This window comes from Kitasatospora sp. NPDC032150 (assembly GCF_055579945.1).
This window is the reverse complement of record NZ_JBVIMH010000046.1, coordinates 1-43,372: the sequence shown is the minus strand read 5'-3', so window position 1 is coordinate 43,372 and position 43,372 is coordinate 1. Positions and strand designations below refer to the sequence as shown.

40 protein-coding genes and 4 pseudogenes are annotated in these 43,372 nt (G+C 71.1%); 18 read left to right on the top strand and 26 right to left on the bottom strand.

All coding sequences use genetic code 11. The annotated features are described in order from the left end of the window. Nucleotides 1-327 precede the first annotated feature (327 nt). The 3 genes and pseudogenes from ACZ5ON_RS32930 to ACZ5ON_RS32920 all read left to right on the top strand — a co-directional run. Entirely contained in the window at nt 328-771 is a 444-nt protein-coding gene (locus ACZ5ON_RS32930) for a hypothetical protein (protein ID WP_465600388.1), read from the top strand. Then, on the top strand, nt 768-1,490 hold the full coding sequence (locus tag ACZ5ON_RS32925) for an RICIN domain-containing protein (protein WP_465600385.1): 723 nt from the start codon (nt 768-770) through the stop codon (nt 1,488-1,490). The genes ACZ5ON_RS32930 and ACZ5ON_RS32925 overlap by 4 nt, the downstream gene beginning before the upstream one ends. A 44-nt stretch (nt 1,491-1,534) precedes the next feature. Next, nucleotides 1,535-1,770, top strand: a pseudogene (locus tag ACZ5ON_RS32920) (IS982 family transposase); the annotation flags it as partial. Nucleotides 1,771-2,013: 243 nt separating this feature from the next. Here ACZ5ON_RS32920 and ACZ5ON_RS32915 read toward each other — a convergent pair. The 5 genes from ACZ5ON_RS32915 to ACZ5ON_RS32895 form a co-directional block, all read right to left on the bottom strand. Then, nucleotides 2,014-2,862 carry a class I SAM-dependent methyltransferase gene (locus tag ACZ5ON_RS32915; RefSeq protein WP_465600383.1) on the bottom strand — a complete coding sequence of 283 codons (849 nt, stop codon included), beginning with the start codon at nt 2,860-2,862 and terminating at the stop codon, nt 2,014-2,016. Nucleotides 2,863-3,222: 360 nt separating this feature from the next. Continuing rightward, a complete protein-coding gene (locus tag ACZ5ON_RS32910; protein ID WP_465600380.1) occupies nt 3,223-4,062 on the bottom strand; it encodes a hypothetical protein in 840 nt (279 codons plus the stop codon). A 16-nt stretch (nt 4,063-4,078) separates the two neighbouring features. Beyond that, the gene (locus ACZ5ON_RS32905; RefSeq protein WP_465600378.1) at nt 4,079-4,903 is read right to left on the bottom strand and encodes a papain-like cysteine protease family protein; all 825 of its coding nucleotides are present in this window, start codon (nt 4,901-4,903) and stop codon (nt 4,079-4,081) included. 1,265 nt (nt 4,904-6,168) lie between these two features. Further along, a complete protein-coding gene (locus ACZ5ON_RS32900; RefSeq protein ID WP_465600375.1) occupies nt 6,169-6,297 on the bottom strand; it encodes a hypothetical protein in 129 nt (42 codons plus the stop codon). Beyond that, the gene (locus ACZ5ON_RS32895) at nt 6,294-7,424 is read right to left on the bottom strand and encodes an FAD-dependent monooxygenase (RefSeq protein WP_465600372.1); all 1,131 of its coding nucleotides are present in this window, start codon (nt 7,422-7,424) and stop codon (nt 6,294-6,296) included. The genes ACZ5ON_RS32900 and ACZ5ON_RS32895 overlap by 4 nt, the downstream gene beginning before the upstream one ends. A gap of 103 nt (nt 7,425-7,527) precedes the next feature. On the opposite strand from ACZ5ON_RS32895, the gene ACZ5ON_RS32890 reads away from it, so the two are divergent. Continuing rightward, nucleotides 7,528-8,139 carry a TetR/AcrR family transcriptional regulator gene (locus ACZ5ON_RS32890; RefSeq protein ID WP_465600370.1) on the top strand — a complete coding sequence of 204 codons (612 nt, stop codon included), beginning with the start codon at nt 7,528-7,530 and terminating at the stop codon, nt 8,137-8,139. Nucleotides 8,140-8,179: 40 nt separating this feature from the next. Here the strand turns inward: ACZ5ON_RS32890 and ACZ5ON_RS32885 are convergent, their stop codons facing one another. Beyond that, nucleotides 8,180-8,383, bottom strand: coding sequence for a hypothetical protein (locus tag ACZ5ON_RS32885; RefSeq protein ID WP_465600368.1), 204 nt, complete (start codon nt 8,381-8,383; stop codon nt 8,180-8,182). Between the two features lie 486 nt (nt 8,384-8,869). Continuing rightward, nucleotides 8,870-10,123 carry an MFS transporter gene (locus ACZ5ON_RS32880; protein ID WP_465600365.1) on the bottom strand — a complete coding sequence of 418 codons (1,254 nt, stop codon included), beginning with the start codon at nt 10,121-10,123 and terminating at the stop codon, nt 8,870-8,872. Nucleotides 10,124-10,225: 102 nt separating this feature from the next. Here ACZ5ON_RS32880 and ACZ5ON_RS32875 point away from each other — a divergent pair, with 102 nt between their 5' ends. The 4 genes and pseudogenes from ACZ5ON_RS32875 (at nt 10,226) to ACZ5ON_RS32860 (ending at nt 12,641) form a co-directional block, all read left to right on the top strand. Beyond that, on the top strand, nt 10,226-10,744 hold the full coding sequence (locus ACZ5ON_RS32875) for an ArsR/SmtB family transcription factor (RefSeq protein WP_465600362.1): 519 nt from the start codon (nt 10,226-10,228) through the stop codon (nt 10,742-10,744). Nucleotides 10,745-10,969: 225 nt separating this feature from the next. After that, nucleotides 10,970-11,347 (top strand): annotated as a pseudogene (locus ACZ5ON_RS32870) (cytochrome P450); the annotation flags it as partial. 2 nt (nt 11,348-11,349) lie between these two features. Then, a pseudogene (locus tag ACZ5ON_RS32865) lies at nt 11,350-11,643 on the top strand (SMI1/KNR4 family protein); the annotation flags it as partial. Nucleotides 11,644-11,996: 353 nt separating this feature from the next. Next, nucleotides 11,997-12,641: a hypothetical protein gene (locus tag ACZ5ON_RS32860; protein ID WP_465600359.1), complete on the top strand. Its 645-nt coding sequence runs from the start codon at nt 11,997-11,999 to the stop codon at nt 12,639-12,641. Between the two features lie 54 nt (nt 12,642-12,695). On the opposite strand, the gene ACZ5ON_RS32855 is transcribed toward ACZ5ON_RS32860, so the two are convergent. The 3 genes from ACZ5ON_RS32855 to ACZ5ON_RS32845 all read right to left on the bottom strand — a co-directional run bounded on the left by ACZ5ON_RS32855 (nt 12,696) and on the right by ACZ5ON_RS32845 (nt 14,138). Continuing rightward, nucleotides 12,696-13,001 (bottom strand): hypothetical protein, encoded by a 306-nt coding sequence (locus ACZ5ON_RS32855; RefSeq protein ID WP_465600356.1) that lies wholly within the window; start codon nt 12,999-13,001, stop codon nt 12,696-12,698. Between the two features lie 472 nt (nt 13,002-13,473). Beyond that, nucleotides 13,474-13,800 carry a hypothetical protein gene (locus tag ACZ5ON_RS32850; RefSeq protein WP_465600353.1) on the bottom strand — a complete coding sequence of 109 codons (327 nt, stop codon included), beginning with the start codon at nt 13,798-13,800 and terminating at the stop codon, nt 13,474-13,476. Continuing rightward, nucleotides 13,797-14,138 carry a site-specific integrase gene (locus tag ACZ5ON_RS32845; protein WP_465600391.1) on the bottom strand — a complete coding sequence of 114 codons (342 nt, stop codon included), beginning with the start codon at nt 14,136-14,138 and terminating at the stop codon, nt 13,797-13,799. Before ACZ5ON_RS32845 ends, ACZ5ON_RS32850 begins: the two co-directional genes overlap by 4 nt. A 187-nt stretch (nt 14,139-14,325) precedes the next feature. On the opposite strand from ACZ5ON_RS32845, the gene ACZ5ON_RS32840 reads away from it, so the two are divergent. The 3 genes from ACZ5ON_RS32840 (at nt 14,326) to ACZ5ON_RS32830 (ending at nt 16,327) form a co-directional block, all read left to right on the top strand. Then, nucleotides 14,326-14,928, top strand: coding sequence for a Mur ligase family protein (locus tag ACZ5ON_RS32840; protein WP_465600351.1), 603 nt, complete (start codon nt 14,326-14,328; stop codon nt 14,926-14,928). Between the two features lie 620 nt (nt 14,929-15,548). Continuing rightward, nucleotides 15,549-15,908: a class I SAM-dependent methyltransferase gene (locus ACZ5ON_RS32835; protein ID WP_465600348.1), complete on the top strand. Its 360-nt coding sequence runs from the start codon at nt 15,549-15,551 to the stop codon at nt 15,906-15,908. Beyond that, the gene (locus ACZ5ON_RS32830) at nt 15,905-16,327 is read left to right on the top strand and encodes a hypothetical protein (protein ID WP_465600345.1); all 423 of its coding nucleotides are present in this window, start codon (nt 15,905-15,907) and stop codon (nt 16,325-16,327) included. Before ACZ5ON_RS32835 ends, ACZ5ON_RS32830 begins: the two co-directional genes overlap by 4 nt. Here the strand turns inward: ACZ5ON_RS32830 and ACZ5ON_RS32825 are convergent. The 3 genes and pseudogenes from ACZ5ON_RS32825 to ACZ5ON_RS32815 form a co-directional block, all read right to left on the bottom strand. Further along, nucleotides 16,293-16,646 (bottom strand): hypothetical protein, encoded by a 354-nt coding sequence (locus ACZ5ON_RS32825; RefSeq protein ID WP_465600393.1) that lies wholly within the window; start codon nt 16,644-16,646, stop codon nt 16,293-16,295. The genes ACZ5ON_RS32830 and ACZ5ON_RS32825 overlap by 35 nt on opposite strands. A gap of 23 nt (nt 16,647-16,669) precedes the next feature. Continuing rightward, nucleotides 16,670-17,131, bottom strand: a pseudogene (locus tag ACZ5ON_RS32820) (monodechloroaminopyrrolnitrin synthase PrnB family protein); the annotation flags it as partial. Between the two features lie 746 nt (nt 17,132-17,877). Then, the gene (locus ACZ5ON_RS32815; RefSeq protein ID WP_465600343.1) at nt 17,878-18,564 is read right to left on the bottom strand and encodes a hypothetical protein; all 687 of its coding nucleotides are present in this window, start codon (nt 18,562-18,564) and stop codon (nt 17,878-17,880) included. 1,607 nt (nt 18,565-20,171) lie between these two features. Here ACZ5ON_RS32815 and ACZ5ON_RS32810 point away from each other — a divergent pair. Next, nucleotides 20,172-21,149 (top strand): serine hydrolase, encoded by a 978-nt coding sequence (locus ACZ5ON_RS32810; RefSeq protein WP_465600340.1) that lies wholly within the window; start codon nt 20,172-20,174, stop codon nt 21,147-21,149. 714 nt (nt 21,150-21,863) lie between these two features. Here the strand turns inward: ACZ5ON_RS32810 and ACZ5ON_RS32805 are convergent. Beyond that, nucleotides 21,864-22,799, bottom strand: a complete 936-nt coding sequence (locus ACZ5ON_RS32805; RefSeq protein ID WP_465600338.1) for a LysR family transcriptional regulator — start codon at nt 22,797-22,799, stop codon at nt 21,864-21,866. A 264-nt stretch (nt 22,800-23,063) separates the two neighbouring features. Here ACZ5ON_RS32805 and ACZ5ON_RS32800 point away from each other — a divergent pair, with 264 nt between their 5' ends. Both ACZ5ON_RS32800 and ACZ5ON_RS32795 read left to right on the top strand, forming a co-directional pair. Continuing rightward, entirely contained in the window at nt 23,064-23,951 is an 888-nt protein-coding gene (locus tag ACZ5ON_RS32800) for an NAD-dependent epimerase/dehydratase family protein (RefSeq protein ID WP_465600335.1), read from the top strand. Then, the gene (locus ACZ5ON_RS32795) at nt 23,948-24,850 is read left to right on the top strand and encodes an aldo/keto reductase (RefSeq protein WP_465600332.1); all 903 of its coding nucleotides are present in this window, start codon (nt 23,948-23,950) and stop codon (nt 24,848-24,850) included. The genes ACZ5ON_RS32800 and ACZ5ON_RS32795 overlap by 4 nt, the downstream gene beginning before the upstream one ends. 192 nt (nt 24,851-25,042) lie before the next feature. On the opposite strand, the gene ACZ5ON_RS32790 is transcribed toward ACZ5ON_RS32795, so the two are convergent. The 4 genes from ACZ5ON_RS32790 to ACZ5ON_RS32775 form a co-directional block, all read right to left on the bottom strand. Continuing rightward, a complete protein-coding gene (locus ACZ5ON_RS32790; RefSeq protein WP_465600330.1) occupies nt 25,043-25,762 on the bottom strand; it encodes a response regulator in 720 nt (239 codons plus the stop codon). Continuing rightward, nucleotides 25,759-27,072, bottom strand: coding sequence for a sensor histidine kinase (locus tag ACZ5ON_RS32785; RefSeq protein WP_465600328.1), 1,314 nt, complete (start codon nt 27,070-27,072; stop codon nt 25,759-25,761). Before ACZ5ON_RS32785 ends, ACZ5ON_RS32790 begins: the two co-directional genes overlap by 4 nt. A gap of 146 nt (nt 27,073-27,218) precedes the next feature. Next, the gene (locus tag ACZ5ON_RS32780) at nt 27,219-27,734 is read right to left on the bottom strand and encodes a hypothetical protein (protein WP_465600325.1); all 516 of its coding nucleotides are present in this window, start codon (nt 27,732-27,734) and stop codon (nt 27,219-27,221) included. Between the two features lie 303 nt (nt 27,735-28,037). Then, nucleotides 28,038-29,102, bottom strand: coding sequence for a PP2C family protein-serine/threonine phosphatase (locus tag ACZ5ON_RS32775; protein ID WP_465600322.1), 1,065 nt, complete (start codon nt 29,100-29,102; stop codon nt 28,038-28,040). Between the two features lie 505 nt (nt 29,103-29,607). Here ACZ5ON_RS32775 and ACZ5ON_RS32770 point away from each other — a divergent pair. Both ACZ5ON_RS32770 and ACZ5ON_RS32765 read left to right on the top strand, forming a co-directional pair. Continuing rightward, complete coding sequence (locus ACZ5ON_RS32770; RefSeq protein ID WP_427395814.1) at nt 29,608-29,760, top strand: hypothetical protein; 153 nt, start codon at nt 29,608-29,610, stop codon at nt 29,758-29,760. Between the two features lie 716 nt (nt 29,761-30,476). Continuing rightward, nucleotides 30,477-31,445: an NAD-dependent epimerase/dehydratase family protein gene (locus tag ACZ5ON_RS32765; RefSeq protein WP_465600320.1), complete on the top strand. Its 969-nt coding sequence runs from the start codon at nt 30,477-30,479 to the stop codon at nt 31,443-31,445. A 541-nt stretch (nt 31,446-31,986) separates the two neighbouring features. Here ACZ5ON_RS32765 and ACZ5ON_RS32760 read toward each other — a convergent pair. After that, nucleotides 31,987-32,418 carry a hypothetical protein gene (locus ACZ5ON_RS32760; protein WP_465600317.1) on the bottom strand — a complete coding sequence of 144 codons (432 nt, stop codon included), beginning with the start codon at nt 32,416-32,418 and terminating at the stop codon, nt 31,987-31,989. An 89-nt stretch (nt 32,419-32,507) separates the two neighbouring features. Further along, on the bottom strand, nt 32,508-32,648 hold the full coding sequence (locus tag ACZ5ON_RS32755; protein ID WP_465600315.1) for a hypothetical protein: 141 nt from the start codon (nt 32,646-32,648) through the stop codon (nt 32,508-32,510). A gap of 398 nt (nt 32,649-33,046) precedes the next feature. Here ACZ5ON_RS32755 and ACZ5ON_RS32750 point away from each other — a divergent pair, with 398 nt between their 5' ends. Further along, entirely contained in the window at nt 33,047-33,778 is a 732-nt protein-coding gene (locus tag ACZ5ON_RS32750; protein ID WP_465600312.1) for an SDR family oxidoreductase, read from the top strand. Nucleotides 33,779-34,152: 374 nt separating this feature from the next. Here ACZ5ON_RS32750 and ACZ5ON_RS32745 read toward each other — a convergent pair whose 3' ends face one another. From ACZ5ON_RS32745 to ACZ5ON_RS32730, 4 genes are all read right to left on the bottom strand, one after another. Then, a complete protein-coding gene (locus ACZ5ON_RS32745; protein WP_465600309.1) occupies nt 34,153-36,720 on the bottom strand; it encodes an ABC transporter permease in 2,568 nt (855 codons plus the stop codon). Nucleotides 36,721-36,770: 50 nt separating this feature from the next. Next, nucleotides 36,771-37,547, bottom strand: a complete 777-nt coding sequence (locus ACZ5ON_RS32740; protein ID WP_465600307.1) for an ABC transporter ATP-binding protein — start codon at nt 37,545-37,547, stop codon at nt 36,771-36,773. A 253-nt stretch (nt 37,548-37,800) separates the two neighbouring features. Then, nucleotides 37,801-38,478 carry a response regulator gene (locus ACZ5ON_RS32735; RefSeq protein WP_465600304.1) on the bottom strand — a complete coding sequence of 226 codons (678 nt, stop codon included), beginning with the start codon at nt 38,476-38,478 and terminating at the stop codon, nt 37,801-37,803. Further along, nucleotides 38,475-40,094, bottom strand: coding sequence for a sensor histidine kinase (locus tag ACZ5ON_RS32730; protein WP_465600301.1), 1,620 nt, complete (start codon nt 40,092-40,094; stop codon nt 38,475-38,477). Before ACZ5ON_RS32730 ends, ACZ5ON_RS32735 begins: the two co-directional genes overlap by 4 nt. A gap of 696 nt (nt 40,095-40,790) precedes the next feature. Here ACZ5ON_RS32730 and ACZ5ON_RS32725 point away from each other — a divergent pair. After that, complete coding sequence (locus ACZ5ON_RS32725) at nt 40,791-41,735, top strand: CPBP family intramembrane glutamic endopeptidase (RefSeq protein WP_465600298.1); 945 nt, start codon at nt 40,791-40,793, stop codon at nt 41,733-41,735. A gap of 132 nt (nt 41,736-41,867) precedes the next feature. Here ACZ5ON_RS32725 and ACZ5ON_RS32720 read toward each other — a convergent pair whose 3' ends face one another. Further along, a complete protein-coding gene (locus tag ACZ5ON_RS32720; RefSeq protein ID WP_465600296.1) occupies nt 41,868-42,512 on the bottom strand; it encodes a hypothetical protein in 645 nt (214 codons plus the stop codon). A 505-nt stretch (nt 42,513-43,017) separates the two neighbouring features. After that, complete coding sequence (locus tag ACZ5ON_RS32715; RefSeq protein ID WP_465600294.1) at nt 43,018-43,185, bottom strand: hypothetical protein; 168 nt, start codon at nt 43,183-43,185, stop codon at nt 43,018-43,020. Nucleotides 43,186-43,372: the final 187 nt, after the last annotated feature.

The following is a 43,372-nucleotide window of genomic DNA, read 5'->3' as shown; positions in this document are numbered from 1 at the left end:
CAACCCGACGGCTCCACCCTGCCTCGAAAACGCCGACACCATGCCTGAACAGCGGAAACTCAACGATCACGTTCGGAAAGACAACGGCTTCTGAGTGTCACGGAGTTCAGGCCAGGCTGCTGGTCAGCCGAGTGGCTGCTGCCACAAGAGGTAAGCCGTTCGTCGGCGGGAAGGCCGGTGCACCCCTGCGCTGCGTCCGGCATGCCACGGCGCGCGGATCCCAGCCTCGCTCGGGAATCCCGGTACACCTTGCCCGTACGGCTGTCGCGCCGAGACTGGCAAGGCTACCGTTGTGGCACTGCCCGGGGACGGCGAGGGGGGAACGTTGTGCTGGACGAGGCGATGGTCGCGCTGGCCGCGTCGGTAGGTTCGGGCGTCGTACAGGCCGCCGGGACGGACGCCTGGCTAGCGTTCAGGAACCGGCTGGCCCGGCTGCTGGGCCGCGCGGACCGGCAGCAGGAGACCACCCAGTTGGAACGGCTGGACCGGACCGCGGCCGAACTGGCGGCGGCCGGGCCAGAGGACGCCGAGGGCGAGGAGCGCACCAGGCACGGCACGGCCTGGCGGACCCGCACCGAGGACCTTCTGGAGCAACTGGAACCGGACGAGCGGGCCGCGCTAGCGGCGGAGCTCCGGGCACTGCTCGACGACGTCGCAGAGGCGTCACGCTCGGCCGCCGGGGGCGTCACGCGGAACGTATTCCTCGGCCCAGCGGCAGTCCAGTCCGGCGACGGCAACGTCCAAGTGAACCGGTTCGGCTCCCGCCCGTGACCGGGACCGCGCCCGCCGGGGGTGACGGTCGGCGCGATGACGGCCCCCGCGGGGACACCTTCCACGGCCCGGCCGGGGTGCAGCGCGGCAGCGGAAACCTCCAGGTCAACTTCCACGAGCACCGCACAGGCATCCTCTCTGCCTGCGCGGTCGCCCTGGTGTGCGTGGCCACCGTGATCGCCGTCCGGGTGGGCAGCGCCCCAGGCACCGGGGCCGCCGGCCCCATCGCTGGGAACCCGGTCACGGACGCTGCATCGCCCCCGGGCACAGCGCCGCCCAGCACGGCCGGGGCGGATCCGTCGGTGCCCACCGGACGGCTGGTCAACGACGGCAGCGGGCTGTGCCTGCGGGTGCCCAGCACCGGGGACGGCCTCGTTCCGGTGCAGGACACCTGCACCGGCGACGCCGACCAGACCTGGACGCTGACCCCACAGAACGCCGCCACCCGCACCCTACGCAACGCGTACAGCGGCCGATGCCTGGCCGTAGCCGGCCCGGAAAACCTCGCCCCCACCCGCCAACTCGTCTGCACCGCCCGGGCCGACGGGCAGTACTGGGAACTGCTGTGGGGAGCCGGCGACCGGGCTGGGCACTTCATGCTTCGCAGCACCGGCAACGCCAAGTGCCTGGTGGTGCAGGGCAGCGAGGCAGCCCGGCCCGCAGCGCAGACGTCCTGCGGCGAGGAGTACCACGACCAGTGGTGGCACCTCTCCCCCTAAGGGATCGCCTGCGGACATGGCGCGAGGACGTCCAACGTCGGTGTGTGAAGACAGAATTGGACACCCTCGCAAAACGGCACTCCACGTCAGGACCGACGACCAGCTGAAGGCTCCGCCGCATCCGGCTCCGTGGCACCCGGCGGTCGGGATCGCGCCCAAGCTCAGTGACGCCGGGCTGGTCACCCTCGCAGTGTTGTCGGCGCCGCTCGGCTACGCCTCGGAGCGGCGTTGGCTACGGCGCGCGAACCGGGGCTTCCGCCGCCTGTTCCCATACCTGCCCACTGCCGCGCGCTGAACGCCGCGATCGAGGCCGGTCGCCCGGTCGACGTCCCCGTGGACTCGGTCGCCGCTGACTCCCTCGGCGCCCGCCATAGCCGTTTCGGCTCGATAACGCCACCAGACGGCCACGCATCCAACTGCGTAATGCCAAAGCCCCGATGCCGCGTGGCACCGGGGCCGGTCAAGGCGAGATCGGTCACTGTCGAACTTCCCTGCCCACAGGCCGCAGGCCGTCGTGCACCCGCTATGGCCGCCGAGTGGTGGCGATGTTGATCCGCATTCTGCTGGGGAGGCGCCCGTCGGGCTGAACCAGGGCTTTCGACTGCTCCATGAACGCTTCACGGAGCTGTGCGGTCTGATCGTCGTCCAGAGCCGCCATGTCGTAGAAGACCTCGACGTTGGACGCCCACACCTCCTCGGCGGTCCCGCTCATATCGATGACGACCGACTCCCAGGAGATCGGATCGAACCCCGCCGGCGACAGGATCTCGTCCAGCCCCTCACGTCGGCGGGTCCTGCGGTCACCCATCCGCGGAACGCGCCGCTCAGCGGGGACGGCCTCGAAAAAAGGCCGGGCCAGCGACAGGAACAGCTCCATCGCCTCACCCGCGACAGCGCCACCACCAATGGCCACGACCAACAGGCCGCCCGGCGCCAGCACCCGCGCCGCCTCGGCAGCGACCTGCTCCACATCGGACATCAGCATCAGTGCCATATGCGACACGACCGCGTCGAACGAACCTTCCGGGAAGGACAGCTGTTGCGCGCGGCCCAAGCGCAGGTCGGCACCGGCCAGGGCAGGGCGCCTGCGAGCCAGGGCGAGCTCCCCCTCCGACAGATCGACGCCTGCGAGAGTCTGCGTACCACGCTCGGCGAGGACCTCCAGCAGGGCGCCGTCCGCGCAGCCCAGGTCCAGGACCCGCCGGGCCCCCGCGACCCGGTCGGCCAAGACCTGGTAGCTGGTACGCCCATCCGGCGTCGGGCTGGTCGCGACTCCTACCGACTGGAGACCCGGGCTCCGGTCATGGAAGGTACGCAGGAACTCCTCGACAGCACACGCTGCTTCTATCGATGCGTCAGATGTCTTGGTCACCCGGTGACTTTACCGAGGCACACCACCATTGAGATGACCCCACCAGACTACGCGTGCGAGTACAGCGCAACTGCCCGTCCCTCGGCTACCACTTCGTGGTCTTCCACGAGCAGCACGTCAAGCAGCTCGCCGCCCGCGCCCGCGGCGACCACCGCGCCATCGCGCTCATGGAGCTGCCCGGCATCGGCACGCTCACCGTGCTGATGATCACGGCAACGCCGCCGCGTAGGCCGGTGAGCGGCTCCCCGAGTCCCGTCCCGGTTCCGCCGTTCGGGACGCGGTGGGTCGATCCGGGGAGCCGCTCGGCGGCAGCCGCGCGATCGCGACCGTCGCCGTCCGAGGCGTCGGCGACGTGCGGCCCTACGCCTGGCGGGCCGTGCGCGAGCGACGTCGGCGCAGGAGCACGACAGCGGCGGCGGGGGCCAGTGCGGCGCCGGCGGCCGCGAGCACCGTGGTCGACTGCCGGGACGGACGGGCCGGTGCGGCGGCGGCCAGACCGTAGCCGCCGGCCAGGCCGTTGCGGTCGTACGAGGAGCCAGGCGTCTTGTCGGCGTAGCGCTGATGGACGAGCTTCTGGTAGTCGGTCAGCGACACACTGCCGCGGCCGCCGAGCCCGTCCTGCGCCTCGTGGTTCAGCGGCTGGACCTTGCTGCCCGCGAGCGCGTACCAGGCGTGGATCTGCGGCTCGCTGAAGACCGTGCTGCCCTGGGTGGCCTTCCTGGCGTAGCGGGCGTCCTCGTCGCCGTCGCGGATCCCGGCCAATTGCCAGGAGTTGGCGCCGTGGCTGAGCAGGACGTCGGCGCGGTGGCCCTCCTTGCCGGTCACCGGTGCAGCCAGGAAGGACAGGCGCACGGCGTTGCCGACCGTCGCGGGCTTGGTGCCTTTGACGAAGTCCGGCGACAGTTCGTACAGCGCCACGGGGCTGTCCATGCTGAACGGTTGGCTGCTGTCCGCGGCCACGCCGGCTGCCGGCATGGCCGGGACGCCGTTGCCGGCCGCGGTGACCGTGCCGAGGAAGCGGGAGACGGTGCTGTGGACCTGGTCGGAGGCCAGGACCTGCTGCGCGCCCGACAGGTCCGGGATGCCCGGCCGGTCATCGGCCAGGGCCTGCGGGCAGACGGCGGTCAGCAACGCCGTAGCGCCCACGGCGAGCGAGGCCAGGCGGGCTGCCCGCCGACCGGTGCGGTGGTGGTTTCGCATGTGGGACGAGCCTTCCTCAGTTGTGGATCCCGAGCCGGGAGTGGGTCCAGGCGAACGAGCTGTTGCTGGCGTAACTGCCGTAGTTCCACCAGGTGTACGTCTGGGTGGACGGCCACGGGTCGCCGACGGCGATCATGCTGGAGGACGGGTCGTAGCCGTAGATCACGTTCATGTGCCCGCCGCCGGCCGCCCAGCCGATCCGCACCGCGAACGGCCGGTTGCCGGATATCTCGTTGGCGGTCTCGGCGAAGGTGGCGCTGCGGTAGAGGTCGTAGCCGGTGCTGGCGAAGCCCATCTCCCACAGCGCGCCCGCCATGTCGTCGAGCGTGGCGGGCTGGTCGTTGCAGCTGACGCCGCTGTACTGGTGCGCGAGTCGGCAGAAGTCGTACTGGCTGTACTGGGTGTAGCCCCAGTAGTTGGCGAGGGTCAGCCCGGAGGCGTCCCAGCACCATTCGTCCTGGACCTGCTTCTGCATGGAGATGTTGAGGGTGACCGCACCACCACAGGCGGGCAGGCTGTCGGTGTTCTGCGCGATGAAGGCGTCGGCGATGTAGAACGAGCCGGACCAGATCCAGCGCGCATTGTTCTCGACGGTGTCGCCCTGGGTCCGGCATTGCATGTTCACTGTGCTGCCGATCTTCGCCTGTCCCACGACGGACGAGGACACGTGCGGCGCACTGCGCTCGTTGATGTACGAGTAGTTGCCCTGACCGGCGGTCACCGTGCCGGTGGAGTTCGCGAAGGCCGGGCCGGCGGTGCCGACCAGGGCACCGGCGGTTACCAGGCCGGTGGCGACTGCGGTGAATGCCCTCCGCCAACGGGAGGGGGGAGAAGCGTGCATGCAGCAATTCCTTCTCTGAGGACAGGCGTGACGGACCGACGCGGCGGGAAGCCGTTCGCAGTGCTGCCAAGTGGTTTGTTCAGGGGAAACTCATGGGAGGCGGGGAAATCCCGTCCGATGAAGGTCAGTTCGGACGGCACCTATCCGACGTCATTTCAATCCGGCGACATGGCAAGGCGGTTCCGGAACATGGTTCTGGTCATGGCCGAAGTGGCCATGACATCAGTCCGTATACGGTTTCCTCACAGCAATCCCCCGAAAGCGGCATGGCGAGGCACTGGCCCGACGCCTGTGATGGCGGGACCGCCCGACGGCGACCCCGAGTCGTGCAGGCCGCGAGGTGCATCGAAATCCGCTCTCTCGGCCTGATGGCGGATCATGTTAGTGACCTGCCAAGGTGTTTGGTCAAGCGTCAGGAATAACGAAATCCGCCTCGTGCGCTCGGTGACCGACCGGCTGCATCGAGTGACCTTCTGTCGTCGCGCTGGCGCCCCTGACCTCGACCGACGCTCGTCGGGCGCACCACGGACGACCTGCTTTCCATGCGACCGAACAGCCGCTTCCACTTGCACCACCCGGGGCATTTGCATACGTACTTCACTGGCCAGCGGGCGGCTTTCACGCGTGCAGACCGGACCCAACGGTGCCCGACTGCGGCCCGACCCGAGGCAGGCGGGTGGGCCGTCACCGCACATGCCGGAGGAGCGGCACGGCGAGCAATGAGCCGAGTTTCCACGTGTGAGCACCACCCGGCTCGAGGCCGATCCCAGCCGGGCGACCAGTGGGACAGCGGCCCGATTCCGGACCCCCGCCGCTGCTTTCCACCGTCTTGTGCGACATGTTGTCAGTTAGATCCCGGAGCCCCATTCCCCGTCGATCGGCAGAGGCTTTCCCGGTCGATCGGCGGGGGTCCGACACTCGATTCCGGAGGACTTCACGGCCTTGCACCCCGTCTTTCGAAGAACTCCACAACCTCGCGCTCGCGCCAGGCATGTGACATGTGCAATGGTGTTTTCGACGAGCCCGGGGCCCTGTACCGACGCCCCCGACCGCCTCACCCCGGAGGGGGGAACGCCATCGTGGCCGCAGCGCATCAGTGCGCCAACCGCCGTACGGCACAGGAGGGTTCGCCCTGCCATGCGGGGATCGCCGACCCTGTAGGGTTCCAGGACTCGGCCGTAGGTGCTGGCCTACGGCCCTACTCGTCGGCGTTTGAGGATTCTCTGGATGATGGATACGCCGACGCGGTTGCCGAGTTGAGCAGTTCACGCCGGATCCGGGTCCACACCCACATCGACCACCGGCTTCGGGATGTTGGGCGCGGCCGCCGGGGCGGGGCTGGGGGTGGCCTGCCGAGCCAGGCGGCAGTTGACCGGCTCGCGCAGGTCGCTCACCGGTAGTCGAGCCCGGCCAGTTCGGCGCCAAGGCGGTGGCGGAAGGCGGGGATGCGGCCGACCAGTGGCAGGACGGCGTTGCGCAGGGTCCGGACGGGGCCCTGGGCGGTGGCGACGCGGGTCATTCGGTCGGTGAAGGCGACGACGCGGCGCGCGACCGGGCGGCGGCGGGACTCGTAGCCGTCCAGGTCGCCAGTGGCGATGGCGCGGCCGAGGGCGTAGCCGTCCTGGATGCCGGTGTTCATGCCCTGGCCGCCGGCCGGGCTGTGCACGTGGGCGGCGTCCCCGGCCAGGAAGATCCGGTCGGCCCGGTAGCGGTCGGCGACGCGGTGATGTACCCGGAACCGCGAGGACCAGACCACCTCGCGCACCCGGGCCTGACCGGGCGCCCGCTCGTCGAGCAGCCGCTGGACGAAGGCGAGTTCGGGCTCGGCCGGGGCCTCGTCGACGGTGGCGACCACCCGGTAGCGCTCGCCGGGCAGCGGTGCGACGACGAAGAGCCCGGCGGTGCCGAAGGTAAGTGAGACCTCCTCCGGGCCGGGGGCCCAGTCCATCCGGACGTCGGCGAGCACGAAGGACTGCGCGTACGTCCCGCCGGTGAAGCCGATCCCGGACGCCTCCCGGACGGCGCTGTGCATGCCGTCGGCACCGACCGCGTACGCGGCGCGCAGCCGCTCGCCGGTGGCCGTGGTCAACGTGACGCCGTCCGCGTCCTGCGTCACCGACGCGACCTGGTACGGGCGGTGGACCTCGCCGCCGAGCTCGCGCAGCCGGGCCAGCAGGACGTCCTCGGTCTCGTACTGCGGGGCGAGCAGGGTGTACGGGTAGCGGGTCGGCAGGCCGCCGAAGCGGACCTCGAAGAGCCGGCGGGCGCCGTCACGGACGGCGAAGCGGTCCAGCTTCAGGCCGCGGGCAAGCAGTGCGTCCACCGCACCGAGCTCATCGAGGACCTCCAGGGTGCGGGCGTGAACCACGGCGGCGCGGGAGGTGTCGGCAACCTCGGCCAGGCGGTCGAGCAGGACGAAGTCGACGCCCGCTCGGGCCAGCGTGACGGACAGCGCGAGGCCCGTCGGGCCGGCGCCGACGATGGCGACGTGGGTGCGCTCGGGAAGTGCGATGGCGGTCATGGTGCCCCCTTCGATGATGCCAACGCTTGTTGGCCAACACTTGTTGACTATGGTGAAGCGGCGCCGGTGGAGTGTCAACAGGTGTTGGCCTACAGTTGTTGGCATGACGAACAGTGAGCCGGGCGGACGACGCTCCGCCGAGGTCACCCGGGCCGCGATCTTGCACGCCGCCCGGGAGCGCTTCGCCGCGCACGGGTACGAGCGCACCACCATCCGCGCGGTAGCCGCAGACGCCGGGATCGACCCCTCGATGGTGATGCGCTACTTCGGCAACAAGGAGCGGCTCTTCGACGCCGCACTGACCATCGATCTCCGACTGCCGGACCTGAGCCAGGTCGAACCGGAGGAGCTGGCCGAGGTGATGGTCCGGCACTTCCTGGACCGCTGGGAGGGCGACCCGTCCGACGACGCCCTGCTGGTGCTGCTGCGCTCGGCCGTCACCAATGAGGGCGCGGCCGAGCGGATGCACCAGATCTTCGCCACCCAGGTCGCGCCGGCGCTGGCCACGGCGGTCGGACACGGCACGGCCCGGCTGGTCGGCGGCGTGGTGACCAGCCAGCTGCTCGGGCTCGCGCTGAGCCGGTACCTGCTGCGGCTGCCCGCGGTGGTGGCCATGACCACCGACCAGGTAGTGGCCGCCCTGACCCCAGCGATCCGGGCCACCCTCGCCGCAGGGGCCGGGGCCGAGGCCACCCCGACCGGCCGCGCACGCTGACCGCGCAAGGCCGGTTGCGATCCCGGCCGCCACGTGATGATCACGACGCCATGACCACCTCGGGCTCCATCAGCGCGGCGACATCGGGCACTTGGCGGCTGGGCGACCTCGCCGTCAAACGGAACGGCTTCGGCGCGATGCGCCTGCCGCAGACCAGCCGGCCCTCGTCCCGAACCCCGTCCCGCGCGACCGCGACCAAGCGATCGCCGTACTGCGCCGGGCCGTCGAGCTCGGCGTGAGCCACCTCGACACCGCAGCGTTCCACTTCTCCCCGCTGCGCTCAGCCAACGAGCTGGTCAACCGCGCACTGGACCCTTCCCGGACGACATGATCAGCACCATCAAAGTCGGGCCCGCCCACGACGCCCCGGCGAGTGGACCGACCACGCGCGCGACCCGAGGGCTTTGCGCGGCGAGGGTGGAGGCGGGCTGCGGGAGCTCGCCGACTGCGTCACCGAGGCGCTCGGCATCGAGTGCGCCGGCGGCCTGCTCTACCAGACTCTCGGCCCCCGCCCGGCCATGTGGATCTGCGGCATGGGCGAGCTCTTCGCCGTGGTTCCGGTCCTCCTCCCCCGCTGCGGACCATGCGCGAGATCCCCACTGAACCGCTCGCCTCGGGCCACGCCGCCGCCGAGTCCGTCCCGGTGCTCCAGTGGGCCGCGAGCCAGGGGTCGGAGAGTTGACTGCCGCCGTCCTGGCCGGGGCCATGGATCCCTGTAACGCTGTTCCTCCTACTGGGCGATGTCCATCTGCTGAGCCTCGGGCATCGGCTGCGCGCTGTCCGGTGCTGTGGGCCGCGCCGCACGGCCGGCCACAGTGAGCACGGCGGCCCAGGTCAGGCCCATGGCCCCGGCGGTGAGAAGCTGCACCCGGTAGTCGAGGCCAGCCACCATCGCGGTGCCGATGAGCAGGGCGAGCCCGGTGGGCGCGAACATCAGGGTGTTGGCCGTAGCGGCGACCCGGCCGAGCAGTTCACTCGGAGTCTCCCGCTGCACGGCGGTCATAGCTGCAATGAGTGCGCAGGGCAGGCCCAGCCCGATGGCCAGGCTGCCGCCGAGCACGACCGGCAGCCAGGGAGTCGCCCGAGCGAGCACGCCGAGAGCGAAGAGCGAGAGTCCGATCGCAGAGAAGGCACGCTCGGACATCCGGCGCATCAACGCACCGGCTGTCAGCCCGCTGACGACTGACCCGATCCCCTGAAGCGAAGTCAGTACGCCTGCGTACGCCGGAGACTGGTGAAGCCCGGTATCGAGCATGGCGAATGTGGCCGTACTGCTCAGGCTGGAGAGCACCATGGCCGTCCCGCCGGTGACGACCAGTGGACGCAGAACCGGGTGCCGCCACAGGTAGCGGGCGCCTTCAGCGCCCTCTGTGGTCCATGCCCGCCTTTCACGGGTGGCGGGCGGGGCCTCCTGTACTCGGATGAACCGGAAGGCGACCGCGGCCAGTACGAAGGTGACCGCATCCAACACTGCCACTGCAGGCCCGCCGAAGGCGGTGAACAGTCCGGCCCCGGCCAGCGGGGCGAGCAGCTTCATGCTCTCGATCGCGGTGTACACCAGGCCGTTGAAGTCGCCGCGCAGTTCCTCTGGCACGGCAGCGGCCACTAGCGCGGTCTCCGCCGCGTCCGTGAGCACCATTCCCGCTCCCACCAGGGTCAGCACCGCGAACAGCAGCCAGACATCCGCTGGGGAGTGCACGGCGATCGGCGCGGTCATGACGGCGGCCAGGACCAGGTTGGTGGCGACCAGGAGCGGACGGCGGCGCACCCGGTCCGCCACGGTGCCGATCGCAGGTCCTGCGAAGGTTGGTAGCCAGATGCAGAAGCCGACGAGCGCGGCAAGGCTGCTGGAACCAGTGAGCGTCTTGACCCAGATACCGGCGGCGAGCGACATGGCCGAGTCGCCGAACCCCGAGACGATCACCCCGCCCAGATAAAGACCCGCGTTGCGATCCCGCAGGACCTTGAGCGTGCGCCAGCTCATCCGCATCCCCCTCGTCGTGTGCTTGATCGCGCCCACCCTACCCCCAAGCGTTTGATTGGCGGTAGGGCCGCAGGCCGCGTCGGTTGCGGTTTACTGGCCTACGTGACCGATACCGACCCAGTACTTCGCGCGCTCGCCCATCCCTTGCGACTGCGGATGCTCAACCTGATGTGGCCAGGCCCGATGTCGGCCGCCGAGCTCGCGCGCGAGTTGGACATCTCGCATGCGCTGGCCAGCCAGCACCTGCGGCGCTTGGACGCGGTGGGCCTGGTCGAGCTGGCGGAGGAGCGCACTCGTCGCGGTGGTAGGGAGCGCCGCTACCGCGCCGTCCGCGGCACGCCGCTGTCCGACCAGCACGACGGGGCCCCGATGCTGGCCGAGACCATGGCACACACCCTCCGGGAACGTGTCAGTCGCCGGCTAGAGGCGAGCGAGGGCGTGACCGTCGACGCGGAGCTATGGGTGGATCCCCGGACCTGGCAGGACGTCCGACGACGACTCGCCGAGCTCGCCGTTGAGCTCCACGAGGCCGCACAGCCACCGCACGCGCCGGGCACGATCCCCCTGGGCGTCAGCATGATGGCCTTCCCCTTGCAGGACGTGACGCATCCAGACAGATGATCCCCCGGGGCAGTACTGGTGCCGTGCCGGCCCGGGCTCAGACCCCCGGATGGCCCGGTCGATCCGCACCGGCTACAACGTCCGTGCGGAGCGGCCGGAGCTTCGAGATCCAGCTTCTGGTCGTGCCGGGTGCGAAGATCGCCTGTTCGCTGTCGGGGGCGGGATACCAGGCCGCGGGTTCATCGCCGGTCTGCGGTCGGTGGGTGTGCACGTGCTGCTCCCGCTATGCTGCACCGCGATCCGGTCTGGGGCGACAATCCGGAGTCCTTCGACCCCTTCCGCTTCACCCCCGAGGCCGAGGCCGCCCGCTCCCCGCACGCCTACAAGCCGTTCGGCACCGGTGAACGCGCCTGCATCGGGCGGCAGTTCGCGCTGCACGAGGCCACCATGCTGCTCGCCATGCTGGTTCACCGCTACCGGCTGATCGACCACGCCGACTACCGGCTGACCGTCAAGCAGTCACTGACCATCAAGCCGTACGACTTCACCCTCGCCCTCCTCCCGCGCACCCCGGCCCACCGCACCGCCGACCGCACCGCTCTGCCCACCGGCAACGCGGCTCAGCTCGCCGCCGCCCCCGCGGTCGACACGGCAAAGCCCACTCACTGCTCACTCCCGGCCCTACCATGGAGCCCGGCGTCGTACCACGCCCGGGGTCTCTCATCCTGATCGAGGACGCGCTCCCCGATTCGTGGCGCCGCCTTCCCGATCCGACGCCCGGGGCGGCGCCGGCCGGGTCGGTGAATCCGGCGCTGCTGGAGCGGACGCTCCGTGAACGGATCCCCGACGCGATCGGCGCCACCGAGGCGGAGATCGCCGCCGTGGAAGAGCGCCTCGGCGCCATGCTGCCCAACGAGTTGAAGGTGCTCTACCGAATAACGCGGGCTCGCTGGAAGAACCGGGAAGGCGGATGCCCGTGGCGGCAAGGCGCCTGCCGAGCGTGGCGGGGTCCACGGGTTATCCGGCCCGGCGTCCGGGGAAAGGGCAGTCGCCGGCCGTCATGGTTCCGCCGGGCCGCCCTACCGCGTGGCACGCGACCCTGAACTCCCGCTCACCCACGTCCAGTGCGTCCCCGCTCACCGGCACACCATGACGACGCAGCTCTACCGCAGCCCCGAGACCGTCAACCACAACGCGTCCACCCCCGGGGTTGGCATTCGAGCGTCACGGAGCCGAACTTTCCCGTGTCCCCGTACAGTCTGACCAAGACGCACGCCATCGGCCGCGTTCGGAACACCAAGAGGAGCACCCCTTGGCACCCAACGCAGACACTCATCTCAGCGTGACGTCCACCATCGCCGTCCTGCGTGCTGAGCTTCCTGAACTCGAGCGGCATCAGCAGAGGCTGAAAGCGGAACTGGCCGCCGTCACCGGTCGACTGGAAGCGGCGCGGGACGCGCTGCGCGCCCTGCAGTCGCTGTCCGCCGTCCCACTGCCCGAGGAGACGGTCGGCCAAGCCCCGCGATCGTCCGCTGAGCCGTCCGGCGAGCAGGACACCGCGGGCGCGGCGGCAGCGCCCGGGCGCAGGCGGGCCGCTGCCCGCAAGAAGGCCGCCTCCCCAGCCGAGCCGCAGCGGCGGACCGCGACACGCCGCAAGGCCGCCGAGAAGACCGCCGGGACGACGAAGACACGCGAACGCGCCGCGCAGAAGAAGACCAGGACCGCCGCGTCCGAGCCGGTTCCGACGCGCAAGCGCACCCCCGGGCTGTCCGCAGGCATCCTGGCGTACCTGACCGAGGTGAAGGAACCGGTCCGGGCCGCACAGGTCACCCAGGCCCTTGGCCGTGAGACCACTCCCGCCAACGTCAACGCCGTACGCACCAGCCTCGAACGGGCCGTGAAAGCATCCCAGGCACGGCGCACCGGCCGCGGCCTCTACCAGGCACTCCCCCACTGACACCCGGCCCCACAGGGCGCCGATCCGGCTCGAGCGCCACCGCCAGCGGCAGTTTCAGCCCTGCTCCTCGAGGGCTCCGTACGCTGCCGGGGGTTCGACAAGCTCAGGATGACGCACCACGTACTGATCGCCCTTGAGCGCGAGCATCGCCCAATGCCAAGCCTCGTCATGGAAGACCAGCCCACGAAACGGCGTGCCAGGCGGCTCGTAGGGGTAGTGCTGCGTGGCTACTTCGTCGGCCTGCGCCGACGTCATGGCACCATAGGTGCGCATGACCCAGGCATACCTGGTTCGTTCGCCCTGCAAGTACTGCGCGTACTCGTCCTCGGGCCACTCCGGCCAATCCCGATCGTCCTCCACCGAACGATGCTAACCTCACGGCCGCCCCTGGCTGAACGCAAGGATCCGGAAGTCAGAAGTTCCACTGTTCGACGGGGACGCCGAAGACCAGGCGCACTCGCGATCTCGATTTGGGCGATCCGGGTGACCGTGAGGTCGGTCTGAGCGCCGGCCTCGTCGAGAAAGGCCCACTCGTGCTCGGAAGCGTCGTGTCAGGCGGCAACGGCGGCTTCCGACCGGCTCTCACCGAGCACCGGGTCCTCGCCCAGGTGCATGGTGGCCCCGGCAGCGTCGTGGGCAGGCGGGGCACTGGGAAGGTCATGATGCTGCCGAAGCCGTCGTAGTGGCCAAGTTGAACCGCCATGCGGGCGTCCTCGGCCTGCTGGATGTCGGCGCGGGTGGCCTCACCATCGCCGACACCGGGCCCCTGCACAACACCGAAGTTCTCGGCTTGTGACGAGCAGGTTCCCAATCTCGCCGAACAGGCCGAACGTCACACAGCCGGCAGTGCGAGGATCGGCCGGTCGATGGAGTGAAGCTCCAGGTACCGGTCGGCCATCAGCACATAGACCTCTTCGAGCTGTTCGCCGTTCGCGCGACACCAACGGACGATGGCCCGGCGCAGCACAGCGCGCCGATCCGGGCCCCGCTTGATGCCAGATCGCAGCTCGCTGCGCGCCTGTTGGTGGGCTTCCTCGACGTATTCGGCTGGCACGATGTCGTGATCAAGGGCGAGGTCGAGGGCGTACTCGTACGGGTAGCGCGCGGGCACGAACGGCGGGCCGGGCAGCTTGGCGATGGCTTCGGCGATGCTGGTCACACGTCAACCGTGGCACGTCCTGGAGGCGTTGGCATGCCACAATCGCCGGCTGGCCTTCCCCTGGCCGAAGCGATGTCCTGCACAGCCGCCGTCCGATCGAGCGGCGGCCGCGCGCTCGGTGGGTGTCTTGGTCTTCCCGCGACCACCGGCTGGTCGGCCCGGTGCTCCAGGCGGGCGGCCACGGCGGCCGCCACGGTGTAGGCCGGATGCCCGTCGAGGCAGCCGCGGCGGCAGTTGTACCGCTGGGTGGTGCGCGGCTCGCGGTGTCCGGCGGCGTCCTGGACTTCGTGCAGCGGCTGGCCCTGGTCGACCGCGTCGGTGATGAACCCGTGTCGCAGCGCTTGCGGCTTGATGCCGTCGGCCTGCGGCAGGCCGGCCCGGCGGGCGAGCAGCCGCGGGTGTTCCAGTCCTCCGGCTCGGACCAGCGCCGGCCGCTGCCGGTGGCGAGCAGTGGCCCGTCGGTGCGGCCGTCGAGCCGACCGGTGCCGGGGCTGGGCGTCGGCCTAGTCGCTCGGCGCCCGGTTCATGACGATCCGCCCGGTTTCCACGTACTTTGGTGAGGTTACGTCGTCGCAAGGCGCCAGCGCCGACCTGGTTGGCCCGTTGCGAAGGTCCGCTCCAGATACGGCCCGAAGGTGGCCTGCCACTGACGACCTCCAGCGCGGCGGCGAGCTTGCGCAGCGATACCGCCTCCAGGCCGTCCGCGTCGGCCAGCCGGATCGCCGCTCGTACGTCATCGGCACCGGCGGACCCCGCCTCGCAGGCCAACCGGTGCCGATGGCGACCAACACGCCGACCACGCCCGAGGCCGTGGACCTGCAGCGGATCCTCGCCCACATGCGCGACCAGCAGGCCCGTGCCGTGGTGATGGAGGTGTCCTCCATGGCGCTCGCCCAGCACCGCGCCGACCACGTCTACGCGAAGGTCGGCGCGTTCACCAACCGCCTGAGCGGAAGCCGGACGGGGTCGAAAATTCCGGGGACACCCCCGCGGTACGTGCAGCAGTCGCCCTGCGTCGCGACCTGCCGGACGCGCTCCGCGATGCGCTCGCGTGCGACTGTGACGCGAAGGTCCTCAAGGCGATCGCCCCGCACCCAGGTCTCGCATAGGCACATCTGCTCGCCATGATCGACCGTCACGGTCCCCGCGTGGCCGCCAAGGCCGCCACGAATTTTGACGCGACTGCGATCGTCCTGGAGCGCCTGACCCGTCAGCCCGCTTCCGCCTGGAAGGCCTTCCGCGAGATCGCCCGGCACGCGAACGCGTCGGTTCCGGCACTCCTCGCATGCATGGCGGCCCCTCAGGCCCGGGCGTTTCGTGTTGAATCTTCAACCAACTATCGGGCATGTCCTTGGGCTCCCGCATAGGTGGGCGGTACGGCCCGGGGTGCCGGCCGCTGGGGTGCGCCGCACGCGATGGCGGTGGACGAGATCGGCGGGCAGGGGGGATTGTGGGCGAGCGACGGCAGGCAGGTGCGGGTGCGGGTGCGGGTGCGCGCCAGCCCATCGGTCACCTGGCGCCAACCGAGTTGGATTCCACCGGTACCCTCGCGGAAAGCTGCGGCACCGGAGCCTCGTATCGGCGTGCGCACGTTGACCTCGAGCAGCCGTTCCAAGTCCTCCTCGGCGAGCTGACCGATGTCGGCCTGCGCTCCTGCGACAACCACGATCACGGTGAACCGGCCCACGGGGTATGGCCGTTGGAGATCCGAACACGTGCCGAGGGGGCCACCAGTGAACAGTACGTATGTGTTCGACCAGACATGGGAGCGCGAGAGGGCGCGCCTGACCGCTCTGGAGGACGTCTACGACGGCCCGACCAGGGACCGCCTGACAGCGCTGGGGGTCGCCCGGGGCTGGCGCTGCCTGGAAGTGGGGTGCGGTGCAGGCAGCGTCGCCCGCTGGCTGGCACAGCGGGTCGGCGCGGAGGGTCGGGTGCTGGCGATTGATCTCGACCCGCGCTTCGCGGTCGGCCACGGCCTCCCGAACCTGGAGGTCCGGCAGCACGACCTGATGGCCACCCAGCTGCCGGACACCGGGTTCGACCTGGTGCACGCCCGCGCCGTTCTGGAGCACATACCCGAACGGCAGGAGCGCTGCGACGGTTGACGGCTGCCGTCCGCCCCGGCGGCTGGCTCGTGGTCGAGGACTTCGACATCGAAGGCCCCATGGCCGATGCCGTCGCGCGGTACTGGCCCGCCGGCCACGGCGAGCAGGCGGGACGGCTGTTCCGCGCGATCCACGCCGCCTTCGGCGCGGCAGGCGTGGATGCCGGATACGGCCGCAGGCTGCCCGACGCGCTGGCGTCGGCAGGCCTGAGCGAGGTCGGCGGACAGCTGCACGCACCCTTCCTGCCTGGCGGCACGCCGTTCCTCGGGCTCACCCTGCGGCGTCTGCGGCCCCGACTGGTCGATACCGGTCTGATCAGCGGTGCCGAGGTCGACTCCGCAATCGAGCTGACCGGGCGTGAGAACAGCTCGTACCTGCCGAACTTCATGGTGACCGCCTGGGGCCGCCGCGCGGTGTGAGCTGCCCCCTCACCTGCTGCGCGCACTCGCGGGTGAGGTCCAGGACGAGCCGCACGACCTCGGGCGTGGCACCGGCGCTACCCGTACCGTACGAAGTGGCGCCGGTGTACGCCTGCCGGACCAGGCGAATGTGACGGCCGCGGAAGGCGAGCAGCGTCCGCAGCAGACCGATCACGCCGTGCGCCGAGCGGAGCAAGTTGTCGTCCAGGTCCGGGCCCGCGTCGATGAGTTGATGTACCAGTGTGGTGACCGCCGACGTGCCGCCGACGTGATTGCGGTAGAGACGGCCGCCCCACTCCGGTAGACCGTAGTCGAGCAAGTCCTCCTGGAACGCACAACCCGGATGTCCTCCATGTACGGGCGGAGGCGCGCCGCGAAGAAGGCTGCGGGATCCACCGAGCGGGCCACCCGCCCCGCTACCTCGGGGAGCGCCGAGAGCGGCTCGGCGGCCGAGGCACACATCTCCGCGAACTCGGAGCTCCGCGGGTCGATACCGGTCAGGCCGGCCAAGACCAGTGCGGCTCGTTCCAGTTCAGGGGCGCTGACCCGGAACGAGTCGATCAGCACGGCCTCCTCCGCGGCACCCACGAACATCCGCTGTCGTGGCCCGGCCGGGTTCCACGGCCCGTAGTGCAGCACCGTGTCCCGCGGCACCCTACCGACTTCGGCACCCAGCCGGAGCAGTAAGGACTCGGCCGCCGGCACGGCCGCGAGTGGCTCGACGCCGTGTCGGCGCAGCGATCCAAGCAGCATCCCGATGTCGCGCAACGCCGCCAACCTGGCAGGCGTGTCGGGCAGTTGCACCCGCTGCGCGGCTGAGACCAGCCCCGCCAGCAGGCGTGTCAGCTCCCCGACGTCCGCCCGGGCGTTCACCTCGGGTAGCACGGCGAGCACTCCATCCGCCCTGAGCGGATCACGGCCTGCCACCTCATGGCAGAACGACTTCGCCAATCGCACTTTCCCCACCCCCAACTACTCACTCTCGCATACCCGTTCGTCGATGTGTGTGCCGGGACGGCTCAGAGCTCGTTGCCAGGCCGGCTCGGTGCCGTGCTCGTGGTCGATCAACGCGTGGATCGCGGTGCGGGTTAGGTGCCCAGGAGCGCTGTGGAGGCGATGTCATTGGCGCCGCATGGCTTCGTCGCCCTCTTTGATCAATGCGCGGACATGTTCGGTTGATGCCGCGGCTTCGACTCCGGATCGAGAGCGACCAGCTGGAGGACGTGGGGAAGTGCCTGCCGTTGGCGTTGGGAGCGTGGGGGCGTCGGTCAGCACGACTTGCAGGTGGACCATCTGACGGGCGGTGAGAACCGAACACGGTGTGGAGCCGTACCGGCCCGGAAGGACGCGCTACGAATCGGCGGCGGGACGGGGCAGCCATCCGCCGGCGGCTCTGCAACATCACCTGGGAGGAGGTGCGCTGGCGGCGCTGCGGCCATCGGTGCTGCGGTGGCCGGCGCCGGCGCGCAGCCTCGTGAGAGGGCGTGCCCGGGAGTGGCCCGACCCCCGGTGTCGGGGATCGGGCCGGTGGTTCGCACAGGTCTTTCGGGTCAGTGGGTCGGTGGGTGGGTCAGCAGGTCGGCGTGGTGGACGGTGAAACCGCCCTCGACGACCGGGGCGAACGGGGCCGGAGCCATGCAGGTGCCGACCACCGGCTGCACGGGTTGGCCGTGAGCGTCCACGTCGAGGTTGCCGACACCCCAGGAGAAGCCGAGACGGTCCTTGCTGTGGCCGGGGGTGTCCCCGGTCGCGCCGTCGTAGACGCTCAGTCCGATCCGCTGGCCGACGTTCCCGACCTCCGACCTGGTGACGACGGCGGTGAGGGTGGCGACCCGGTCGCCGGTCACCAGGCAGTCCACGGCGGCCTCGGAATGGTAGGTGTTCCCGCTGGCGGCGTCGCGGTGCGAGAAGCGGACGGTGCCGCGGGCATCGGTGGGCAGGCCGTCCTTGAGCACGGGGACGTCGGGGAAGCGACGGGTGTAGGGGGCGGCCTGGGCGTCGATGCTGAATCGGATCTCGTCGGCGGCGGAGAAGGCGTAGAAGATGCGTCCCGAGCCGGTGACGCTCGCCAACTGCGCGGGCCGGTTCGAGCCGTGAGCTTCAGCGGTGCCGGCAGCGGATGCCGAGGTGACTCCGGTTAGCGTCGCGAGTGCCAGCCCGGCGCTCGTCACGGCGACGCCGAGGCGGCGGGGTCGGCGCACAGCGCCGACAATCCGGGCGGTGGAGGCGCGGAACACGGTGAACTCCCTTCGTCGGCGGCCCCGGTGGCCGCCGTCTCACTGCCCACCAGCCTCGCCGCCAGGGCCCCACACGGACCATCTGCCGATCGGGACGTATTCCGCCCAGTGGCACGCCGCGAATGTGCTGATCGGCACAGTCCGGCGCCTGGACCTCGGTCCATACGCTCCTCGGGTGGGACCTTCGACTGAACGAGAGCGGCACACAGGAGGTACGACCGCGTTGGTGGGTCAACGGCCTGGCGCTCGGCGGAAGCGGAAGCAGCGCTGTGCTGCGATGCGACCTGGCCCGGCTGCCCAGCTTCCGCTCCGCGGGCAGCGTGATGGCAGCGGCGTCCAGGCCGAGCTCGATCAGCCCCCAGATCACCGCCCCGCCCCCAGTGGGCGGACCGGCTTTGCGCTTCGGCTTCAACCTCGCGGGCAAAGCCACGGCGTCGCGGCCGTCACGGCCGGGGTCCGGCTCCAGCGGCCCCGGAAGCCCGAGCACGGGTGGTGCGGTGATTGGCAACGGGGTGGCCTCCCGTCAGTAGAGAGGCGCAGGCGGCACGGTGGTCGGCCCCGGCACCCGGAGGGGTGCACCCAGGCGCGATCGACGGTGCACACCCCCTTGACCAACGTCTTGACCAGACCCTTGTCCCGCCCCTTGTCCTGCCCGGATCACCCCGGCCCTGGCCCTCTTCCTCCCGATATATCCCATGGCCCCGATATATCCATGGCCGGAATCACCCGGCCCGCCTGGCTGCCGCGAGCCGGGCGCTACCGCGGCAGGTGCTGCTCGACTGCCGGGCGCAGCAGGGTGAGTACCCGGGCCAAGTGTCTGGTCGGGTCCGGGGCGGGATCGGCGGGCTTGTGGTCATCCCGCGCGGGGATCCGCCGCCGTGGGTGGGAGCGGGCCTGCTCGGCCCGCCCGGCCAGGCGGGCGCCTACGGCCCCGGCTCGCGTCCATCCATCCCTGGTTGAAGTCGCCGCGCACGACCGCCGGCCCTTCCGTGAGCAGGATCGGACCGCGGGGAACACTGCTTGCGGTCGGCGAGTCGGCCCTGAGCGAGCTTGGAGACCGGGCCGATAGCGGATAGGGCGCCTGTGTGCAGCGAGTTCGCTACCGATACGGTGGAGGCCGTTGCAGACCTGGGGGGCCAACGTGGACCGATGCATGTTCCTGACAGGATCAACTCTTGCCGTTGCGGCGGAAGTTGGGCTGTCTCTCAATCGGCTGTCGCAGACGCTGGATTAAACCCCCTGGGCCAGTGGCGGGCAAGGCGTCGGTGCCATGTCCCGGGCGGCCCCTGCCGCCTCGCACTTCCGACGAAGAGAGCTTGAAGAAGCCCTTTCCGTCGGCGAGTTGACCTGATGCGGTCAGGTCGGCTCAGGTCATCACGGACCAGCGAGCCGTACGGTCTCCAACGCGAGATGGCGCCCTTCGCCTGTCATGCCCTGACACCGGGCTCAAACGACCGGGCACGCGAGCCACCGGCCGCGTGATCTCGAAACACAACACACGGCTGGGGGACCGCGACCTCCGACGGCGCGCGGTGGCCCCTGGCACCGGATCGCTCTACCTCGTTCCTGGGACGGCTCCGCCCGTCTCCCGAAAGGATTCCTTCCTGATGACAGCCTTCCATCACCTCCGCATACGCCGCCCGCTCGCCCGGCTGGCCGCGGGCGCTGCAGCGGCGCTGCTGGTGTCCGCCGTACCCACCGCCGCACAGGCGGCGCCCCGCCCCACGCGGAGTACCCCGAAGTACTGCACCTCCGCGCACGACCCCCAGCTGGCAGCCCGTCTGTCCAAGGACATCGCAAGCGCCCTGGCGGGCCGTAAGGACTCCGTGGCCTTCGCGATATCGGACGCCAAGACCGGTGTGTCCTGCGCCGACCACGCCACTGTGCACTTCGACTCGGCGAGCGTCGTCAAGGCGACCATCATGGGCGCCGTGCTGCGCCGTGCCGAGGACGAGAACCACCGGTACCTGACCGACTGGGAGGACCAGAACCTCCAGCAGATGATCACGGCGTCCGACAACACCGCGGCCACCAATCTGTGGAAGAGCCTGGGCATGCCCAGCCTCCAGGCTTTCCTGCAACTGGCCGGGATGAAGGACACCCAGCTCGGCGCCGACGGCTACTGGGGTCTTACGCAGATCACCGCAGCCGACGAGCTGAAGATGCTGGACGTCTTCACCGACAACCCGAACGTGCTCACCCCCGCGGGGAAGGCGTACGCCCTGAAGCTGATGAGCCAGGTGGAGGCCGACCAGCGCTGGGGCACCCCCTTCGGAGCACCGGCCACGGTCTCCGTGCACGTGAAGAACGGCTGGCTGCCGCGGGCGACCCACGGCTGGCGGGTGCACAGCCTGGGCATCTTCACCAGCGCGGACAAGGACTACCGGATGGCGGTCCTGAGCCAGGACAACGCCACCGAGGAGTACGGGATCGACACGATCCAGGCGCTCGCGTCGGTGGTGCATCGCGACCTCAACGGCGGTGCCGGCAACCACACTGCCGGAGTCGCCCCCCACGGCGGCGATGACACCGGAGCGCCCGAGGTCTCCGACGGCTCGGCGCCGTTCGGGCCGGTCGCACACTGACGCACGCCGAATGAATCCGGTAGGCCTCGCACGCGGGGTGCGCGGGGCGGTGGCGAACCTCCGGCTGGCCGCCAAGGCGAGCCCGGCCACCACAGAGATGCCCACCGGCGTCCTCCGGGGCAGCCCGGATCGAGGCCCTGGTGCAGCACGGGCCCGCCGCGCCGATCCGGCACCCGTACGACCCGCGGCCCGGAGCCGTGGGTCGTACAGGTGGACTGACCAGTAGGCGCCGGACGTCGGCCGGGGACGTACGAGGGGGTGGGACGCTGTGGCCCGCCCCCTCGCCGATCGCCGTTCCTCCTACCCGGGCTGCCGGAGGCGGCCGACCGGGCGTGGATCGGCGCCCGTCAATCCGGCGGTTCGGCCGGGTCAGGCCCAGGTCATGGGCGAAACCAAGGCTGTCCCGACAGCGGGTCGCCGCTGGTAACGGGCGCCACGGCCGGGTCGGCCGGGATGGTGTCCTTCGCTGCCGGAACTCCAGGGATCCCCTGCCCGTACGGCCCGCTCCACCGGGATCGACTTCGAGCAGATCGTCCTCACCTTGCGCCTCGCACTCGCCCGCACCGCGGGCCGGCCGATGCTCGCCCTCGACATCGCGCCGCGCCGATACCGGGACGCGGTGCACCCCGGCGAGCCGCTGGAGGAGTACCGGCGCCAGCGGGGGCTCGCCGCCCGGTGCGGCAAGGCTCTGCCCGGCGAGGTCAAGGGCGCGGCCTACGAGGCCGGACCGGCCGACGCCTCTGCCTGGTCGACGAGTCGAGATGCCAGCTCCTCGGCCAGTCGAGCGGCGGGGCCGCGACGGCGGCGGGAGAGGGCCAGGCCCAGGTGGCGGCGCGGGCTCGGCTCGGCCAGCGGGAGCGCGACCAGCTCCGGGTGCCGGGTCAGGCCGATCTCGGGGATCAGTGCGATGCCGATGCCTGCGCGGACGAGTGACTGGGCGAAGTCGTAGTCCGTCGCGGTGCACGAGATCCGCAGCTCGACGCGGGCCAGTTCGGCGTGGCGGGCGAGCTGGGCGGCGGACTTGCGGCAGCCCAGGATCCAGCGCTGGTCGGTGAGTTCGGCCAGATGCGGTGGCTCGGGCCGGGCCCGGTAGCGGGTCGCGGCCGGGTGGCGGCGCGGCAGCACGACCCGCAGTGGGTCCGTGCCGAGGGATATCCAGTCCAGGCCGGATCGGTCGCCGGGCCGGGCGGGCGGCGGGCCGTCGAAGTGGTAGGCGAGGGCGAGGTCGGCCCGCCCCTCGCGGACGGCGGGCAGGCTCTCCTCCGGCTCCGCTTCCAGGATCGTCAGCTCCACCTCCGGGTGGTCGGCGGCGAATCCGGCCAGGGCGGCGGGTAGCAACCGCCGGCCCGCGCTGGCGAAGGTGGCGACGGTGAGTGCGGTCCGTTCGGCGGTCAGTCGGTCGATGCGCTGCCGGGTGTCGGCCAGTTCGGCGGCGATCACGTCTGCGGCCTCCGCCAGCAGGCGGCCCGCGTCCGTCAGCGTGACGCCGCGGGTGGAACGTTCGACCACGGGCGTACCGAGGCTTCGCTCCAGCGCGGCGATCTGCTGCGAGACGGCCGAGGGTGTGCAGTGCAGCGCCAGAGCTGCCTGGTTGAAGCTGCCGTGGCGAGCGACCTCGCGCAGCACGGCCAGCCGCTGGACGTCGATCAACAGTTCTCCTAATGACGAGGTGTCACGATGGACACTACCGCTGTTGGTCACAGCCGAGCAGACTGATCGCCGGGACACCAAGACACGGACTGCCCGAGCCGAAGGGCGCGCCGGTACCGAAAGCGACGAGCGACGAGCGACGAGCGACGAGCGAGCGCAGCGAGTACCACAGCGGGGGCACCTCCCAGCCGCCAAGACTGGGGGAGAGTGTCGGCGCCGGGCCAAGAGCGCCCAGAGGCGCGGGTGAAGAGAGGAGGCCACGACATGGACGTGTGCGTGATCGGCGGAAGCCGCTACTTCGGACGACGGCTGATCGAGGAACTGCGGGACACGGGCGCGGCGGTGACCGTCGTCAACCGAGGTTCATCACCCCCGCCGCACGGCGTGACCCATCTGCGCGCCGACCGCGACGACGAAGCCGCGCTGCGCACCGCGCTCGCCGACCGGTGCTTCGATGTCGTGGTCGACCAGGTCTGCTACACGCCGCTCCAAGCGGCCATCGCCACCCGGGTCTTCGCCGATCGCACCCGGCGCTACGTGCTGACCTCCACGGTCGAGGTCTACGCCGAGCTCGGCCGACCGGGCGGGGCGGCCATCCCGGAGGAGGCCGTCGATCCGTCGGCGTGGCAGGTGGACCTTGAACTCCCCTGGGAGGACCAGCGGTTCCGGGCCGACCACTACGGCGAGGGCAAGCGCCAGGCGGAGGCACTGCTCACCCGGGAGGCGTCCTTCGACGTCGCCGCCGTCCGTACCGCACACGTCCTCGGCGGCGGCGACTTCACCGGGCGGCTCGCCCACTATGTCGAGCGGATCGGGCACGGCCTGCCGGTAGTCGTCCACGCCGCGCCGCAGCCCGCGTCCTTCGTCCACGAAGCGGAGATCGCCCGCTTCCTGGCCTGGGCCGCAGCGGCGGACTTCACCGGTCCCGTCAACGCGGCGTCGCACGGGACGCTGGACGCACGCGAGTTGTGCGCGGCGGTCGGCCGCGCGGTCGGCATGGAGCCGGCGCTGGTCGGCGGGACGGACGATCCCGTCTCACCGTTCTCCTTCGATCGCTGCTACGCGATGGACACCGGCCGGGCGGCCCACCTGGGCTTCCGGTTCTCGTCGATCGCCGACTGGCTGCCACTCGTCCTCAAGGAGGCCCGGTGACGAGGCGGAATCCGGCTGCGCACGCCGCCGCCCGCACCGTCGGCGGCGTCGTGGTGGGAACCATCGGCCTTGGCGCGATGCCCCTCTCCGTCGAAGGACGCCCGCACGAGGAGCAGGCGGTCGCCGTGATCCACGCCGCGCTGGACGCGGGCGTACGACTGATCGACACCGCCGACTCCTACCACTGGCACGCGGACGAACTCGGCCACAACGAACGGCTGATCGCCCGCGCGCTGGCCGCCTACGGCAGTGGCTCGGACGACGTCCTGGTGGCGACCAAGGGTGGCCGGGGCCGGCCCGGCGACGGATCGTGGACGGTCAACGGCGACCCGGACCACCTGCGCCGCGCGGCCGAGGCCTCGGCGGCCCGGCTCGGCGTGGAGGCGATCGGCCTCTACCAGCTGCACAAGCCGGACCCGGCCGTCCCCTTCGCCGACTCGGTCGGCGCGCTGCGGGACCTGGCCGATGCCGGGACGATCCGGATGGTCGGCCTCTCCAACGTGGACCGTGACCAGATCCGCACGGCGCGGGAGATCCTCGGCCCACGTCTGGTCTCGGTGCAGAACCGCTTCTCCCCGGCGCATCCGTCCACCCGGGACACCCTCGACCTGTGCACCGAGCTCGGCCTGGCATTCCTGCCGTGGAGCCCGCTCGGCGGGATCTCACCCAGCGCCGTCGACGATCCGGGGACCACCGTGCCGGCGCCGGACACGCCCTTCCACGCCCTCGCCCGCGTTCATGGTGTCAGCCCGCAACAGGTCTGCCTGGCCTGGCACCTGGCGCAGTCGCCGGTGGTGGTCCCGATCCCGGGCGCACGCCGACCGGCCTCCATCCGCGACTCGGCTGCGGCGGCCGGACTCACACTGGCGGCGGCGGAGCTGGCGAGGCTGCACCTTTGACGCTTCGGCCACGAGGCCGGTCTGCCGGAACAGCGGCCGGCACTGAACCGGGCACGTACTGGTGCGGCAGGGCCCCGACCTCCCGGTGGGAGAGGTCCGGGCCCTGCTTCCCGACGGGCCCGACGGCGGACAGCTGGTGCGGCTCCCCCATCGCACCTGTGCCCACGCACCGGCGGCCGAACGGCGGGCCGCTCACTGCACCAGGCCGGCGCGGTAGGCGTAGCGCACGGCCTGGGCCCGGTCGCGCACGCCTGTCTTGGCGAAGATCCGGTTGACGTGCGTCTTCACGGTGGCGCGGCCCAGGAACAGGCGCTCGCCGATCTCCGCATTGGACAGCCCCTGCGCGATCAGCCCGAGCACCTCCGCCTCACGGGCGGTCAGCCCGTCCAAAAGCGCCTCCGCCGCGCTCGCCGCCCGACCGGACGGCGGAATGGACGGGTCGCCGTCCACGCCCGCACCGGGACCGGGTGGCAGGCCACCGGTGACCGCCTCGACCAGCCGCTGCTGCACCACGGCATCCATCCAGATCCGGCCAGCGCGCACGGCCCGGATCGCCTCCTCGATCTGGTCCGCGCCCGCGTCCTTCGTCAGGTAGCCCTTGGCACCGGCGCGCAGCGCGGGGAACACCGACGCGTCGTCGGCGTACGTGGTCAGGACCAGCACACCGATCTCCGGGGCCTGGCGGCGTAGCGCCTCGGTGGCGGCGATCCCGTCCGTGCCGGGCATGACCAGGTCCATCAGCACCACGTCGGGCCGGAGTTCGAGGGCGAGCAGCACGGCCTGCTCCCCGTCGGCCGCCCCGCCCACCACCTCCATGCCCGCGTTGAGGCCGACCAGCAGCATCAGGCCCTCCCTGGTCACCCGCTGGTCGTCCGCGACCAGGACCCTGATCGGGGCTGCGGAATCGTTCACACCGGTATCTCCATCTTCACGGTCCACCCCTGCGCGGTGGGGCCGGCGTGGGTACGCCCGCCGACTCGTTCGATTCTCTCGCGCATGCCGCGCAGACCGTTGCCGCCTCCCGTCCAGGCATCCGCGGACGGCGTGCCGGGCCCGGACGCGGCCCCGACGCCGCTGCTGCCCGTGGCCGCGGTGGCCGTCGCGCCCTGGTCCGAGACGGTCAGCACGGTCACCCGCGGGGTGTACCGGAGCACCACCGCCGTGGGGGCCCCTGCCGCGTAGCGGGCAGCGTTGGTCAACGCCTCCTGCGCACCCCGGTACAGGGCGAGGTTCTCCTCGGCGGTCAGCGCGCGCTGCGGCTGCCCGCTCACCGAGAGTGCGATCGGCATGGCGAGGTCCCGACGGCACCGCTCGACCAGCGCGTTGAGCCGGCCCACCATGGGCAGATCGTCACCACGCAGCGCGGCCACGGCCTGCCGAGCGTCCGAGAGCCCCTCCCGGGTCAACTCCCCGCTGCGCACGATCAACCGATGCAGCACCGGGTCGACCCGGTCGCGCTCGGCGAGTTTGCGCGCGCCCTCCAGCTGGACGGCGAGCCCCGACAGGGACTGCGCCAGGACGTCGTGCAACTCCCGGGCGATCCGGCCGCGTTCGGCGACGGCGGCGGCGCGGGCCACCGCCTCCCGCGAGTCCTCCAGCTCGGCGAGCAGAAGTTCGGTGCGGTCCTGGCCGAGCCCGGCCTGGCGGGCGAAGAAGCAGGAGGCCCCCAGCACGACGCAGAGCAGGGCGGAGGCCAGCCCCGTCTGAACCGAAACGTGCGCGGAGGTGATGCCCCCGGTCATGAGCGAGACGGCCGCGGTCAGCGGTGCGGCGAGCCACAAGGCCAGGCGCGCCCGTACGCGGCTGAAGAGCATCCCCACGGCGGCGGAGACCGGGATCACCATCAGCGAGGCCGGCTGGAGAGCGGCCAGGACGGTGCCGCTGACACCCAGTAACAGGGGCAACGCGACCAGGCCGGCCTCGGAGTTCCTCGGCCCCCGCTCCCAGGCGGCCAGGATCAGCGCCACCAGGCATCCGGCCAGCGCGACGGTGACGGCCAGCCGTACACCGGTCAGGCCCGGCCGCGGTGGGTCCTGGCAGGCGAAGGCGGCGGTCACCACCACGACCACCCGGAGGAGCTGGTGCATCCGGGCGGCCTGGCGCCTCCGGCGCTCCGTCGAACGCCGCCGTGCCTCGGCCACCCTGGCGCTGTCCGCGCCGGTGTCCGCACCGTCGGGTGGGGCGGTGGCTGTCTCGCGGGCGAGGGGAACCGTTGTGCTCATGGTGCGCAGCATAGGAGCGCCCGGCCCCGGGACGAGCCGGGGCCGGGTGCCGCCGCCCGGTGCTCCGAACCCCGGTGCTCCGCATCGCCGCGCCCCACTGCTCGGAGCTCCGTGGCCCGGTGTTCCGGGGTCCGGTGGCGTGGAACTCACGCGACGGCCACCCGGGCAGCGGTCGAGGTGCTCAGCCGGTGGGCGCGGTACCGGATCACCACCAGGCGGGCCACCACCTCGGACAGAGCCATCAGCACGAAGGCCGCCACCCAGGCCTGGGCACCGGTGATCAGGTGATTGCGGCTGAAGTCCGCGATGGCGGTGCCCGCCCCGTGGTCGGAGGCGAAGGCGAAGCCCGTCCGGGTGGCCATGCCCAGCACCCACAGCGCCGCCGCCGCGAACCCGGCCTTGGCGTACACACCATCCTCGCGGCGCCGCAGCTGCGTGGTGACACCGCACGCAGCCCCGAGCGCAGCGCCCGCCCCCGCCAGGACGAGCTCCAGGACGAGGTCGTTGCCCGCGGTGGGGACGGACCGCAGGTAGTAGAGCGCGGTCGCGCTGACGAGGACGACCGGCAGCAGCAGGCTGGTGAGGTCCAGACGGCCGCCCCGGATCTGGCGCACGACGAGGAGGACGAGGATGGCGTTGACGATGTAGTCCGTGGTGTTCATGGCAGCAAGCCTGCCCGGAACCGTCCTGGGGATCGTCAGCCGACGGGTTGGCCCCTGGTTTGACCGTGGACCGGGTGCGGCTCAACCCCTGGGTTGAGCCGCACCCGCGTCGGACCGGCCCGGCTCGTTCCTCGGGCCGACCTGGTCGGGCCTCTGGCCCCGGGCGGGACCACCCGGTGCCGCCGGTGCACTGCGTCTGAGACTCGACACCAGCTACTGACTCCCGATGAGGGTGATGGGACAGTGTCATCGTTCCCGTAGTGGAGCCGTGGCGAGACGGCACCGTGGGAGCTCGCTTCCTGATCAGGCGACGCGGGGAGCGCGGTGGCGCCGGGTGACCACAAGGATGGCCATGTCGTCGTCGCGTTTGCCCTCGGTCCAGCGGCCGACGTCTTTGGTGAGGGCATCCACCACCGCATCGGGGTCGCTGAACCGCCTGCGCATGCACTCTGAGGCGACCGGATCGTAGAAAGCACCCCGCTTGTCCCGCGCCTCGGTGACACCGTCGGTCACCAGCAGCAGCGACGCCCCCGGGGGCAGCCGCACCACATCGGCAGGCACGGGGTCGGCAGGAGTGAGATCGCCCAGCCCCAGGCCGAGGGGCAGCTGTGGGACGGTCGGGTCGAGCCGCACGAGTTGTCCGTCGTGAATCAGGTACGGGGGCGGATGCCCGCGGTTCACCAGGCTCAGTACCTCGCCGTCGGCGGAGACCTCGGCCAGCACAGCGGTGATGAAGCCCTCCATGGAAGACAGCGGGCCGCTCCGGGCTGCTTCTCTGGTCAGCGCCTCGTCCATCCGCTGTCCCAACGTGACCAAGGTGGCAGCGTACTCGGCCTCCTGACGGAAGACTCCGATCGCGATCGACACGGCGGCGACAGCCGCAATTCCTTTGCCCCGCACATCGCCGATGATCATCCGCGCCCCGTACGGCGTCTCCTGCACTGCGAAGAAATCGCCGCCGATCCGCGCCTCGGCCTGCGCCGCGGTATACCCGGCAGCCACGGCCAGTGGCCCGACCTTCCTCGGCGGTTCCGGGAGCACCGCCCGCTGGACCCCCTCCGCGACATCCCTGGCAAGCGCCAGATCGCGCCTTTGCCGCACAATCAGCCGGTTGACCGCTAGAGCCAGCACGCCGATCAAGCCGACCACGGCAAGATCGACGAGCAAAGGTGTCGCCGGACGCCCACGTTCGACATCCACCAACACCGAGACCACGCACGTGACACACACAACGGCGAGGGCGGAGCGGAAGGAGAGCGTGGCACCCGCGATGAGCGGTGCGGCTGCCAGCAGCGGGAGTCCTGTGTACGGCTGAGGCGCGAAACGGTCCAGCAGGACGCCAGCCGCGAGGACGAGCGCCGCGAGCATCCACGGCACCTTCGCCAGCGTGGGTCGCAGGACTTTCACAGTGCATCTCCCGTCCCAGCCGATCGACGCCCAGATCACAGGCCCCGGCCAGCGTGTCACATCACGGACTTACACAATCTTTCGGACACGCTCGTGGCCGCCTGCAGGGCCTGCCGTTGACGATGCGGCTGCGGGTGGGCTCTTCAGCGAGCTCTACCAGCAGTGGGGCCGGCCGGCGGCGTTCGAGGGCGGTGGAGAGTCTGACGACCCCCAGGAACCACTGGAGACGCTGGAGGACGGTACCGCCGAGTTGAGCCGAGCTCGACGCGGACAGGCTCTTCACCCTCGCCGAACTCGGATCCAACTGGACTACCCGACACCTTCGATCAGAAGGCACTCTGCCGAAGCGTGGGATAAATGAAAGGCGTCGTGCGCATTCTGGTGTATAATCTGAAACCGAAGGAGGGCCTCCGGGACTGGCATCACCGTGATGCCGACGGATTACTCGGCCCTGGGGGAGAACACCATGACCTACCAACTCGAAGCGATCCGGGCGACGATCGACGAGCGCCTGCGAGAGGCCAGGGAGTACCGCCTCGTCCGCGCGGTGCGGCTCAAGAACCGCGCCGAGCGCGCCACCCAGCGCGCTCGCCAGGCCCTGACCAGCCTGGCCGCATGAACACCCCACTGCAACGGGCCGTCACCACAACACGGTGACGGCCCGTCCTGCTTCCCGTCACTCGGTCCGCAACACCCCAACTCAGAGCTACCCGGCCACCCCACGACCCATACAGCTCCAGCACGGCCGGCAACCCGCTCGCACCGGGCACAGGCCAGCCGATGGAGCCGACCCCGCCCCTGGGGCCGCAGGGCACGGAAGTGGATATCGAGGGCCCGAACGGGCTGGTCGGCGGGGCCTACAACCTGCCGGTCACGCTTGACGACACCACACCCCGCACCACAGAGGGCAAAATCCGCATCGGCCCGAAGAACGGGGAAGAAGCGCAGGCCTCGCTCCCGTATCGGTACGGATCCGTCGCCTGGTGCGCCCGACGCTCGGCTGCCCACCGCAGACCTTCCGCGAGCAGGTGCCCGGCGCCCTGCAGCGCTACCAGCGCAAGGTCGCTCGACCGTCCACTCAACTCCCCTCCGCAGTAATGGAGTTATCGGGGCGCAGGGCATGCCTGTCCCGCCTCCTTGCCATGACGCTGTCCCGCTCGACAGCCCTCCGTGCACTGCTGTGCGTGCCATTTCCCCCGTCCCGGATGCCGCGGGTACTCGGTGTGGACGACTTCACCCCGCGTAGGGCGTCACCGCTACGCCACACCGGACCTCAAAGCCCGCCCTGCACGCCGCCCTATGGTCCGGCGCGCGCCGAACTGGCACGATGGCTCGATGCGCATACTGATCATGGGCGGCACCAGATTCGTCGGATTCCACTTCGCCCGGGCGGCGCTCGCTGCCGGGCACGACGTCACGGTGCTGCACCGGGGCAGGTCCGGTGCCCACCTGCTCCCCAACGCCACGCACCTGACCGCCGACCGCGACACGGACCTGTCCGTGCTACGCGGCCGCAGCTGGGACGCCACCGTGGACGTCAGCGCGTACTTCCCCCGTCAGATCCGGCACTTGGCCGCCGCACTCGAACCCGGCGCCGCCGGACGCTACCTGCTGGTCTCGTCGATGGCCGTGTACGACGCCCCTGGCGCCCCGGCGTTCGCCGAGGACTCCCCGCTGCTCCCCGCCGACGGTCCGGAGCCCGGTGCTGTCACTCCCGAGACCTACGGCATCCTCAAGGTCCAGTGCGAGCGGGCGGCACGGGAGGCCTTCGGCCGGGACGTGCTGCTGATACGCCCGACGTACGTGATCGGTCCCCAGGACTACACCCACCGCTTCGACTACTGGGTGCAGCGCCTTGCCCAGGGCGGCGAGGTACTGGCTCCGGGCCGGCCGGACACTCCGATCCAGGTCGTCGACGCCCGTGACCTCGCCGCCTGGATGCTCGCACTGCTGGAGCAGAGCGCCTCCGGCGCCTACCACGCCGCGACTCCCCCGCCGTTCACCATGGGTGACCTGCTGGACACCGTCGCCTCTGCGGTCGCCCCGACCGGCACCACGCTCACATGGGCGGACGACGACTTCCTCCAGGCGGCAGGCGTCCAGGACCGCGCGCTGCCACTGTGGACCACCAACCCGCTGATCCGGGCCACCAGCACCGCCAACCCCGGCGCTGCCCTCGCCGCCGGGCTCGAGCTCCGCCCGGTCGCCGACACGGCCCGCGACATCCTGCCCTTCGAGCCCCTGCCGGGGACACTGACGCCCGGCCAGGAGGCCGATCTCCTCACCGCCTGGAAACAGCGGTAGGCCGTGCAGCACCCGGATTGGGCCCGGTGAGCCGCGGACGCACATGGCGACCGGCGTACGAAACGGGGATGACGACTCATCCCGGTTCCGGTGCAGCGATGCCCGAGGTGCTGTCCAGGGTCATCGGGGGCAGGCCGTAAGGCACGGGCATCGGCGGATCCTTCGTCGGCGTCGGTAGAACACCCATGGCCGCCCTCCTGTGGTGACGTCTCAACAACCCCGGTCGCGCGAGCGGGGATCGGTGTCACACGGGCGCGAGGGCGGTGGCCGTGGCGGGTCCCGACGGCGCCGGGACGGTGGCACATCACGCCGGTGCCCGCTGGTCCAGGTCCGGCAGCACCCACCGCCAGGCCTGGCCCCGACCGGCGGCTGTGGGCGCGGACCGGCTCTGCGGGAGCGTGGACGGTGGGAGCGGCTGGACGACGGCGGCGACGGCTCCTGGTGGGAGTCGTCGTGCCGCAGGCTCCGCCCCCCAGCCCAGCAGAAAACCAACCAGCCACCGAAGCACGCCTCATCAGACTCGCCCGCCCTGGTCGGCGAATCAGCCGGCCCGACGCGCCGCTCCCACCATCCGGGCCGTCGGCGACGGGGCAGGGCGCACCAGCGTGAGCAGCGCTGTCGCCGTGATGTAGGCCCAACCGGCCAGAATGACCGCGCCCTCGATCCACTCGGCGCCGACGGGCTGTGCCGCCGGGTCCAACAGCGCTCGGACTATCGCGAGCTGGACGAGGACCACCCATGCCATCAGCACCCGGACCCTGTGGCGCGGCGCGCGGTCGTAGCGGTACCAGAGCAGCGCGACACAGAAGTTGAACGCGCCGGCCAGGAGCCAGAAGCCGAGCTCAACCCCGGCCGCGACGCAGGAGGGCTGCTCCTCCCAGGGGTGGTCACAGCCGAGGACGTCGAAGACCGCGAAACCCACCTGTACCAGGGAGCTGGCAAGCGCCTCGAGTGCCAGTCCTGTCGCTGCCACACTCGACCTGAAGACTCTCACAGCCGCATGACTATCACACCGCAACAGCCCGGCTGCAGTTGGTCCCGGCCCGGACGAACGACGGGCGATCAGCTGAAAGCAGGCGGCTGGAAGTCGCCGAACGCCCCGCTGCCCACGGCGTCCGAGCACACGGGTACGGTGCCGACCTGTCCGCCGAAGACCGCGACGGCGAATGCCTCAACGAAGTCGGTGGAGGTACCCGGGCGCATCCGCAGAAGAACCCCGCTGGACGAGCCCTTCCCGCAGGACCAGCGAGCCGCTCGGCCGCCTCCACCTGCCGGATGGTGCACGCCCTGCGCGTCACAAGCCGCTCGAGTTCGTGAGACGCTCGGGAATTCAACCGGCGTCCTCGATCAGTCCGAGATCCGGCAGTTCTACGTCCGCCGCCGGCAGCCGGCGCGGTCGGCGCATCGCAAGACCGTCGCAGGGGCCTGTCACCTGGACGAGCTCGTCCTCTCGTGTGACATGCCGGACGGGTTCAAGGACATCACGGCGGCTTGCACCGGTACGGGCCGGGCACCGCTCGACGAGACGGTCACGTTCACCGTGGGTTAAGGACTGCATAGGGCGCATATCGGACACCAGTCATCGGAAGAAGGCGCATGCCATGAAGTTCGCAGTCATCGGCGGAACCGGGCTGATCGGCTCACGGGTCGTGGAGAACCTGAACGCGGCCGGGCACCAAGCGGTACCGCACTCCCTGTCCACTGGCGTGGACATCATCACCGGCCGAGGACTGGAGGCGGCCCTGGCGGGCGCCGACGTCGTCATCAACCTGACGAATTCCCCGACCTTCGACGACGCCTCGCTCGCCTTCTTCCGGACTTCGATGGACAACCTTCTTGTCGCGAGCGAGAAGGCCGGGGTCGAGCACTTCGTCATTCTCTCGATCGTCGGCGTGGACCAGGTACCCGCTCTGGTCTACTACCAGGCGAAGGTGCTTCAGGAGGACATCCTCAAGGCCGGGCCGATCCCGTATTCCATCGTCCGCGCCACCCAGTTCATGGAGTTCATGGACGCCGTCCTGTCCATGACCACCGAAGGTGACACCGTGCGCCTGCCGCGCACGCCGATCCAGCCGATCGCCGCTGCGGAGGTCTCCGGCGCTGTCGCCGAAGTCGCCGCGGGCAGCCCGCTGAACGGCGTCGTCAACATCGCTGGTCCCGACGTCTACCCCCTCGACGAACTCGGCCGGCTCACCCTGACCGTCAAGGGCGACGGGCGCTCGGTCGTCACCGATGACACCGCCGGCATGTTCGCCGCCGTCCACGGCGACGTCCTCACCGCCGGAAACGATGCCCGCATCGCCCCCACCCGCTACACCGACTGGCTCTCCTGAACCGTCTTCTCCAGCAGAACCACATGGTGAGAAGCGGGCAGGACGTACCACCCACCCGGACTCCTGCTCCGCCATCGCCCCCGGGTTCACCTACAAGGGCCGCCCGGTGCCCGGTCGGGCAAAGGGACTCTTGTGCCGCCTCCTGCGCCGAGGGATGGCGACCGCGGGCCCGCCGGGGAGCGGGGCCACCGCATCGCCGGCTCGTTTGGTCTGTCAACGACCGCGCGCACAGGCGGTCTTGGTCCACCTGGCGCCGGCATCACCGAGCCCGCGCGCCGCAGCCATGGCCGTGAAGCTCCCGTCCGCGACTGGAGTACTACGTAGCCGGTCGGCATCGGCTGTGCGACGTTCGGGCGCGGTCTCGGGAACGTGTGTCAGGCGTCGGCGACGGCTTGCAGGGGGCTGAGCGCAGCGGCCCGACGGGCGGGGAGCACGGCTGCGGCGGCGCCGGCGGCGAGGTAGAGGACGATGACGAGGGTGAGGGTGCCCCAAGGGAGGGAGAACGTGTACTGGGGAATGGCTCCGGTGGCGAGTCCGCTGATTTTCCATGCTCCGAACAGGCCGCCGGCCAGGCCCAACAGGGTGCCGTAGGCGGCGACGGTGAGCGATTCGAGTCGGATCATGTGGCGGATGCCGGTGCGGTCCATGCCGATGGCGCGCAGGACTCCGATCTCCCGGGTTCGTTCGGTGATCGACATGGCAAGCGTGTTGATCGTGCCGAGTGCTGAAATGATCACGCCGATGGCGAGCAGTCCGAAAACCATGCTGGTCAGGTCGCCGGCGACGCCGGCCTGCTCCTGGACGAGCTGGGTACGGGTCTGGACCTTCAGTAGGGGGCTGTTGTCGACGGCGCTGCGCAACTGCCTCTCCACGCCCGTCGAGACAGTGCCGTGGTCGGTGGTCACCAGGATGCGCTGGACGGAGTTGCGCAGGTAGCTGTGGTGTTGGACGTCGCCGCGGTCGGCCAGGACGTCCTGGGCCGTGGGGTTGTCCTGGTAGATCCCGACGACGGTGTAGGGCCGGTCACCTTCGCCCTGGCCGGGGCCGATGCTCGCGTTGATCCGTCCGCCGGTCCTGATCCGGTTGTCGCGGGCGAAACTGCTGGAGACGGCGATCCGGCCCGGACCGATTCCGGTGGCGGAGCCGCTGGTGAAGTGGAGTTTCATGACGGCCCCCACGGTCTTCGGGTCGACGCCGGAGACCTGCCGGGCGCGGGTACCGGTGGAGATGGTGGAGTCGGCGACGGCGGCGGCGGTCGCAACGCCGTGGAGAGTGGCGACCCGCTGGACGGCGGCTGAGTCGATGGCAGTGGTGGTGGTGCGGGTGCTGATGACGTAGTCGGCGCTCAGGCCGGCGGCGGCCTGGGAGTCCAGTGCCTGACCGGAGGAGTGGTCGATGACGGCGAGTCCGGAGACCAGCGCGGTGCTGATCATCAGCGCGCCGGCGGTGGCGGCGGTGCGGCGGGGATCCCGCAGGGCGTTGTCCGTCGCGAGGTCACCCAAAACTCCGATCCGGGCAGTGAGCCGACCGGCGAAGCGGATCACCGGCTTCGCCAGCAGCGGGGCCAGGATGATCAGGCCGGTCACGAGGAGGCCGCATCCGAGCATCGCGGTCCGCAAGTTCTCGTCCGAAGCGTCCTTCACGTCGCTCAGGGAGATCAGCAGGCCTGCGCCGAGGAGGAGCACAGCCGCGCCGACCGCGCCCCGGAGCCGGGAGGGTGCTGCGGGAAGAGGCTGCTCGGCGGTTCGCATCGCTTCGACGGGCGCGATCCTGGCCGCGCGGCGGGAGGGAGCCCACGCGGCGAGGACCGTGATGCCGACGCCGACGGCGAGGGAGGCGAGAACCGGGGCGGGGCCGATCACCAGCGGCCCCTGGGGCAGAGAGTCGCTTACGCTGCCGAGCATGCCGGGCAGGAGGGCGGCGACACCGAGCCCGAGGACGAATCCGGCCCCAGAGGCGGCGAGGCCGACCAGGGCTGCCTCGACGAGCACGGAGCCGACCACCTGGCGGCGGGTGGCGCCGATCGCGCGGAGCAGCGCGATCTCCCGGGAGCGTCGCGTGATGAGCATGGTGAAGGTGTTGATGATGAGGAACGAGCCGATGAAGAGCGACACCGCGGCGAAGATCCTGGGAAGCCGGGAGTAGCTGTTGGTCCTGGTGGCGATGAAGGCCGACTGCTGGTTGGCCTGCTCGGTGACGGTGGTCGCCTCGGCACGGTCTGCCGGCAACAACGCGCCGATTCGCTGGGCGAGTTCGACCTGGTCGGTGCCGGGCGTGGCGGACAGGTCGATCCCGGTGTAGCGGCCGGGGGTGGCGAACAGCTTCTGCGCGGTGACCTTGTCGAACACCGCGAGGGTGCCGCCGGAGGTGACGCGGGTGTCGCCGGTCGACACGATGCCGACCAGCCGCATCCGCAGGACGGGGCCGTCGGTGGCCAGGGCGACGGTGTCACCCAGGGAGTATGAGCCGGCCGCTGCGGTGCCACGGTCCAGGGCCACCTCGTTGTCTGTGCGCGGAGCGCGGCCGGCCGTCAGCGGGTAGCGGCTGTCCTTGCCGTCGGTGCCGGCGATGTAGGCGGCGGCCAGCTTGCCCATCGCGTTGTCGGCGCGTATCGGGGAGCCGTCCTTGGCGGCCAGGGTGACCGAGCCGTCGACCGCAGGACGGGCCGCGGTAACACCGGGCACGGCGGCCAGGCGGGCCACGAGCGCGTCGTCGAGGACGCTGATGCGATCGTCGGCGGGGAGACCCACAGGGTATTTCGGGTCAACAGTGACCGCGATGCCGGCGTAGTTCTTCGACATGGAGGCGCGGTAGGCGGCGGCAGTGGAGTCGGCGAAGACGAGTGAGCCGGAGATGAACGCTACTCCGAGACAGACCGCGAGGACGGTCATGATCAGACGGGCCTTGTGCGCGGAGGCGTTGCGCAGGGCTGTTCGCAGCATGTTGGGCTTTCGAAGGGTGTGAGGGGGCAAGGGCGGGCTGGCGAACGTGGTCAGGAAGCGCGGCCCTGGGCTTCGAAGGCGAGCATCCGGTCCAGGACGGCGCCGGAGGTCGGCTCGTGCAGTTCGTCCACCAGGCGGCCGTCGGCGAGGAACACCACGCGGTCGGCGTGGGCGGCGGCGCCTGGGTCGTGGGTGACCATCACCACGGTCTGGCCCAGTTCCCGCACCGAGTCGCGCAGGAAGGCGAGTATCTCGGCGCCGGAGCGGGAGTCGAGGTTACCGGTCGGCTCGTCAGCGAACACGATCTGCGGGCGGGAGACCAGGGCGCGGGCCACGGCGACGCGCTGCTGCTGGCCTCCGGAGAGCTGGGTGGGGCGGTGCGCGAGCCGGCCCGCGAGGCCGACGGTGGTGACGACGGTGTCCAGCCACGCGGTGTCGGGCTGCCGTCCGGCCAGCCGCAGGGGCAGGGTGATGTTCTCCAGCGCGGTGAAGGTCGGCAGCAGGTTGAAGCCCTGGAAGACGAACCCGACCTTCTCCCGCCGCAGCCGGGTAAGCTGCCGGTCGTTCAGAGCGGACAGCTCGACATCGCCGATCCGGGCCGATCCCGAGGTCACCGAGTCCAGGCCGGCCATGCAGTGCATCAGCGTTGACTTTCCGGAGCCGGAGGGGCCCATAACGGCGGTGAACCGGCCCCGCGCGAACTCCACGGACACCGCGTCCAGCGCGGTGACCCGCGTCGCGCCCTTCCCGTACGTCTTGGTCAGGCCCGAGGCGCGGGCGGCCGGCTCCGTGAGGGCTGTGCTGGGGGAAGAGAACATCTGTGACATGGATACTCCAGCTGGCGTGCGACGGCCCGCGAGGAGTTCTGCGGGCCGGGTGATGCCTCCATCCTCATGGCCCTGTACTGCGGAAACATCGTGCTGCAGGCGGGAGTTGACCTCTGCCGAAAGGACAGCGGGACCTGACCCCCCTCTACCGGGGGGCAGAGGAAGATCAGGCGGAACTCTGCCCCGGGGAGGAGACGGCGCGAACTTCGCCGACGTCGCGGCCCGAACACGGACGGCTCGGTGCGCGGTTCCGTCAGGTGGCCAGGCCACTCCGGTGGGCCAGCAGCGCGGCCTGGACGCGGCTCGCCGAACCGGTCTTGTCCAGGATCGCGCCCACGTGGGTCTTCACCGTGCCGATCCCGATGCCGAGCCGCGCGGCGATGTCCTGGTTCGACAACCCCTCGCCGAGCATCGCCAGGACCTCCCGCTCCCGGCCGGTGAGCCGGGCGATCCGCTCGTCCACGGGCGCGCCGCCGGTGTTCTGCGCGTCATCGGCGCGCAGCATCCGGGAGATCACCGCCCCGGTCACGCCCGGGGAGAGCACGGCGTCTCCAGCGGCGGCCGCCCGTACCGCGCTGATCAGCTCCTGCGGGCCCTCGTCCTTCAGTAGGAACCCGGCGGCGCCCGCCCGCAGCGCCCGGACGACGTTCTCGTCGTCGCCGAAGGTGGTCAGCATCACCACGCGCGGCGCGGGATCGAGGGCGAGCAGCGGAGCGATCGCGGCCAGCCCGTCACACACCGGCATCCGGATGTCCAGCAGCACCACGTCGGGGCCGTGTGCGGCGGCCATCTCGACGGCCTGCCGTCCGTCCGGGACCTCGGCGACGACCTCGATGCCGTCGGCGTGCCGGAGAATCAGGCGCACTCCGTGCCGAATCATCGTCTCGTCGTCGGCGAGCAGGACACGGATCGGCCGGGTGGGTTCGGTCACGGGGTCTCCCAGGGTGTGGCGTCTTGGACCGACGGGACGGTGAAACGGTCGATGGCGATCAGACGCTGTGAGGCGTCGAAGCAGTAGCGGGCGATGATCAGGCCGCCGGGGCGGGACCCGGTGGAGCCGTTGAACGGATAGATGCAGCCCAACGCTCCGGCGGGGCGCGGCGGTTCCTGGCCGGTGGCCGCGGCCCGGACCGCCGCGTTGTCCAGGACACCCGTTGCCGCCACGTCGCCGAAGGTCATGCCGACCCGGGGCAGCGGGCGCGGCCCGGCGTTCGGCTGCGGCGCGGTGGCGTACACGAAGGCGGTCCCGAGGGACATCAGCACGCTCAGCGCCACCAGTCCGAGGGCGAGCGTCAGCGCCTGAGCGGTCCGGCGTTCGGGCTCGGCGCCTGCCTCGCCGCCGACCGTGTCATCCGCGCCGGACACCTCATCCGCCTCCGGTCCGGCACCGTACGGGCCGGCGCCCCTCCGCTCGTGGGCGGGGGCGTCGCCGGGCTCGGCCGGCACAGCCGCGGCCACCTGGAAGCCGCCGGACGGCAGCGGGGCGGCGTCGAAAGTGCCGCCCAGCAGCTCCACCCGCTCCCTGAGGCCGGTGAGACCGCGACCGGTACCCACGTTCCCCGCGGAAGCCCGGGACGCGGGCGGGACGCCGTTGCGGACGGTGACCACCACCGTCCCGTCGCCGTGCACCACCGTCACGGTGACGTGCGCCGCACTCGCGTAGCGGTGCACGTTGGTCAAGGCCTCCCGTACCACCCGGTGCACCGCCCGGCGCACCCGCGCCGGACGGGTGTCGAGGTCCGGCCCCGTCCAGTCCAGCCGCACCGCGATCCCTCCGTCCCGGGAGTCCGCCACCAGGGTCTCGATGTCGGCCCGGGTACCAGTGGCGTCGGTGAGCGCCTCCGGCCCAGTGTCCCGGCCCAGCGGCCCGAGCACTCCGAGGGCCTGCCGCAGCTCGCGCATCGCGTCCCGGGTGGTACGCCGCACCAGGACGGCCTCCTCGCGCAGCTCGGGGTCGGACCGCTCCAAAGCCAGCTCCAGCCCACCGGCGTGCAGCGAGATGAGACTGAGCCGGTGCCCCACCAGATCGTGCATCTCGGCGGCGATCCGGGACCGCTCATGGATGCGGGCCTCGCTGTCGGCGAACCGGCGGGCCCGCTCCGCCGCGTCCCCGCGCTCGCGCAGCGCCCGCACCAGACGCCGCTGCTGCCCGTACGACGTGCCGGCCAGACCGGGGACGATCACGGCGATCGGCGTGAGGACGAGGCCGAGCGCCAGCCCGTACAACGCCGGTACCGGGCCGAACCAGGGCGCGGACACCATCGCGCACGCCACGACCAGAGCAGCCGCCGCGGCCAGCAACCGGGTACGCCGCCGAGCTTGGGCCGTCCGCCGCGCCACCGTGTACGCGGTCGCCGCCGTGACCGGCCCGGCGCAGAACGCCAGACCCGTCAGCGCGGCGAGGACGAGGAGCACGGCCACCGGGAAGCGGCGACGCAGCGGGAAGAGCCCGGCCCCGGCGGCCAGCGCCGGCACCTGCAGATACGGGTGAGGCAGAAGCCCGAGACCCGCGACCGCCGCCCACACGCCCAGGCTCGCGAGCACCACCCCGGCCGTCTCCGCCGCCGTGCGTACGGCCTCGCTCGGAACCCCTTCGGGCAAACGATCGCGGACAGAACGACGGAACAGACGAGTGCGTGACACGGTGACCAGTATCGGTACCCAAAGCCGCGGCGGCATGCGCCTCACGGCCGATCCGCCGCTCTACCGAAAGGCAGAGACGCGAGGGTACCGGCACGCCGACCGCCCGCCGCCAACCTCTTCAGGTATAGAGAGCCCCTGATCGCCCCTGTGTTTCATGAACCCATGTTGCTCGGCCTGGCAGCGGCCCCGGTTCCGGACGCTGGCTGTCACTCGTCTTGGCCTGCGGCTCGATCTTCTTCGGCGCTCATGGTCTTCCGGTACACGCTGGTCATGTTCACCAACCGCCGGATGACGAACGGACATCCGAACGGCGTGGGAACCCATGGCCGGCAGACCGTCGCCCTCTGAGCCTCCTACCTGTCGCCAGCCGCCCGGGACCCACGCCGGCCGTGCTGACCGTCCACTGCTACCGCCGCCGGGACGACTGCTGCCGGGGCGGCCCCAGATGCCTTGATCGCCCGCAGGGCCCGACGAGGACCGGCCGCGCGCGGACGAGCGGGGCCGCGAGGGGCGGAAGGGTCGAGAGGGGGGAAACCCCCACCTCCATACGGTGGTTGGCCGGATTCCTCGGTGCCCCTTCGGGTCCGTACCGTCTGCGACATGACACTCTCGACCCCGTTACGACCCGCACCACCCGCCACCCGGCGACGCGCACTCCTCGTCTATCTCGGCCTCGCCTACGCAGGCATGTGGACAGCCATGTCACCCCTGCTCGCCACCGGATTCCAGCGCGGCAACGCCCGGGAGGAACCGGGAACGCTCGAACAGGCCTGCATCGCAGCCGCGATGTTCGCCCCGGCCCTCGCCGCCGTCCTCGTCGTGCGCTTCGTCGAACGCGACGGCACACGGGTACGGGACGCCCTCGCACTACACCTACCCCGGCCCTTGACCTGTGCCCTTCGGGCCTGCCTGCTGCCGATCGGCGTCCTCGCCGCCCTCACCGCAGCAGTGATCGCCCTCGGCACCCTTGCAGGCGCCTACCCTCTCGCCGGGCCCGACACGCTCACCGCAGGCGGAGTCGCCGAATGGGCACTCCAGGGCCTGATCGGGATGCTGGTCTCACTGCCACTGTTCTTCGGTGAGGAACTCGGCTGGCAGGGATTCCTCTTCCCCCGCCTGCTCCGCGCCGACGGCACAGCCGGCCTGATCCGGGCCTACGTACTCACCGGCGCGGCGTTCGCGCTCTGGCACCTGCCCACACTCCTGATGGGCGGACAGTACCCGGGCAGACCCTGGTACATGGCGGTACCCGCACTCACCGTCAGCTGCGTGCTCATCCTGCCGGTCTTCACCTGGCTGCGCCTCCGCTCCGATTCGGTCGTGCCGGCCGTGTTCGCACACGCCTTCGCGAGCACCCTGAGCGTGGCGACACTCAAGGAGTTCGCCGACCCCGACGCCACCCTGGACCCCCTGACCATGGGCCTGGCCGGTTGGCCCGGCTGGGCCGTCACCGGCGCCTTCGTCGCATTCCTCTCACTCACCGGCCGACTCCGACCCACCTACTACGACAAACGCAACGCACCGCGCCCGACGACCGCGTTGTGAACAGGGCGCCTGCGAGGAGACGCTGCACGACGCGACCGACATCGCCGGAGTGCGGCATCGCGGCCCCGGCAGGCCCGCGCCGCCGGGCCGGCCATCCCCTCGTGTGGTCGGCCCGGCAGGAACGGTCGACGGTCAGCCGCGAACCGTGTAGCGACCGTTCGTCATGGCAATGAAGGGCACAGTGCCCTGGCAGTCGGAGATCGGCACACCGAAGGCACCCCAGAGCCAACCTGCCCGGCTGGCCCGGCCGTTGCCGTTGTCCTGCAGGGTGACTGCGACCCGCGTCCCGATGAACCGGATCCCTGGGAACCAGGGCACCTGGCCGCCTGTGATGACGCCGGTCGCGATCGCGTCCCGGCCGCCCACGGCGAGGCAGGTGATGTCGCCCGCGAAGTCGGCGACGAGCCGGCCGTCGACATGGCGGTGCACGACGTGGAAGTGCCCTGTGGTGCCTGTCGGTTGCCCGTCCACGGCGGCCCGGGCGTCGATCTCGATACGGACGTCGTCCCCGGCGAAGCCGGGGAAGGAGTCGGTGAGCGCGGTGCCAGCGGCCCCCGACACCCGCACCGCACGGCCCGCCGAGTCGGCGGCGGCACCGCCCGCCAAGGCGGGCTCAGCGGCGGAGAGCGGCGCCGCGGGGGCGGGCGCCGCGGCAGCCGAGGGAACACCGGCGGCGACCGTGCCGAGTACGACGAGTACGGCGGCCGCCGCGGCGCGGGCCCGCGATGCACGGCGCGTTCGGCACGGATACCAGTCAAGTAGGGAGGATTTCACCACGGTTCACTCCAGCAGGTTCGGCTGTCGATACCGCCACCACTGTCGCGCGGCATGCTTCCCGACACCTCCCGCTGCGGAGTGAAGTCCGTTCCTCCCCACGAACGATTTCCCCCTCCCCCGCCCGGTGGCGGACCACCGCCAGGCATCCGTCTCCGGACGGAGCGCGCGTGCCTCACCCACGCCGCCGCCGTTCTCCGCGACCGGATCATCGGCGCACCGCGGCGGCCCGCCGAGGCGTCTTCGCCCGGCGTGCCTCGGAGCGGGAACCGGCCGTCGCACCGGCCCGGGTCCCCTGCCACCTGCTCCCCGATCACCCGGACGTCGGGCCGGACCACGTCCGCTGACACGGCCGGCCCGCCGAGGCCCTGGTGTACGGACCCGGCCGCTACCCGGCTGGCGGCGGGCCCGTACCTGCGGACCGCGTCCGGGTCTGTTTGTGCAGGCCCGCGGCGCGGCGGCGGCCGCCTCCACCTGCGCGCGCAGGGCACGAACGGCCCCGTACGGGCTAGCCTCGCCGTACACCGCCGTACACCGCCGTACCGGATGCGAATACTTCGGTGGCAGCCTCGGCGCAGCGCCCGGCGGTGCGCTCGGTGATCACCACCGCGGCCACGGCCTCCGGCGTCATCCCGGCGGACGGTCGGCGGACCTGGCTGCGGATGTCACCGAGCATCCCGTGCTCCTGGCCATCGACCAGGGTGGCCCTGGCGTTGCACGGCCACGGTCCGTTCCCGGCTTTGCCGGAAGGGGGTGGGCAGGCCGAAGGGGGCCCGGTGCGTGTGCACCGGGCCCCCTTCGGGTCACTGGAGCCTGTGGGTCGGCTTAGTACCAGTGGTGGGCGGCCCACCAGGACCAGGCGG

Bases quoted from the DNA above. Each gene is read 5' to 3' on its own strand.
- ACZ5ON_RS32840 (WP_465600351.1), top strand. From the start codon at position 14,326: ATGACGATCCGCCCGGTTTCCACGTACTTTGGTGAGGTTACGTCGTCG.
- ACZ5ON_RS32775 (WP_465600322.1), bottom strand. From the start codon at position 29,102: ATGCTCGCGGCGCTCGTCCTCGCGGCTGGCGTCCTGCTGGACCGTTTC.
- ACZ5ON_RS32890 (WP_465600370.1), top strand. From the start codon at position 7,528: ATGACGAACAGTGAGCCGGGCGGACGACGCTCCGCCGAGGTCACCCGG.
- ACZ5ON_RS32770 (WP_427395814.1), top strand. From the start codon at position 29,608: ATGACCTACCAACTCGAAGCGATCCGGGCGACGATCGACGAGCGCCTG.
- ACZ5ON_RS32725 (WP_465600298.1), top strand. From the start codon at position 40,791: ATGACACTCTCGACCCCGTTACGACCCGCACCACCCGCCACCCGGCGA.
- ACZ5ON_RS32755 (WP_465600315.1), bottom strand. From the start codon at position 32,648: ATGCGCCCGGGTACCTCCACCGACTTCGTTGAGGCATTCGCCGTCGCG.
- ACZ5ON_RS32785 (WP_465600328.1), bottom strand. From the start codon at position 27,072: ATGAGCACAACGGTTCCCCTCGCCCGCGAGACAGCCACCGCCCCACCC.
- ACZ5ON_RS32750 (WP_465600312.1), top strand. From the start codon at position 33,047: ATGAAGTTCGCAGTCATCGGCGGAACCGGGCTGATCGGCTCACGGGTC.
- ACZ5ON_RS32910 (WP_465600380.1), bottom strand. From the start codon at position 4,062: ATGCGAAACCACCACCGCACCGGTCGGCGGGCAGCCCGCCTGGCCTCG.
- ACZ5ON_RS32765 (WP_465600320.1), top strand. From the start codon at position 30,477: ATGCGCATACTGATCATGGGCGGCACCAGATTCGTCGGATTCCACTTC.
- ACZ5ON_RS32740 (WP_465600307.1), bottom strand. From the start codon at position 37,547: ATGTCACAGATGTTCTCTTCCCCCAGCACAGCCCTCACGGAGCCGGCC.
- ACZ5ON_RS32780 (WP_465600325.1), bottom strand. From the start codon at position 27,734: ATGAACACCACGGACTACATCGTCAACGCCATCCTCGTCCTCCTCGTC.
- ACZ5ON_RS32880 (WP_465600365.1), bottom strand. From the start codon at position 10,123: ATGAGCTGGCGCACGCTCAAGGTCCTGCGGGATCGCAACGCGGGTCTT.
- ACZ5ON_RS32715 (WP_465600294.1), bottom strand. From the start codon at position 43,185: ATGCTCGGTGACATCCGCAGCCAGGTCCGCCGACCGTCCGCCGGGATG.
- ACZ5ON_RS32745 (WP_465600309.1), bottom strand. From the start codon at position 36,720: ATGCTGCGAACAGCCCTGCGCAACGCCTCCGCGCACAAGGCCCGTCTG.
- ACZ5ON_RS32800 (WP_465600335.1), top strand. From the start codon at position 23,064: ATGGACGTGTGCGTGATCGGCGGAAGCCGCTACTTCGGACGACGGCTG.
- ACZ5ON_RS32905 (WP_465600378.1), bottom strand. From the start codon at position 4,903: ATGCACGCTTCTCCCCCCTCCCGTTGGCGGAGGGCATTCACCGCAGTC.
- ACZ5ON_RS32895 (WP_465600372.1), bottom strand. From the start codon at position 7,424: ATGACCGCCATCGCACTTCCCGAGCGCACCCACGTCGCCATCGTCGGC.
- ACZ5ON_RS32810 (WP_465600340.1), top strand. From the start codon at position 20,172: ATGACAGCCTTCCATCACCTCCGCATACGCCGCCCGCTCGCCCGGCTG.